This is a genomic window from Corynebacterium haematomassiliense (assembly GCF_013978595.1).
Taxonomy (GTDB): Bacteria; Actinomycetota; Actinomycetes; order Mycobacteriales; family Mycobacteriaceae; genus Corynebacterium; species Corynebacterium lehmanniae.
Window position 1 is genome coordinate 1,366,851 of sequence record NZ_JACDTZ010000001.1, and the last position, 57,671, is coordinate 1,424,521.

The 57,671-nt window shown below is 64.6% G+C and carries 47 protein-coding genes (2 of these 47 cut by a window edge); 16 read left to right on the plus strand and 31 right to left on the minus strand.

Features of this window, described 5'->3' with window-relative positions:
* Window positions 1-48, minus strand: the 5' portion of a protein-coding gene (locus H0193_RS06605; RefSeq protein ID WP_338026615.1) for a hypothetical protein. The gene continues 648 nt to the left of window position 1, outside the view; 48 of the gene's 696 nt are visible here — the first part of the coding sequence; it begins with the start codon at window positions 46-48; its stop codon lies beyond the left edge, outside the window.
* Between the two features lie 19 nt (window positions 49-67).
* Between H0193_RS06605 and H0193_RS06610 the strand changes: the two genes are divergently transcribed.
* The 3 genes from H0193_RS06610 (at window position 68) to H0193_RS06620 (ending at window position 4,725) form a co-directional block, all read left to right on the plus strand.
* Entirely contained in the window at window positions 68-364 is a 297-nt protein-coding gene (locus tag H0193_RS06610; RefSeq protein WP_181889094.1) for a rhodanese-like domain-containing protein, read from the plus strand.
* 55 nt (window positions 365-419) lie between these two features.
* Entirely contained in the window at window positions 420-857 is a 438-nt protein-coding gene (locus H0193_RS06615; protein ID WP_181889095.1) for a MarR family winged helix-turn-helix transcriptional regulator, read from the plus strand.
* Window positions 858-930: 73 nt separating this feature from the next.
* Window positions 931-4,725 (plus strand): Pls/PosA family non-ribosomal peptide synthetase, encoded by a 3,795-nt coding sequence (locus H0193_RS06620; protein ID WP_181889096.1) that lies wholly within the window; start codon window positions 931-933, stop codon window positions 4,723-4,725.
* 43 nt (window positions 4,726-4,768) lie between these two features.
* Here the strand turns inward: H0193_RS06620 and H0193_RS06625 are convergent, their stop codons facing one another.
* The 5 genes from H0193_RS06625 to H0193_RS06645 form a co-directional block, all read right to left on the minus strand.
* Window positions 4,769-4,912 carry a type II toxin-antitoxin system TacA family antitoxin gene (locus tag H0193_RS06625; RefSeq protein WP_181889097.1) on the minus strand — a complete coding sequence of 48 codons (144 nt, stop codon included), beginning with the start codon at window positions 4,910-4,912 and terminating at the stop codon, window positions 4,769-4,771.
* Window positions 4,913-5,500: 588 nt separating this feature from the next.
* Entirely contained in the window at window positions 5,501-6,370 is an 870-nt protein-coding gene (locus tag H0193_RS06630; protein ID WP_181889098.1) for a hypothetical protein, read from the minus strand.
* A gap of 135 nt (window positions 6,371-6,505) precedes the next feature.
* Window positions 6,506-7,237: a sortase family protein gene (locus H0193_RS06635; RefSeq protein ID WP_181889099.1), complete on the minus strand. Its 732-nt coding sequence runs from the start codon at window positions 7,235-7,237 to the stop codon at window positions 6,506-6,508.
* Window positions 7,238-7,321: 84 nt separating this feature from the next.
* Window positions 7,322-7,999, minus strand: a complete 678-nt coding sequence (locus tag H0193_RS06640) for a hypothetical protein (RefSeq protein ID WP_181889100.1) — start codon at window positions 7,997-7,999, stop codon at window positions 7,322-7,324.
* An 83-nt stretch (window positions 8,000-8,082) separates the two neighbouring features.
* Window positions 8,083-8,592 (minus strand): hypothetical protein, encoded by a 510-nt coding sequence (locus tag H0193_RS06645; RefSeq protein ID WP_181889101.1) that lies wholly within the window; start codon window positions 8,590-8,592, stop codon window positions 8,083-8,085.
* A gap of 244 nt (window positions 8,593-8,836) precedes the next feature.
* Here H0193_RS06645 and H0193_RS12455 point away from each other — a divergent pair, with 244 nt between their 5' ends.
* Complete coding sequence (locus H0193_RS12455) at window positions 8,837-9,160, plus strand: helix-turn-helix transcriptional regulator (protein ID WP_181889102.1); 324 nt, start codon at window positions 8,837-8,839, stop codon at window positions 9,158-9,160.
* Window positions 9,161-9,162: 2 nt separating this feature from the next.
* Here H0193_RS12455 and H0193_RS06655 read toward each other — a convergent pair whose 3' ends face one another.
* From H0193_RS06655 to groL, 15 genes are all read right to left on the minus strand, one after another.
* A complete protein-coding gene (locus H0193_RS06655; RefSeq protein ID WP_181889103.1) occupies window positions 9,163-9,672 on the minus strand; it encodes a hypothetical protein in 510 nt (169 codons plus the stop codon).
* Window positions 9,673-9,744: 72 nt separating this feature from the next.
* The gene (locus tag H0193_RS06660) at window positions 9,745-11,415 is read right to left on the minus strand and encodes a metallophosphoesterase family protein (protein ID WP_338026616.1); all 1,671 of its coding nucleotides are present in this window, start codon (window positions 11,413-11,415) and stop codon (window positions 9,745-9,747) included.
* 94 nt (window positions 11,416-11,509) lie between these two features.
* The gene (locus tag H0193_RS06665; RefSeq protein ID WP_181889105.1) at window positions 11,510-14,533 is read right to left on the minus strand and encodes a DUF6923 family protein; all 3,024 of its coding nucleotides are present in this window, start codon (window positions 14,531-14,533) and stop codon (window positions 11,510-11,512) included.
* A gap of 111 nt (window positions 14,534-14,644) precedes the next feature.
* Window positions 14,645-15,568, minus strand: a complete 924-nt coding sequence (locus H0193_RS06670; RefSeq protein WP_181889106.1) for a prealbumin-like fold domain-containing protein — start codon at window positions 15,566-15,568, stop codon at window positions 14,645-14,647.
* Window positions 15,568-16,368 (minus strand): class C sortase, encoded by an 801-nt coding sequence (locus tag H0193_RS06675; RefSeq protein WP_375713418.1) that lies wholly within the window; start codon window positions 16,366-16,368, stop codon window positions 15,568-15,570. The genes H0193_RS06670 and H0193_RS06675 overlap by 1 nt, the downstream gene beginning before the upstream one ends.
* Before the next feature lie 238 nt (window positions 16,369-16,606).
* Window positions 16,607-18,070, minus strand: a complete 1,464-nt coding sequence (locus H0193_RS06680; RefSeq protein ID WP_181889108.1) for a SpaH/EbpB family LPXTG-anchored major pilin — start codon at window positions 18,068-18,070, stop codon at window positions 16,607-16,609.
* 503 nt (window positions 18,071-18,573) lie between these two features.
* Entirely contained in the window at window positions 18,574-20,361 is a 1,788-nt protein-coding gene (locus tag H0193_RS06685) for a metallophosphoesterase family protein (protein WP_181889109.1), read from the minus strand.
* A gap of 60 nt (window positions 20,362-20,421) precedes the next feature.
* Window positions 20,422-21,282: a class C sortase gene (locus H0193_RS06690; RefSeq protein ID WP_181889110.1), complete on the minus strand. Its 861-nt coding sequence runs from the start codon at window positions 21,280-21,282 to the stop codon at window positions 20,422-20,424.
* The gene (locus H0193_RS06695; protein WP_181889111.1) at window positions 21,266-22,681 is read right to left on the minus strand and encodes an isopeptide-forming domain-containing protein; all 1,416 of its coding nucleotides are present in this window, start codon (window positions 22,679-22,681) and stop codon (window positions 21,266-21,268) included. Before H0193_RS06695 ends, H0193_RS06690 begins: the two co-directional genes overlap by 17 nt.
* Before the next feature lie 116 nt (window positions 22,682-22,797).
* Window positions 22,798-24,282, minus strand: a complete 1,485-nt coding sequence (locus tag H0193_RS06700; RefSeq protein WP_181889112.1) for a SpaH/EbpB family LPXTG-anchored major pilin — start codon at window positions 24,280-24,282, stop codon at window positions 22,798-22,800.
* Between the two features lie 110 nt (window positions 24,283-24,392).
* Entirely contained in the window at window positions 24,393-30,167 is a 5,775-nt protein-coding gene (locus tag H0193_RS06705; RefSeq protein WP_181889113.1) for a DUF5979 domain-containing protein, read from the minus strand.
* A 414-nt stretch (window positions 30,168-30,581) separates the two neighbouring features.
* Entirely contained in the window at window positions 30,582-31,481 is a 900-nt protein-coding gene (gene ppk2, locus H0193_RS06710; RefSeq protein WP_181889114.1) for a polyphosphate kinase 2, read from the minus strand.
* 102 nt (window positions 31,482-31,583) lie between these two features.
* Entirely contained in the window at window positions 31,584-31,730 is a 147-nt protein-coding gene (locus H0193_RS06715; protein WP_181889115.1) for a hypothetical protein, read from the minus strand.
* A 44-nt stretch (window positions 31,731-31,774) separates the two neighbouring features.
* The gene (locus tag H0193_RS12460; protein WP_269511991.1) at window positions 31,775-31,909 is read right to left on the minus strand and encodes a hypothetical protein; all 135 of its coding nucleotides are present in this window, start codon (window positions 31,907-31,909) and stop codon (window positions 31,775-31,777) included.
* A gap of 410 nt (window positions 31,910-32,319) precedes the next feature.
* Window positions 32,320-33,960: a chaperonin GroEL gene (gene groL, locus H0193_RS06720; protein ID WP_181889116.1), complete on the minus strand. Its 1,641-nt coding sequence runs from the start codon at window positions 33,958-33,960 to the stop codon at window positions 32,320-32,322.
* A 401-nt stretch (window positions 33,961-34,361) separates the two neighbouring features.
* Here groL and H0193_RS06725 point away from each other — a divergent pair, with 401 nt between their 5' ends.
* The 7 genes from H0193_RS06725 to H0193_RS06755 all read left to right on the plus strand — a co-directional run bounded on the left by H0193_RS06725 (window position 34,362) and on the right by H0193_RS06755 (window position 42,307).
* Complete coding sequence (locus H0193_RS06725) at window positions 34,362-35,717, plus strand: dipeptidase (protein ID WP_181889117.1); 1,356 nt, start codon at window positions 34,362-34,364, stop codon at window positions 35,715-35,717.
* Window positions 35,718-35,884: 167 nt separating this feature from the next.
* Window positions 35,885-38,869, plus strand: a complete 2,985-nt coding sequence (locus tag H0193_RS06730; protein ID WP_181889118.1) for a Na+/H+ antiporter subunit A — start codon at window positions 35,885-35,887, stop codon at window positions 38,867-38,869.
* A complete protein-coding gene (locus H0193_RS06735; protein ID WP_181889119.1) occupies window positions 38,870-39,364 on the plus strand; it encodes a Na(+)/H(+) antiporter subunit C in 495 nt (164 codons plus the stop codon).
* Window positions 39,354-41,138: a Na+/H+ antiporter subunit D gene (locus H0193_RS06740; protein WP_181889120.1), complete on the plus strand. Its 1,785-nt coding sequence runs from the start codon at window positions 39,354-39,356 to the stop codon at window positions 41,136-41,138. The genes H0193_RS06735 and H0193_RS06740 overlap by 11 nt, the downstream gene beginning before the upstream one ends.
* A complete protein-coding gene (locus H0193_RS06745) occupies window positions 41,138-41,650 on the plus strand; it encodes a Na+/H+ antiporter subunit E (RefSeq protein ID WP_181889121.1) in 513 nt (170 codons plus the stop codon). The genes H0193_RS06740 and H0193_RS06745 overlap by 1 nt, the downstream gene beginning before the upstream one ends.
* A gap of 1 nt (window position 41,651) precedes the next feature.
* A complete protein-coding gene (locus tag H0193_RS06750) occupies window positions 41,652-41,930 on the plus strand; it encodes a monovalent cation/H+ antiporter complex subunit F (protein ID WP_070474753.1) in 279 nt (92 codons plus the stop codon).
* The gene (locus tag H0193_RS06755; protein WP_181889122.1) at window positions 41,927-42,307 is read left to right on the plus strand and encodes a monovalent cation/H(+) antiporter subunit G; all 381 of its coding nucleotides are present in this window, start codon (window positions 41,927-41,929) and stop codon (window positions 42,305-42,307) included. The genes H0193_RS06750 and H0193_RS06755 overlap by 4 nt, the downstream gene beginning before the upstream one ends.
* Here H0193_RS06755 and H0193_RS06760 read toward each other — a convergent pair.
* Window positions 42,297-43,427: a glutamate--cysteine ligase gene (locus H0193_RS06760; RefSeq protein ID WP_181889123.1), complete on the minus strand. Its 1,131-nt coding sequence runs from the start codon at window positions 43,425-43,427 to the stop codon at window positions 42,297-42,299. The genes H0193_RS06755 and H0193_RS06760 overlap by 11 nt on opposite strands.
* A gap of 327 nt (window positions 43,428-43,754) precedes the next feature.
* Between H0193_RS06760 and H0193_RS06765 the strand changes: the two genes are divergently transcribed.
* Window positions 43,755-45,389, plus strand: coding sequence for an IS3 family transposase (locus tag H0193_RS06765; RefSeq protein WP_181889013.1), 1,635 nt, complete (start codon window positions 43,755-43,757; stop codon window positions 45,387-45,389).
* Window positions 45,390-45,555: 166 nt separating this feature from the next.
* Here H0193_RS06765 and H0193_RS06770 read toward each other — a convergent pair whose 3' ends face one another.
* Genes H0193_RS06770 through H0193_RS06790 form a run of 5 tightly spaced genes read right to left on the minus strand, consistent with a single transcriptional unit; the run spans window position 45,556 to window position 50,063 of the window.
* Complete coding sequence (locus tag H0193_RS06770; RefSeq protein ID WP_181889124.1) at window positions 45,556-47,034, minus strand: phospholipase D-like domain-containing protein; 1,479 nt, start codon at window positions 47,032-47,034, stop codon at window positions 45,556-45,558.
* The gene (locus tag H0193_RS06775; protein ID WP_181889125.1) at window positions 47,031-47,822 is read right to left on the minus strand and encodes an exodeoxyribonuclease III; all 792 of its coding nucleotides are present in this window, start codon (window positions 47,820-47,822) and stop codon (window positions 47,031-47,033) included. Before H0193_RS06775 ends, H0193_RS06770 begins: the two co-directional genes overlap by 4 nt.
* Before the next feature lie 5 nt (window positions 47,823-47,827).
* Window positions 47,828-48,424: a GNAT family N-acetyltransferase, cg3035/Rv0428c family gene (locus H0193_RS06780; protein WP_181889126.1), complete on the minus strand. Its 597-nt coding sequence runs from the start codon at window positions 48,422-48,424 to the stop codon at window positions 47,828-47,830.
* Window positions 48,425-48,426: 2 nt separating this feature from the next.
* Complete coding sequence (locus H0193_RS06785) at window positions 48,427-49,467, minus strand: hypothetical protein (RefSeq protein WP_181889127.1); 1,041 nt, start codon at window positions 49,465-49,467, stop codon at window positions 48,427-48,429.
* A 17-nt stretch (window positions 49,468-49,484) separates the two neighbouring features.
* Window positions 49,485-50,063: a peptide deformylase gene (locus H0193_RS06790; RefSeq protein ID WP_181889128.1), complete on the minus strand. Its 579-nt coding sequence runs from the start codon at window positions 50,061-50,063 to the stop codon at window positions 49,485-49,487.
* Window positions 50,064-50,078: 15 nt separating this feature from the next.
* Here H0193_RS06790 and H0193_RS06795 point away from each other — a divergent pair, with 15 nt between their 5' ends.
* Window positions 50,079-50,303, plus strand: a complete 225-nt coding sequence (locus tag H0193_RS06795) for a DUF3263 domain-containing protein (protein WP_181889129.1) — start codon at window positions 50,079-50,081, stop codon at window positions 50,301-50,303.
* A gap of 58 nt (window positions 50,304-50,361) precedes the next feature.
* Window positions 50,362-51,564, plus strand: coding sequence for a LytR C-terminal domain-containing protein (locus H0193_RS12520; RefSeq protein ID WP_181889130.1), 1,203 nt, complete (start codon window positions 50,362-50,364; stop codon window positions 51,562-51,564).
* A gap of 115 nt (window positions 51,565-51,679) precedes the next feature.
* Here the strand turns inward: H0193_RS12520 and H0193_RS06805 are convergent, their stop codons facing one another.
* The 4 genes from H0193_RS06805 to H0193_RS06820 form a co-directional block, all read right to left on the minus strand.
* A complete protein-coding gene (locus tag H0193_RS06805) occupies window positions 51,680-53,314 on the minus strand; it encodes an IS3 family transposase (RefSeq protein WP_181889131.1) in 1,635 nt (544 codons plus the stop codon).
* A gap of 227 nt (window positions 53,315-53,541) precedes the next feature.
* Window positions 53,542-54,270, minus strand: a complete 729-nt coding sequence (locus H0193_RS06810) for an ABC transporter permease (protein ID WP_181889132.1) — start codon at window positions 54,268-54,270, stop codon at window positions 53,542-53,544.
* Window positions 54,263-55,204, minus strand: coding sequence for an ABC transporter ATP-binding protein (locus H0193_RS06815; RefSeq protein ID WP_181889133.1), 942 nt, complete (start codon window positions 55,202-55,204; stop codon window positions 54,263-54,265). The genes H0193_RS06810 and H0193_RS06815 overlap by 8 nt, the downstream gene beginning before the upstream one ends.
* On the minus strand, window positions 55,197-55,676 hold the full coding sequence (locus H0193_RS06820) for an NUDIX hydrolase (RefSeq protein ID WP_181889134.1): 480 nt from the start codon (window positions 55,674-55,676) through the stop codon (window positions 55,197-55,199). The genes H0193_RS06815 and H0193_RS06820 overlap by 8 nt, the downstream gene beginning before the upstream one ends.
* A 37-nt stretch (window positions 55,677-55,713) precedes the next feature.
* On the opposite strand from H0193_RS06820, the gene H0193_RS06825 reads away from it, so the two are divergent.
* Together H0193_RS06825 and H0193_RS06830 are read left to right on the plus strand one after the other, a co-directional pair.
* The gene (locus H0193_RS06825) at window positions 55,714-57,099 is read left to right on the plus strand and encodes a hypothetical protein (RefSeq protein ID WP_181889135.1); all 1,386 of its coding nucleotides are present in this window, start codon (window positions 55,714-55,716) and stop codon (window positions 57,097-57,099) included.
* Window positions 57,096-57,671, plus strand: the 5' portion of a protein-coding gene (locus H0193_RS06830; RefSeq protein ID WP_181889136.1) for a transporter substrate-binding domain-containing protein. Its footprint extends 432 nt past the window's final position; the window shows 576 of its 1,008 coding nt (coding positions 1-576); it begins with the start codon at window positions 57,096-57,098; its stop codon lies off the right edge, out of view. Before H0193_RS06825 ends, H0193_RS06830 begins: the two co-directional genes overlap by 4 nt.

The following is a 57,671-nucleotide window of genomic DNA, read 5'->3' on the forward strand; positions in this document are numbered from 1 at the left end:
AAGGAACAGAATCAGCAGTGCGACGATGCGGCGGACGTGGTACTTCACGGCAGTTATCATACGAGCCATGAAGGAAGTTTCCGTAGATAAAGTCCCCGCAGGCGCGCAGCTTATCGACGTCCGCGAGCCCGACGAGTACGCCGCCGTCCGCGCCGAGGGCGCCGTGAACATCCCACTGTCCGAGTTCGTCGCACGCACCGACGAGATCGACCCGGAGCGCGACATTTACCTGATCTGCAAGTCCGGCGGCCGCAGCGCGCAAGCCGGCGAATACCTGGAGCAGGCCCGCGGCTGGGACAACGTCATCAACGTCGCCGGCGGCACCACTGCCTGGGTGGAGCAGGGCCTGCCACACCAAAATTAGGCAGTCTTAGGCGTTCCCAATTGTTGGGCGCCTAAACATAGTTATGATGAAGGCCATGCCCACGCTCCCCGAACTGCCGTCCACACTGGCCAAGTCCCCCCACTTCCAGGTTGAACGCGTGCGCAGGCACACCAAAGACGAGGTCGAGCGCACCCTGGCCAAGCACGACTCCACCATGCGCGAGTACTGGATCCTCACGTGCGTGGACGGGGAGCCGATGAGTCAGCGCCAGCTGTCGGAGCTGCTCACCATCGACGCGTCCGACATGGTCCGCCTCATCGACAACCTGGAGAACAACAACTGGGTCACCCGCGAGCGCGACCCGAAGGACCGACGCCGCCAGATCGTCGCCGCCACCAAGAAAGGCACCAAGGTGCTGGCGAAACTTGCCGCGGACGTGGCTGAGGCGGAGGACCGCGCGCTGGAGGCGTCTTCCAACAAGCAGCTGAAGAGCCTGCGCAAGCTCTCCCAGGCGCTGGACGGCGACGACTAGAACGTGGGCGGGCGCAAATAGTTGGCGTTTCCCATAATTTGCGGTTTTTCGTTGCGCTATTAGCCTTATCCGCATGTCTCAGCCCGACAACCCCCTCCTTCGCAGCCACCTGGCCCCGCCGGCGCGGACGCTCATCGACGTCCTCACGGCCACCGCCGCCGAGCACCCCGATGCCGCCGCCATCGACGACGGCGGCGCGAACTCCGCCGACGACGGCGTGCTCACCTACGCCGAACTGGTGGAGGAAATCGAGCGCCGCGCCGCCGACATGCGCAAGATGGGCGTGCGTGATGGGGGCCGCGTGGGGATCCGGATGACGTCGGGAAGCAGGGAGCTCTACCTTGCGATCCTGTCCACCATGCGCGCGGGCTGCGCGTACGTGCCGGTGGACGCGGACGACCCGGACGAGCGCGCGGAGACCGTGTTCGGAGAGGCGGACGTGGACGCGATCTGGACCGACGACGGCCTGCGGGTGCTCAAGCCTGCGCAGCCGACCCCGCTCGGCGAGGTCACCCCGGACCACGACTGCTGGATCATCTTCACCTCCGGCTCCACAGGAAAACCGAAAGGTGTGGCGGTGACGCACCGTTCGGCGGCCGCGTTCGTGGACGCGGAGGCGCGCCTGTTCTGCCAGGACAACCCGCTCGGCCCGGACGACCGCGTGCTGGCCGGGCTGTCCGTGGCCTTCGACGCGTCCTGCGAGGAGATGTGGCTGGCCTGGGGCCACGGCGCATGTCTGGTGCCGGCCCCGCGCGCGCTGGTGCGCTCCGGCCAGGACTTGGGCCCGTGGCTGATCCGCCGCGACATCACGGTCGTGTCCACGGTGCCGACGCTGGCCGGCCTGTGGCCGAAGGAGGCGCTGGACAACATCCGCCTGCTCATCGTGGGCGGCGAGGCCTGCTCGCAGGAACTGACCGACCGCCTGGCGGACGGCCGCGAGATGTGGAACACCTACGGCCCCACCGAGGCGACCGTGGTGGCCAGCGCGAAGCAACTGTTCCCGGGCGAGGCCGTGACCATCGGCTGGCCGCTCGACGGCTGGGATTTGGCAGTAGCCGACGACGGAGAACTCATCATCGGCGGCGTGGGCCTAGCCCGCTACCTGGACCCGGAAAAGGACGCGGAGAAGTACGCGCCGATGGGCGACTGGGAGCGCGCGTACCGCACCGGCGACCACGTCAAACTCACGGACAACGGCCTTGCCTTTATCGGCCGCGCGGACGACCAGGTGAAGATCGGCGGGCGCCGCATCGAGCTGGGCGAGGTGGAGGCCAACGTCGCGGCGCTCGAGGGCGTGTACAACTCGGCCGTCGCGGTGCAGGAGTTGCCGTCGGGCGACAAGGTGCTGGTGGGCTACGTCTCCCCCAACGACGGCACCGAGCTGGACGTGCAGCAGATGCGCGAGCGCCTCGCAGACACCATGCCCGCGGCGCTGGTGCCGCGCCTGCACGTGATGGACGAGCTGCCGATCCGCACCTCTGGCAAGGTGGACAAGAAGGCCCTGCCGTGGCCGCTGCCCGCCAGCGTCGACGCGGTTGGGCTGACCGAAACCGAAACGTGGGTGGCCGAGCAGTGGGTCGAGGTCCTCGGCCTGGACGTGCCGGGACGCGACGCGGACTTCTTCGAGCTCGGCGGCTCGTCGCTCGCGGCCGCCGCGCTGATCACCCGCCTGCGCGAGCGCGTGCCCACCATCGCGGTGCGCGACCTCTACGACCACCCCAGGCTAGAAACGCTTGCCTCGCTTATCGACGAGCTCACGCTTGCCAACCGCACCGCCAAACGCGAACGCGAGGTAGCGCCCGTCGGCGCCGGCACCCGCGTGGCGCAGACAGCGTTGATGGTGCCGGTGATGACGTTGAAGGCAGCCACGGCGGTGACCTGGGTGGCCATCGCGGCGAACCTGCTGGGCCTGACCGAGCTGAGCTGGCCCTGGCTCGCCGCCGCGTTCGTGGTGCTGTGCACCCCGTTCGGGCGCATCCCGATCGGCGCGCTGGGCGCCCGACTGATCCGCGGGCGGGTGAAGCCCGGCGTGTACACACGCGGCGGCGCGCAGCACGTGCGCCTGTGGGCGGCGGAGCGGTGGCTTGCGGCCTCCGGCGCGCTGAACATCTCCAGCGCCAACGCCGCGAAAATCACCGCCCGCATGTTGGGTGCCAAGATCGGCAAGGGCGTGGACATGCACGCCTTCGCACCGGTGACGGGCCTGCTCACCATTGGTGAAGGCTCCGCCATCGAGCCGGAAGTGGACCTGTCGGGTGTGTGGCTCGACGGCGACGAATTCCACGTCGGCGAGGTGTCCATCGGCGCGGAGGCGCGCGTCGGCGCGCGCTCCACGCTCATGCCCGGCACCGAGATTCGCAACGGCGCGCACGTGGAGCCGGGCTCCACCGTCACCGGCCGCAAGCCCGTGAAGAAGCGCTCGCGCTGGGCGGGCTCGCCCGCGCGCAAGGTGGGCCGCTCCAAGCACCGCTTCCCCGACGAGCGCCCGCCGCGCCGACCACTGTGGGCGCTGGGATACGGCCTGACGTCGCTGTTCCTCGCGCTGCTGCCGGCTACTGCCGGTGTCGCCGGCGCCGCCGCGACGGTGGGGCTTGCTCACATTGCGCATACCTCGTCGGTGTGGGGCCTGCTCGTGTTCGCCCCGGTCGGCGGCCTGGTCTACATCGGGGCTGGTTTGCTGTTGACGTGGCTGGCCGTGAGGGTGGCGTCGATAGGCGTGAAGCCCGGCGTCTTCCCTGTGCGCAGCGTGCATGGCTGGGCGCTGTGGACTGTGACCAGGCTTATGGACGACGCCCGCACCCGCTACTTCCCCATCTACGCAGGCCTCGCCACCCCGGTGTGGCTGCGGTCGCTGGGCGCGCAGATCGGCGAGCGCGCCGAGGTGTCCACCGCCGTGATGGTGCCGAAGCTGACCGAGGTGCGCGACGGGGCATTCCTTGCCGACGACACGATGGTCGGCACCTACGAACTCGGCGACGGCTGGATCCGCACCGACCACACCGTGGTGGGCAAGCGCTCCTTCGTGGGCAACTCCGGCATGGTCGCGCCCGGCCGCAAGCTGGCGAAACAGTCGCTGGTGGCGGTGCTGTCAGCGTCGCCGAAGAAGTCCAAGGCGGGCTCGAACTGGTGGGGCTCGCCGCCGGAGCGCATGCGCCGCGTCGAGGTGGAGGCCGCCGGCGAGGCGACCTACAAGCCGTCCGCGTCGCTGATGCGCAAGCGCGGGTTTGTGGAGACGCTGCGCCTGCTCGCGCCCATGACGCAAGCCGTGCTGGCGGCGGTGTTCGCCGCTGTTGTGGTGACGCTTCTGGAGCGCTTCGGCTTCTGGACGTACCTCCTCGGCGGCCTGGTGTGGATGGCCGTGGGCGTGCTGGCCGTGCTCACCGCCGTGGTGGCGAAGTGGGTGTTGGTCGGGCGGCACCGCGCGGGTGAGCACCCGCTGTACTCCTGGTTCGTGTGGCTCAACGAGCTGCAGGACCAGTTCGTCGAGGTCGTCGCCGCGCCGTGGTTCTTCAACTGGGCCTCCGGCGCCGGCGAGATGAACCTGGCGCTACGCGCCCTGGGTGTGCGCGTCGGCCGCGGCGCGTGGATCGAGTCCTACTGGTTCCCGGAGACGGACCTGTGCGTGGTGGGCCGCGGGGCGTCGGTCGGCCCGGGCACGGTGGTGCAGACGCACCTATTCCAGGACCGCGTGATGTCGCTGGACACAGTGTCGATCCTGGACTCCGCGACGCTGGCAGCGCATTCGGTGTCTCTGCCGGGGTCCGCGATCGGCGCCGGCGCGACGGTGGGCCCGGGCTCGCTGGTCATGCGTGGCGACGAGGTGCCGGCCATGACCGTGTGGCAGGGCAATCCCGTGGAGCCACAGTAGGGGTTTACGGCGCGGTTTCGTCCGCGGTCACCGCTCCCGGGATTCAGCTCGCGAAACTGAACGGTTTGCCGAACGGACTTTCTCCATCGAACAACTTCTGAAGTTTCGTCGTCGTAGCTGGCTCGTCCAGAATCTGCTGCACTTGGCGAAAGTCCTCTTCGGAGAGGAAAATCTGTTTCTCTTCCATCGTTGCCTCCTGTGTATGGCTGTTTCTTCGTCAGTTCCATGGCCGGTCATGGTCCTTGGCTGTACGGAGGTTGCCTTCCCCCAGACATACTTTCCTATCCCGGAACGGCGCAGGCGTCCTTTCAAGGTTAAAAGCAAACCTCGAACGCCTGCTTGTTGGGTAAAACCACTGCAGCGGAGGTTCCTCCTGCTCCTCAAACCATTCCAGTTTCGATCCCGCGAATCGGTCGGAGTACGTCATCTCAGCTGCAGCTCTAATTAATCGATCCCAATCGGTGTCTCCAGTCGATTGTGGAGCAGAGTGCGCGAGCAAAAACTCTTCGTCTTCAGGTATATCTCGGATGTCAGAGACCACCCGTTTGAGCACACGAACCGCGAAAGACGGGTCGTTCTCGGTCTGAATTTCGTTGCGCAACCAGTCCGCGAATTTGGGATACGAATAGTGCCGTTCCACAACCACACCTCCTTCCACCGAGGTCAATCAACCTAATGAGCAACAGATTACTTGGTTGGGCAAGCGAAGGCCCCGCCTTGCGACGAATCGCAAAGCGGGGCCGACGATCTCAGAGCACTTCGGCGCTATAGAGCCTTAGACCGTCTCGCGGCGGCTGAAGGCGTAGCCCGCAGCGCCCACGATGGACAGGATCAGCAGCGCGACCAGGCCAGCGGGCAGCTCTGCCACACCGGTGGAGGCGTTCATGCCGCGCTCGCCGTTCGCCGCAGCGGCGTTGCCAGTGTCGTTCGCTGCGGCGCCTGCGTTGCCGGCGGCCGGGGCGCCGCCGTTGGCCTCGACCTGCTTGGCGATCTCATCGCCGTGGTCCTTCTTCACCTGCTCAGACTCGGCCTTCTCTTCCGGGGAGGCCGGCTGGTCAACGCGGTTCGGGTCCTTGACCAGGTCACCGTCCTTGTTCACGAAGTACTGCACACCGGCGATGATCAGGCCCAGGCCGGCGAGTGCACCCAGGGAGCCGAGCACGATCGCGGCAGTGTTGTCCTTGGTGGTCGGCGTGGCGGTGGCAGTGGCGGTACCGGTCGCGGTCTCCGTCGCAGTTGCCGTCGCGGTGCCGGTGGCGGTGCCCTCAGTGCCCGCGGCAGCGCCCGAGTCGCCCGCCGTTGCCGTTTCCGTGGCCGTCGCGGTAGCAGTAGCGGTTTCGGTCTCGGTCGCAGCCTGCTCATTCGTGCCCAGGGAGTTCGACGAAGCCGGCTCCGAGCCCTCCGGGGCGCCCGGAAGCAGCTGGTCGTTCGGGTTTTCCGGGGCGTTGCCGGTCGCCTGCGCGGCGCCGTCGCCAGTGCCGTTGCCGAAGATGCTCATATCGGCATCGTTCGGGCTGTCGGTGGCCTGCTGCACGCCGTCGTCGAGCTTCGGCGCGTTGCTCTCCTGAGCACCCGCAGTCGGGATTACGCCAGCACCAAGTGCGGCGGCGGTCGTCAGTGCGATTGCAGTCTTGTTCAAACGCATTGTCTGCTCCTTCACTTTCGGTTGTTTATCCCACCCACCTAATGCATCGGCCAGGTGGCGCGGTTACGTTACAACCGGACCCTCCACACACCCTGTCAGTTCGATACGAAATCCACGCACGATGGGCGCCGCGAGCTATCCCCGGGGGATGGCGGGGGCGGGCTCGGCGGAGCCGTCGATAGGCCCGGCGACACCTGCAAACTGCCAGCCCACAACCGCATTTCGCACCGACTGCTGGTAGAACGGCGGCTGGATACAACTGATTGTCAGCAACCTTCCAGGGGTGGGGCCGTCACCCCAGATGGAGGTGTCGCTGCTGAGTGACGCTTTCACCGGGTCGTGAAAGTCCGTCGCCGTGTACTTCAGCCACGCCTCGCCGGAGGCCTCGGTGCGCAGGTACAGCACGTCGCCGGCGCGGACGGTGTGGTGGTCGGCGGAGCCGTCGTAAAGCTTGTCAAAGACTGCTTCCACCCCGGAACCTGTGTGACCCGCGATGACCACAATGTCCTCGGCCTGCGAGCCCGGCAGCGCGTACGGGCGGTCGGGTGAGGTGTACGCGCACGCGAGGTCGAGCGTGGCCGGGTCGATGGTGCCGTCGTGCGCGCGACAATCATTCGGCTCGAAGTCCGCGACCAGGCCAATCGCGGGAATGTACATCTCCAGCGGGCGGCTGTCCGCGATGAACGGCGCCTCTTGCTGCGGCGCCGGCGCGGGGGCCTCGGCGGCGGGCGGTTCGGGCGCGGGCTCGTCGGTGGGCTGGTCGTTGCCGGTCCACCACAGGTATACGAGGGCCAGCAGCGTGACGACGACCAAAGGTCCAATCACGGACCTGCCGCGCCGTGACGCGTGGGAATGGCGAGCCGCCATGACAGGCCTCCTTCCCGGTTCGGTGTGGGTGCGATCGTAGTGCGCGCGGTGAGAGGCCGGAAACCTAGGGCGGTTGTGTTCTTTTTATCGCCCAAGTGGCATCTCGGTCTGGAACAGTGGTGGTACCGGTATGACCCCCTGGGGCCGTAAACGTCTCATCTCTTGCAGCGCCTCGCCCCAATGCGTCTGATCAAGGGGCATCCAATTTTCAACCTCGGACAGGTACGAGCTCGAGAGGATCTTGTTTACCCCAGCGCGTTCAGACTTTGTCAGCTCTCGTTTCGCCTCAGTTCTATCCGCGCACGCGAGTAAGGCGAGCGCATCTTGGATGTGGCGCTCCCGGTTCGCACCGGGGAGCCGAAGGGCATGGCCCTTCATCGCCAGGGCGGACCAGACGTTAGGCAACCTGACCGTATGCGCCTCGCTGACCGAGACCTCAAGCACGTCTTTCGGCGTGCCGCTTGCAAATCGCCCGAGCGCTGACTTGGAACCAGGGCATTTCGCAACGTTGTATCCGCGCCATCGGTCAGGCGTGCGGTCGCTGTCGATTCCCATCACGTCTATTCGGGGTCGCTGTTCGTGACGAAACTGGTGGAGAAACCCGTCTCGCCTCAGCGGCGTGATTTGCTCGTATCCTCCCTTCTCCAGTGCTTCCGCCACGCCGACCAGCGTCGAATTGTTAATGGGATCAACGACGATGTCCACGTCTTCCGTGGATCTCCCGTAGCCAACATCATTTAAGGTGCAATGCAGCTGGGTCATTGCCCCACCTACGAGCAACCAGTCCTCACCATCCAACACAGCTGCGACCTGGTGTAGCCCGGGGTACACGCCGTTCATCATGCTTATGCCGCGCTCGCCGCGTTCTCCCTGATGTATGTCCGGACCGCTTCTTGTACACGTACTCCCCCGAGCATGTAGGCGTCTGCGAGCGCTTGCTTTTCTGAGCTATCTGGCTCTCTGACGAGGACACCTACGCGCAACGTCTGATCGCTCAACCCCAAAATTCCTGCGTTGACGAGGTCTTCCAAACCAGCTGCTTGAACGTACCTCCGGCCTCCTGGGGCAAGCCCCATCGCACGGGCATCTAGCAGTCCGAGTTCAGCCGGGAGCAGCCGATCAGCGCGGTCGAAGTACTCCGCTTCAACAAAGCCGATATCCCGGGCAACGAAGGCCTGATCCGTACCGAAAATCTCAACAAACTCGTCGGACACGTACCGCGCTAACGCTTGGGCAAGCATGAGATTGACAGTCCCCCGCTCATCGAGCGCTACGCAACCGCTTTTAGCAACACGCGCGATCTCATCAAAATCAGCGCGAAAGTAGTCGGCAGCTTGCGCCAACGTAACCCTCATCTCGCTTGCCCTCCTTTCAGGCGTCCCGGCTCAACTGGAGCTCAGCTTAAACGTTTGAGCTGCGCCTTTCTAGTCCCCACTGCTGCACCCACAGCGGAATCAAGCGGTCCGGCGCGGGGCCTCGGCGGTGGGAGGCTCGAGCGTGGGCGCGTCAGTGCTGGCCCGAAGCATGCCAAGCCGTTGCCCTAGACCGTCAACTTCTGTACCATAAATGATACAAACCGTGACAAGAAGGGGGAGTCCTGTGAGCGATACATTCAACGCACTGCTGCGGGCACAAACAGAGAAGGACCCAGCGTTTGCTGAAGTCTATGAGCGTGAGCTGAAACGGATCCAAACCTACGACCGGATCGTCAACACGATTGAGGAGCACCGCGAAAATCTGGGGCTCACCAAAAAGCGCATGGCTCAGGATTCCGGCATCCCCTACTCTTCCGTTCGCCGGTTGCTTACCTCGTCTGGGCGTGAAGTGAATCCAACTGTTGGCACGCTCGCGGACTTGGCAGCATCTGTAAATCTACGTCTCACGCTAGAGCCTGATGCTGAACGCTTGGAAACACATTCGTAGGTTCACGTCCGAGCAATATAACTCGCAACCAGGCTAGCCGGGGCAAGAGACCGAACTGGCCGACCGTTTTCGTCGGGCCTGAAGTACTCGTCTCGAAGCTCACTTAATTCCACATAACGGCTCTCCGCGAATACCTCGCCATTCGGCTTCGAATCTGCGTCGATGACGGTTAACAGTGGCCGGTCCACGTTCTCCGCAAGAACATCGAGCACGCAGAACAGGCGGTAGTGCACGCCGTCGATCCTCGCCCTCACCTCATACATCCCAGTGCAGGTGCCATGCATTGCTTCCCACTTACCACCACCAGCGAACTTTTTCGGAGGAGTCTCTGCTACAGCAGCGAGGACAGGTAAGAGCTTCCTCGCTGCTTTATTTGGCCACGCGGCAAAGGTTTCAAGAGACGGCACTGCACCATCATCAGGACGCATGAAGAACTCAACCGAGTGCGATGCGTCGGACGAAAGCCGCGGTGTAGCCCTTTCGCGCGATTTCAACCGTTTACGTTTCCCCACCATTCCCCCTTGATGTTGGGGCAAACTTTAACAAACGCTGCGTCGACGCGCAGCCGAGTGTTCCCCTCAGCGCTACCGGAGCCCCGGGAGCAACCCGCGCAGCTGATCGCCGAACTGCGAGGCGACGAACGCGAAGGCCCCGCCGAGCGCGGCCACGATGCCGATGACCAGGGCGGCCTTCGCACCGGCAGAGGATCCCTCCACCGAAACGGAATCAGCATCTGCCTCCGGGGTGGGCTCTGCCGGGGGCTGCACCGGAGGCGTCGATAGGCGGTGCTGCTTGGCAAAGTCCTGGTACTTAATCATCTTCGCCTCGCCGTCGGGGTTGAGCAGGCTATGGCCGTCCTTGAAGTCCCAGGCCTCGACGCGGATGCGATCGTCGTAGACCTTCACGCGCAGGCCGGTAGCGGCCTTGTCATCCACAATCTCCTCGTCGTGGTCGCCGTCCGGCAAGTACTCGTTGAGGATCGCGCCGGTGTTGACCACGGGAAAGCCGATGGCGCCTTGCGGGGTGCCGTCGTAACGCCTGGTGCCCCACCAGTTGTTCTGCTTCAGCGAGGAATGCGAGTGGCTGGTAAACGCCACGATGTCGTTGTACTTGGACAGCACGTCGGAGATGGCCTGCTCGTCCTCAAAATCGTTCTGGTACCAGGCGGAATGGCTCATGGACACCGTCCCCGGCAGCAGCGGGTGCGTGAACACCAGCGCGGTCACGCCCTGCTTATCCCAGTGCGCGAGGCGCTCGTCCAACCACTGCAGCTGCTCGGCGGAGATGCGCTGGAACGGCTCCTTGCCGTCGCGGTCGACGTCCGAGTAGTACTCCGTGTTGATGGAGATCAGCGGCGTGCCGTCCACCACCACCTCGTTCCACGGCTTGTCCTGCCCGGAGTATTTGAGGAAGCGCTGCATGTGCACCTCCGAGGATTCCTTGCCGTACATCTCGTGGTTGCCGATAGTCCACAGCTCCACGCCCGAATCATGCGGGACCTCCTTGCGCGCGGCGAGGAACTTGTCCCACTGCTCCTGGCTGCCGTTATCCACCAGGTCGCCGTTGATCACCAGCGCGCCCGCCTTCTCCGGCATGGCGTTGAGGCGCCGGACGGCCAGCTTGAAGTCCTCCGGGTCGTCCTGCGTATCGGAGATGACGTCGATGACGGTGTTCGGCTTCTCCGCGGCCTGGGTGAACGGCGCGCGCACCGCGACGTTGTCCACGGCCCACCAGTAGTCGTCGTTGCCGCCGAGGTAGCTAAACGTCACCTGCATCGTCTTCGCACCTTCCGGCACGTCGAGCTCGAAGTACTCGTGGGAGGAGTAACGGTTGCTAGTTAGCCTATCGACGACCTCCGGTTCCCCACCATCGAACCCCACCGCAACCAGTGCGGTTTGGCCCTTCTTACCCTGCCGGTAGTGCTGGTCGAACTCGAGGGCGACCTTGCTCTGGCCGGCGACGTCGATCGGCTCGGTGGTCATGCGCGCATCCATGGAGTCGCACTCGGCGAGGCGCTGCTGCTTCGAATCGATGATGGCGAACTGGTCGTGCCCCTGGGTGAAAAAGTGGCGCTCGTCGGTGCCGGCGGCCCAGGTCCAGTGGCGCACATCCGAGACGGTCCAGCCGTTCCAGCGGGCCTCGCCGGAGGACACGCCCTCGACGTCCTGCGACCAGCCGTCCGGCAAGTCGTGCGTGAAGTGGGCGGGGTTGTCCACCCCGTCGAAGCTCTGGAAATAAGTGAAGCGGGGCGCCACAGGAAGACGGCGCCAATCGATTGAACCCGAGCACGACAGAAGGCGCAACGAGCTGCTCGCCATGTGGGCACTGGGTTTGAATACTGTCGGTGGGTTACGTCAGGCGCGCTAGAGAGTTTCTCCTTGCCACAATCGCACCGATCAACAGGAGAATCGCGCCGAATAGCGCGTGAGCGCCGACCCCGTGCCCGCCCGTGGCAGGGAGATTTCCTTGCCTAACGTTGGCAAGTTCCATCGATGCTGAAAGTCCGTCAATCTTCACTGAAGGGACCGCGATCGGTGGAGTAGACGACCAGGATTCAATGCCGTTCCTGTCCTCGAGAAACTCGACGGATTTACCATCCTCCGCTGCACTAATGCGGAAGACTATGGGCGCGGTCAGAAGGCTATACCTAGAGCCGTCGGCGGCTAACGGGGATCGGGTCTCGAACAGACGGTAAATCCTTCCGATCTCCAACCCATCCACTGCCTTATAGATTCCTGAAGCACTGTCTTCGAAAATAAATACATTGGGGTCGGATTGCCACGTTGAGCGGTCCCAATTCATTTCGTTTTCATCTAGAACTCCATTATTGTCGGCTGTAACGTCAAACAGCACAAACTCCGCACCGTTTAAAGGCACTTGACCTCCGCCTGAATCGACTTTCTTGATTTCAAAAGCGACCTTTTCAGGTTCCGGCTTAGGGCAAGCTGCTTCCGAAGAGTTGTTCCCCGGGTTCGAATCCTTGTCGTTATTCACAATTTCCGCGAGATTCGGGCCACATTTGCCCGTCGTTGAGTTTGCTCGCACGTACAGCCTCAACCACGCATTTGGCTGCATTTCCGGCAAACCGATCTGGAATACGTAGCCTTCGCCTGCATACTTTCTGTAAGATTTCGGGTTTCTGATGTTTTGGCTTTGCCCTTCGGACGCCGCCGTTCCGACCAGGCCAAACGTTCCCGGCTCGTACACCTCGGGTAGGTTCTCGATGAGTGTAGATCCCGAATTGTATGTGCGACCATTTCTAACCTCAATACGCCAAATGTCGCTGTACTTTTCAGCGTCCGGCAGGTTACTCAATTGCGCGTAATCTTGAGCCGTCTCTGGGTCATCTGGTGAAAGTCGCACTTTCCTCACAGACAGATCGCTTTCAGGCGTGGGGTACTGCAGGCCGTTACTTGCCGCATCAGTGTTATACGAAAATGGGGCTTCATCGAGAAGCTGTTCGACTCGGATAACCGGATTATCGGGGTACTGAATACTAATCTGAACGGTTTTGACGGAGCTGTTGCTTTTTCCACCCACACCGAAACCTAGATTACCGTTTCCGTATGTCCAAGCTTTTCCCCAGGTGGTTTGAACCTTAAGTTTCTCTCCATTGAGAGCCTCTGCACGCTCACCCTTCACTTCATAGTAATCAATTTCACCTGTATCTAGATTGATTCGCTCCATAACGGGAACCCCGTTAGGAAGGCTAAGTCCGGGTTTGGCGTTGTACGCGCCCGTACTGACTAGACCCCAGGCATAATTTGGCGCGGATGCAAGCTGGGCATAGTCCTCGGAAAGGGCTAGCACTGCATTGCCATTGTTGGTCATCTTTTCCACCGGGGGTAGCCCCGTAGAAAATTTCTGGTTGTCGGGCAGGGCGACTCTGTAGAGCTGTCTAGTACCCGAAGTTGCGGAGTTTGATACGTACAGATAGCCGTTATAGATGACACCGGAGTTCAGAAGTTCTGCGTCGTTATTCTTGGTCGCGCCTTCATTCGGAAGAGTCACTCCGGTCAAGGGACCTAGATTGGTCACTGCACCCGACAGCGGGTTGATTTGAAGAAGGTGTGCAGCGGGGAAGCAATCTTTGTCGGCTCCCCGGTACTGACTGACCGCATAAAGCCAGTTATCCGCGGGGTTATAGGCCAGCGCGTTGTAGATCCACTCGCTCTTACCCAACTGCTGGAATTTATCGGATCCCTGCTTCTCAAGGTTTAGTACAGTTCGGACCATTTTCCCACGATCAGTTGTCCCTCCGTTAGCATCTTCCGACGTAGAAACGTAGATGCGAGTTCCCGCCTGCTCCTCGGGCGTCAACGTTCGAGCTGGTTTCGGGTCGTTCACGAAACTTTCTGCAGGGCACTTGTAGTACACTTGGTTGCCCCACATTCGTACATCGTAGGTCCCCTTTCCAGGTCCTGAAAGATCGAGTTGCACAACGTCCCCGGAGCTCAACACGACGTCTTCATAGTTAGGCACCAACTCAAACTCAGTCTCGTACGACTTGTTGGCAGAGTTAAGACGCCTGAAATCTAAATTGGCCTTATCAAGCGTTCGGGAATAGATAAGCTTTCCATCCCTGACGACACTCATCCGGAGAGGGCCAGCAATGTCAACGGTGTCTGAATTATCTTTCTTCTTGCTCACCCTTACCCTGGTTATTCTGTAATTTCGCGTACTTTCATCAATGGTGAACTCGAGATGCGGATTCGAATTCGGGAAAGTCACTTGCAGATTCTCGACGTCAAGCGAAGAGTCCGAATAGCCGCTAACGCTCGCACGCGCCATCCCCGCGCCCTCCGGATTCACGGTGGCGGCGGCTTGGTCGATGCGTCCGTACCCGGTCTCCGAAAGTTCGCGTGCCGTCGGAACCTCATCCGGTTCCGCAATCGCGTACTCGCCGGCCTCGGTGGTTTCGACCTCGATCTCGAGCTTCATCGGCGGAATCGTCCAGAAGGCGTCCTCGTCGATGCCGATGACGTCGAAGCCCTCGCCGTTGACGTAGCCGAAGTACTGCGGGTCCAGCTCCTCGCCGTCAGCGACAACCTTCACAATGCGGGTGATATCGCCGTCGCCAATGCGCTTCACACCCCAGATGTACTCGTCAGACGCCTTGCGCCCGGAGTCCCACGGGTTGTCGTCGGTGTCGCGGATGGTGATGTGGTCAACATCGCCGTCGCGCTCGACCGTCACAGAGTTCGGCTCGACCACGACCGGCTTAGGCGCCTCGGAAGACGCTTGAGCAGAAGTAGGCGTCTCCGCCGTAGTCGTCGTGGAAGCTACGGTCTCGGCCGTCGCACTCGTCGTGGTTTCGGCGCTGGTCTCCTGCGCGTCCACCGGGTACGAACCCAGACCAGCGGCAAGCGCCACGGAGGCAACCACGGCAGCGATGCCACGGAGCGAGCGACGCGTGCGCGAGCTAGCAGTTCGCGCTGCAGGCTTCAAGATGTTTCGCATAATCGTTTTCCTAAATCCGCTGTCTTACCGTGATTGCTCTTCGTTTTTGCTGCCTCGGGCCAGGAAGAACCCGACCAGGATCAGCAGGCCGCCCAGGCCCGCCGCCCACAGGACATTCGCGCCGGTGTAGGCCAGGTCGCCGCTGCGTTCCTTATCCGCCGGCGGCTGCGTCACCGTGGTGACAGAACCGTTCGGCTGGGTGGTCACGTACGTCGACGGCCGGGTGGTGATCACCGTGGTCGAGCCGTTAGGCATGGTGGAGGTGATCGTGGACTCGACCGGGGTGAACTCCGTGGTGCGCTCTGTGGAGGTCTCGGTGGTCTTCTCCGTGGTGTTCTCGGTCGTGCGCTCCGTCGTCGTCGACGTCGATGGTGACGGCGTCGGGGTAGAGGTCGGCGGCTCGCCACCGTCGCTGCCGTCCCACTTGGTCACCACCACGTTCTCATACTTGAACTGGGTGCCACGCACGTCACCGAGCGGGAGGATGATCAGCTGTGGGCTGGACACGTGGTACTCGTGCCCGTCGTCCGGGGCGTCTTCCTCCAGCAGGTAAAGCCCGGGCTTCAGGTTGTCGAAGCCGGCTGCACCCTTCTCGCTCGTCTGCGTGGTGGCGATTGGGGTGAGGCCTTTGGCTTTAGCGTCGTCAAGCGAAAGCTTCTTGGCACCCGCGCGCCCTTCATCCGTGGTGACATCCACGCCCTTGACCAACGACAACTTGAACGTCGCACCGGCGATGGCCGGCGGCTTCTCCCCTGCCGGCACATCGTCGTACGGGTTCGTCGCTGCTTTCTTCACCACCAACGAGATCGGCTGGGTGGTGTCCACGCTCGCTGCGGGGATGTCGCGGTCGTTGCCGCTGATCACCTTCGCATCGGCAGCGGGGCCGAAGAACCCGCACGCAAGGACTGACGCCGCGCCGAGCGCCGCCACAAACTTCGAAGTGCGCATTAGGACAGAACCTCTCTAGTCATGGCGTCCTTGCGGTCGCTTTTCTTCTTCTCGCGGATGATCCACCAGATCAGCGCCAGCAGCACCAGCAGGGAAACGCCGCCGAGGGCCCACATCCACCACTGGAAGGTGGACGTGGATTCGTCGAGAATCTGCGCTTCGTCCGGATCCATCGGCACGCGCTCGGCGTGCACGAGCAGGCGGTGGGTGTTGATGCCGTACGGGGTGCACGTGATCAGCGTGAGCAGGTCGCGGCCGGGCTCGGCACCCAGGCTGTCGGTCTCGTCGGGGAGGACGATCTCGATGTCGTACACCTTGTACTTCATGCGCTCGCCGAACGTGGAGACGTAGACTGCATCGCCGACTTCGACGTCCGCGAGGTCGTCAAAAAGCGATGCCGTAGTCAGCCCGGTGTGGCCGGTGATCACGGAGTGAAAGCCCTCGCCGCCGGTGGGCAGCGCCGAGCCATACAGGTGGCCGAGGCCCTTCTGCAGGGTGTTTTCGCTGGTGCCGTGGTAGACGGGTAGACGCACGTCAATCGACGGGATGGCTAACTGCGACATCGCTGACACCCCCGCCAACTGCGCCTCATACGCTTTGTACTCGGCGTTGTCTTCGCTGATGCGCGCAAGCCAGGGGTCCAGAATCGGACCGTCGGTATGCGCGCGGTTGTAGGCGACCGCAGCCTCGTACGCACGGTTGACCTGCTCCGGCGGTGCCGCCTCGAGCTGGTCTTCGTATGTTTTCGCTACTTGTTCTTGCACGCGGTTATTCAGCTGAGTAGCAACCACCGGGTACATCAGTACCGCCAGGCCGACGAGGATGATGAGGACAGGTAATGCGACACGCTGGAAGAACGACTTCTGCGCCGGCTGCTTCCGGTGCTTCGCCTTCACTGCTGTGGTCACGTTGTTGTCCTCTCTGGGGCCATCGCTTATCGACGACAACCCTTCCTATTCAAAACTGGAGCAGGAATTTAACGCCCTCCTGCTGGCGGGCGTGCGCCCCGGCGGGTCCGGGGCGCCTCCCGGTCAGCGGTTATGCAGACTGGGAGTTGCGACGTGCCGCGTAGACACCGCCACCGATGATCGCGAGACCAGCCAGGGCGATGATCAGAACACCCATGCCACCCGTTCCAGGCAACAGCGGCTTGGTGTTAACAACCGTCACGGTCTTCTGGACCTTTTCGTACTTAACGTCGCCTACCTGCAGATCTTCATTCAGGTCGCTGCGCTTGAAATCGATCACAACAGGCTTGTTCAGCTTCTGGTAGCCCTCTGGAGCCTGCGTCTCCACAGCGCAGTAACGCTTCGTTACTTCAGCGACTTCTTTATCGTCGATGTAGTCCGTAACGTGAAGCGACTTGTTAAACTTCACCAGACCGTCCTGATCAGAAACAATGCCAGTTTCGATGGCATCACCAGTAGTTTCACCGGACTCATCACAACGGAAGAGGTCGAACTTAGCGCCCTTCAGCTTGGTTTCCCCACCATCAGTCTTCACGAGTCGAAGCTCACCAAGGTAGGTCTTGACTTCATCCCAAGGGGTTTCCTTGGGCTTGTCGGTGGACTTGGTGTTCGGTCCGCGAACGATGGAGCGTGCATTGTTGACGATTTCGCCGTCGCCAATCTTCTGCATCGTTGCAGTGAGGTAGACCTTCACCTCTACAGCTTCTTGCTTGCTCACACGATCGAGACCGGCGTCCTTGAACTCGACGGTCTTCGTAGTGTCAGCATCAGCTGGTCCACCTTCGATGGTGCCGTCCACCACGTCGTATTCGGCGGGTGGGACCTCTTTCCCACCAACTTCAACCTTCGTAACCTTCACATCGGTCAGCTCGCTGCCACGGAAAGCATCCTGCACCGCAAAGGAGGTCAGCGTGTTACCGGCCGGAACCACCGGTGCATTCGCGGTAATGGTGTAGTCGATGGTATCGCCGGAGTTCTTGTCTTCATCCTCCACGGACTTCTCGACAGTCGTTTCCGTGTTCTTCGGGTACACAACCACATCATTGATGTTCTTGGTGCCGTCTGCGGTAGTTACCGGAACGCTGACCAGGAAGGCCGGACCGGTGATGTAGTTGCTGTCGGCTGGAACGCCAGCTTCCTTCACGCGGTAAACACCTTCAGGCAGGTTGGTGAACCGCACTTTACCGTCGGCACCCGTCGTGCCTTCTGCCGTTGCGCCACCTTGAACCGGGGTCGCGGCGCTTGCGTCATTAATGTTGTCGGGATCCGGCGTCACCTGTTCGATGGAGAACTTGAAACCTGCGCCGAGATCGGTACCCGGCGCTTCATCCAGAGCACCGCCGTTGTAGTTGCTATTCTCTTGCCAGTTTCCACCGCGCTTGTGCACGGTGAGCGAGTACGCGGTGGTTGCTTCGCCAACAGCGGCGTTCACGTCTGCAGCGAACGCATCTTGCGCCGCGATACCAGCGGAGCCGGCGAAAGTCAGGCCCGCGGCGATGGCGATCGCGGCGGTCTTCTTGATGGCAATTGCCATGGGAAATCCTTTCGGAGAATCGAAGTTCGCTGGGCCCGAGTAGCGGTCAGCGATGGGAGGTTGAGCTGGCAGACGACAAACTCGTCCACACCACCTCTGGGCCCAGCTTGGGCGCCAACGCTGACCATAACGGAACCGTAATTCGGTGTCCATACTCGCTTCACGCGAGCTGCCAAAACCATAAAACGCTGAGAAAACATCAGGTCAGGTTTGCTTATCCGCAAAAAGGTGCCACCCCAAGATTGCTTCGCGTCTACCTCTAGATTTTCCCACGCTTGCCAGCTGTACTGCCGTAATCAGGAAGCGTGAATCCGTCAAAAAGTGAGGTTCTCTCAGTATTCAGAGGCCGAAGGGGGTACAGCACGGGGGTGCACCGCTATCAGCGGGTTAACTGCCCATCCGATCAATGTCCCTGGGCATACTCGACGGGGGTAAGCATGCGGCCGCTGCCCCGTCCGGAATGTTACTAGCAAGATGCCGTTTATCGCCGTCGGGCCAGTGGATCAGCGGATCAGCTCCAAAGGCACTGCCGGCAGGCCGAGGCCACCCAATACTTCCTGTACACGCGGCGCAAGCACCGCGAACGCCCCGCCAATCGCGGCGAGAATGCCGATAGCTACCGCGATCTTCTCGCCGGTGGAGGAACCGCCAGCGGTATCCGTGGGCGTATCCGGGTTGGGCTCGGCTGGGGCGTTGGCCGCGGGCGCCGCCACGCGCTTCTGCTTGGAAAAATCCTGGTATTTGATCATCTTCGCCTCGCCGTCGGGGTTGGCTAGGCCGCGGCCGTCTTTGAAGTCCCAGGCCTCGACGCGGATGCGGTCGTCGTAGACCTTCACGCGCAGGCCGGTGGCGGCCTTGTCGTCCACGATCTCCTCGTCGTGGTCGCCGTCCGGCAGGTACTCGTTGAGGATCGCGCCGGTGTTGACCACGGGGAAGCCAATGGTGCCTTGCGGGGTGCCGTCGTAACGCCTGGTGCCCCACCAGTTGTTCTGCTTCAGCGAGGAATGCGAGTGGCTGGTAAACGCCACGATGTCGTTGTACTTCGACAGCACATCCGAGATGGCCTGCTCGTCCTCGAAATCGTTCTGGTACCAGGCGGAATGGCTCATGGACACGGTCCCCGGCAGCAGCGGGTGCGTGAACACCAGCGCGGTCACGCCCTGCTTATCCCAGTGCGCGAGGCGCTCATCCAGCCACTTCAGCTGCTCGGCGGAGATGCGCTGGAACGGCTCTTTACCTTCGCGGTCGATGTCGGAGTAGTACTCCGTGTTGATGGAGATCAACGGCGTGCCATTCACCACCACCTCGTTCCACGGCTTGTCTTGCCCGGAGTATTTGAGGAAGCGCTGCATGTGCGCCTCCGAGGTTTCCTTGCCATACATTTCGTGGTTGCCAATGGTCCACAGCTCCACGCCCGAATCATGCGGGACTTCCTTGCGTGCGGCGAGGAACTTGTCCCACTGCTCCTGGCTGCCGTTATCCACCAGGTCGCCGTTGATCACCAGCGCGCCCGCCTTCTCCGGCATGGCGTTGAGGCGCCGGACGGCCAGCTTGAAGTCCTCCGGGTCGTCCTGCGTATCGGAGATGACGTCGATGACGGTGTTCGGCTTCTCCGCGGCCTGGGTGAACGGCGCGCGCACCGCGACGTTGTCCACGGCCCACCAGTAGTCGTCGTTGCCGCCGAGGTAGCTAAACGTCACCTGCATCGTCTTCGCGCCTTCCGGCACGTCGAGCTCGAAGTACTCGTGGGAGGAGTAACGGTTGCTAGTTAGCCTATCGACGACCTCCGGTTCCCCACCATCGAACCCCACCGCAACCTGCGCCTGCTGGCCGTCCTTGCCTTGGCGGTAGTGCTGGTCGAACTCGAGGGCGACCTTGTTCTGGCCGGCGATGTCAATCGGTGCGGTGCTCATGCGCGCGTCCATGGAGTCGCGCTCGGCAAGGCGCTGCTGCTTCGAATCGATGATGGCGAACTGGTCGTGCCCCTGCGTGAAGTAGTGGCGCTCATCCGTACCTGCGGCCCACGTCCAGTGGCGCACGTCCGAGATGGTCCAGCCGTTCCAGCGGGCCTCGCCCGAGGTCACACCCTCGACGTTTTGCGACCAGCCGTCCGGCAGGTCGTGCGTGAAGTGAGCGGGGTTGTCCACCCCGTCGAAGCTCTGGAAGTACAGGTACGGACGGGTGGACTCGGGGAAGGCTTCCGGCTGGGCGGCGCCAGCGGGAGCGGCGAACGGGACGACGATGGCGAGGGCGGTAGTGGTGGCGACGACGAGTGCACGGCGGGAGATCATGCGTCAAAAACTAGCGCCACCTGAGAGGTCCCGCAGCGCGAACTCGGACCGCACCGCTGCCTAGTTACCGATCGGGCCGCGTCCGCGTTGGTTCTTCCGCCGGTCCCGCCAGCGCTTCCACAGAATCAGCAGGAGCACCAGCAAAACAAGCAGCAGCACCGCGATCATCCACCAGGACCACACAAAGGCATCCACGGTGGGCTCTGGCGTCGTGGGATCCAGGGGAGCTCGCTCAGCGTGGACGAGCAGGCGATCGGTGTTGAGCCCGTACGGGGTGCAGGTGATTAGGGTGATTTTGTCTTTGCCGGGCTCGTAGGTCACGGCGTCGTAATCGTCGGGCTTGACCACCTCGCGCGACGTCATGCGGTAGCGCAGGCGCTCACCGAGCACGTCGATGAAAATGTCGTCGCCGGGCTTGAGCATGGGCAGCTGGTCAAACATCGCCGCGTTGACCATGCCGGTGTGCGCGGAGATCACCGCGTTGGTGCCGTCGCCGCCGACGGGCAGGGTGGAGCCGTACATGTGGCCGGCGCCGTCGTAAAGTACGTCCGCCCTGGTGGTGTGGTACACGGGCAGGTCCACGTTGATGCGCGGGATGCGCACGCGCGCCATCACGTGGTAGCTCTCCGGCAGGGTCAGCTGGGACATGTAGTCGTCGAAGCCGGGGTCCTCGTCACGCGGAGCGCGCGCGTGAGGGCCAGCAGCCAGCAGCCGGTCGTTGTACTCGTGGGCGCGGGCGAGCTCGCGGGCCTTGGTGTCGTCGCTGAGCTCCTGCACCGCGCCCGCGTACTCTTCGTTCTGCTTGATCTGCCGGTACTGCGCGGACAGCGTAGACGCGATCGGGTACAGCAACAGCAGCGCCCCCAGGATCAGCACGATCCAGGAGACGACGTTGCTGCCGCGTTTACTCTTCTTCGCCATTACGCCTGCGCAGAATCAGTCCGAGGATGATCAACAGCACCGCCACGCCAGTGATGCCGATGACGCCCGCGCCGGTATATGCGAGGTTGCCAACACGCTCGCCTATCGACGGCGTCCCGTCTCCCTCATCTTCCCTCACCACGGTTTCAGTCACAGTGGCCGTGGACCCGTCCGCACGCGTGGTCTCCCGGGTGACCACCTCGGTGACGGTGGCGTCGGAGGGGGCCGAACTGGTCTGGGTTTGGGTTTCGGTCTCGGTCTCAGTGCTTTGTTCGTCGTCGGTGACGGTGGTGGTTGCCGCGGCAGCGTCGAAGCACTTGCCGCGCTGGACCACGTTGATGTGGTTGACGTGCTCGACTGTCACGGGCGCGCGGGTGGCGTCCATGCCGTCCGCCGTCAGCGTCGCGGTGGCTTCGAGGTCCCCGAGCGTGGCGTTGCGCACCGGGCCGCTGCCCCACGGCTTCTTGTCGTTCGCCTTCGCCGGCACCCAGGTTTCCACCGTGGTGGCCGGATCCAGCGACTTCGCGCGGGCTAGCTTGGCCAGGCCCGCACTGGTCAGGGTGAAGGTCGCCTCGTCGTTGCCCTGCTGTTGCTCGTTGTAGTCCTCGCCGCGTTTCAGCTCGGTGCTCTCGCCCGCCCCGTGAATGGTCAGGCGCGGGGCTTGCAGCTTATCCACCGGCTGGTCCTTGCGGGCCGTGCCCGGCGCCTGCTTCGAGGTGGCCGCCGCCACTGCGTCGAAGCGCAGCGCCTGCTCGCCTCGCGCCACCACGCTGCGGGGCCCGTCGTCGTCCCACTGCACGGTGTGGCCGCGGGAAAAATCCAAGGTCAGCGTGTACTGATTCAGCGTGCCGTCGGTGGACACGTTCGGCACGGTGGAGACGAAGTCGTACTCCACGTACGTCCCCGGCGCCGCAGCGTCGCGCCACTCCGGGGTGTTGCACGCTGTCAGCGGGTCCACGCTAATCCCCAGCTCCTGCGCCTTCGGCGCCACCACCTGCCCCGGCTTGTCCGGGGTCACCGCCACCACGAACGGGGCGTAGGACACCCGCGCGTCCTGCGTGCCGGGGTTGTCCGCCACCCGCACCAGGTACACGCCAGAGTCAAGGCCCGTGAAGGTGGCGGTGCCTTCCTTCGACGCATTGGTGTCCACCTTGCGCAGGCGCTCGGGGTGGTCGCGTGTGATCGCCGGGATGTCCAGGGATTGGAGGGTATCGGGGGTGGGCCGGAGGTCGTCTATAAGCAACAGCTCCACATCGCGGTCCCCGATGCGCGCGAACCAGTCCGCACCGACGCTCTCGCTCAGATCGACCCGGAGGTCTGCTGCCGATGCGGCGGGCGCGCAGGCAAGGAAGGCAGCGGCGAGCGCGGCGGCGAGCCTGGGTGCCGTGCGTGAGTGCATTATGTCCTTCCTTGTCATGGTGGGGGCTTGCGGGGGCCGCAGATGGTGAACGGCGGATGGTGAAAATGCGCCAATTCCGGGCATATTCACCATCGGTGATTCACCATTTGCGCGTACTAGGCGTTGCGGCGGCTCAGCTGGTACGCAGCGCCGCCACCGAACAGCACGAGGCCGAGCGCGAGGATGTAGAGCATGGTGCGCTCACCGGTCGCGGGCAGGCGGCCCCAGATGTTGTCCGTCACGTCGTTGGTGGTCACGGTGTACACCGGACGACCGTTCACATCCTCGCCCTTGACAAGCTTCTGCGGCTCCGGGTTGAGCAGGAAGCCCTCAGGCGCCTTGGTCTCCACGGCGCAGTACTCGGTCTCCGGGTCGAACTGGAGCGCAAACGCGGTCACGGACGCCGGGGTGGAGTCGTCGCCGCCGACAGTGGTGAAGGTGTTGCCGGTCTTGGCGTCACCGGCCGCGTTCGCAGCGTTGAGCGCCACAGCGTCATTGGAGACCTTGCCGTCCGCGCACGGCACAACCTGGAACTCGGCACCGGCGCCGGTCTTCTCGTTGTCCTTGTTCTTGTCGTTGACCGTCTTGGAAAACTGCACGTTCACGTACTGGGTCTTGGTGTCGTTGGTCTTCTTGTCGCCGTCGATCTTCTCCCGCTCCGGCACGGACTTGATCGGCTCCTTGCGGTTAGGCACGAACACCTCGGCGGTGTTGACCACGGTGCCGTTCGCAGGGATCGTCTTCACGGTGGCGCCGAAGACAACCTGGACCTGCAGCTCCGGGTTGTCCTTGCGCAGGTTCGCCAACTTCGTGCGGCCAGCGTCAGTGAACTTCACCACGAGGCGGTTGTTTTCGTAGGTGACGGTGTAGTCACCCTCGGCCAGGGTTTCAGTGCTGTTCAGGAGGGTGACCTCGGCGGAGCCGTCGTCAAGCGTGAATGCTTCGGGCACCTGGTCCTCGATGCGGTAGTCGGAGATGGTGCGAGATCCGTCCTGCAGCACGTCACCGGCCGGGACCGGGGCCTTGACGGTGTAGGTGACGGTGTCGCCGACGTTCTTGTTGGTGTCGGAGACGGCCTTGGTCGGGTTGATCAGCTGGTTCTTCGGCGTGATCGTCGGGTTGTAGTTGATCGTGCCGTCCTCCTCCGTCAGCGGGAGGGTGACCAGGAACGGTGCGGCGACGGTGTAGTCGCCGTTGACCAGCTCGGTGACGCGGTACAGGCCGACCTCGAGGTTGTCGAATTTGACGGTGCCGTCGGAACCGGTGGCCTTGGTGCCGATGGTCTCATCAACGGTCGCGGCAGTCGCGCCGCCTTCGACGATCTCGTTGGCCTCTTCCCAGCCCTTTGCGGTGTCCAGGCCGTTGGTCATCTTGATGCGCTCGACCTTGAACTCGGTGCCTGAGATGGCTTTCTGGTCCTGGCCCGGGGTGTTGTCCTGCTTGGAAATGGTCAGGCTCACCGGCTTCGACGCATCGATAGCGTTGTTGGCCTGCTGCGCGATGGCAACCGGCGCGAGGTCCGGGGCGACGGCGAGCGGGGTGGCGGTTGCGAACGCGGCCGCGGCGGCCAGCGCGAAGGGTTTCTTGGTCAGGTTCGACATGGTTCAGAATCCCTTTCTGGGAGTGGGTGGGTGTGTGGAGTTGGTTTTCGGAATTACGTGTGCCGGTTTAGGAAAGCCCGTACACCGTCCGCTTGTAGCGGGCGAATTTTCTACATCTCAACGAGCTCACCGCCTTCCGCGCGCTCGTCGCGCCGGCTGACCCGCCATGCGCCCCAGCCGAACAGGACCAGGCCGAGCAGCAGGAACAGCACGAGGGTCTGCTCGCCGGTTTCGGGGAGCAGCATGCTTATCGACGCCGAAGGTTTCAACGCCCCCTGCGCATCCTTCGCCGCCACCGTCTGGGTCGCCCCGCCAGCGTTCGCGGCGGCGGTGACGGTCACCGCGGCGTCGCCCTCGGCCGGGTAGCGCCAGGTCTCGTTGGCGCTTGCCGGGATGGAGACGTTGAAGGTGCAGGAGAAGTCCTCGCCGGCGGCCAGCTCGGTGGTCGGGCAGATGCTGTCCGGCACGGCGCCGTCGTCGCCGATGCGCGTAACCACCCCGCCGCGGGTGACGTCCAGGCCGGCGAGCGACGGGTCCGTCACCGTGAAGTCCTTCAGCGGGAACTCGCCGGTGTTGGTCACGGTGTAGGTCATCTGCATGGACGTGGCGTCGTGGCGCAGCAGCGTGGTGCCGAAGGCGTCGCCGGTGAGCTGGCCCAGCGGGGTGCCGTCGATAAGCTTCTGCACCTTCACGCCTGGGAAGGTGTTCTTCGCGGTGAGCGACCAGCGGTCGCCGGAGCGGGCGAGGTCTGTCGGGTCGGAGACCGGCTGCGCGGTGAACAGCACCGAATCGGTGTCGCCCTTGAGCGGCGTGATCAATTCACCGTTGGAGACCACCTGGAACACCGACACGGCGTCCGGGTTGCCGTCGTCGATCTCGTCCACGGCGCAGTCGCTGTCCACCGGCACGTCCGCGATGGTGTGCGTCTCGCCGGCGTGCAGCTGGAACTCCTCGCTCCGCGACGAACACGACTGGTGGAACGTGAACGTGCCGGAGTTCGGGCCGGCGGCAGTCTTGGTGAACGCGACGTCGTAGTGGGCGCGCGGGTGGTAGATGTCCGCGCCGACGGTCAGCGCGGTCTCCGCCGACGGCAGGTTCGCCGCGGTGGCGAAGGTGTACGAGTACGCCTTGTCGGAGCCGTTCACCTCGTCCGGGGCGAGGTTGGACAGCGAGCCGGTGGGCAGCGCGGGCGACCCGCTCCCCCACGTGGCGTACTGCGCCAGCGGGGTGCGTGCGCCGTCGGTCACCTCGAGCTGGCCGCGAGCGGCGAGCGCCGCGCTGCCGGTGAAGTCGAGAGTGCAGTTCGCCCCCACCGGCAGGTCCACGACCTGCCCGCCCGCCGGGGCTTCGAAACTGCGGGGCATCTCCGATCCGGACAGGGCGGTCAGCGGGAACTGCCTGGTCACGACGGTCTGCGCGGGGTCGTCGCAACGCAGCTGCGCGGTGTAGCCCGCCTCGTCCGCGCCGACGAGGTAGCCGGAGTTGAACACCGCCAGACGCACCGGGGTGGTGCGCCGCTCCACCTTGTTCACGAAGTGGAGGTCCGCCGGCGCGGTTTCGCCCGGGTTGGGGGCGTAGCCGCGCACGACCTTCTGCTCCGGGGCGATGGTCAGCGCCTCCGGCACGTTGGCCGCATCCTGCTCGTTGAACGTGCACAACGACCCGGCGGGGACCTTCGCCTCGCCGGAGACGAACGCGCTGTTACTGAAGTCGCCCTTGCGGATGCTCGCCGGGATGACGTAGCCATCTGCCGGGCGCAGCTTCTCCGGGATGAAGGAGGTCTCGCCCACCGAGCTGGTCTGATAGCCGATCGCCTTGCACTGCAGCGCGAAGTTGAACGTGTAATCGTCCGGGATCTCGTCGAGGTTGCCCGCCGCTCCGGCGAGCTCCTTGCTCAGGCGCACCTCGGAGGTTTCGTACTCGTAATGGTTGTCCAGGCGGACGTGGTTCTTCGCCGGGTCGTCCACGGTGAGGAACACCGGCGACGTGGTCGTGTCGTTGTCCAGCTTCTGGTCCGGGTAGGCGTTACCGCCTTCGCGGTCCACAACCCAATCCACAAAGGCCGGGCGCAAGAACGCTTTCAGGTCGTCCTGCCCGTCGTTCATCGCCAGGGCGAGGGAGCCGAACTTGTCGCCGGTGAGTTGGCAGTCGGCGCCGACCGGGACGCCGTCGAAAAGCGCAGTGCCCTCACCCTTGATGGACTTCTGCTGCTCCTGCAGCACCGCGGTGTCACCCGTCTCCGGGTCGCGGCACACGAGGGTGAACGAGTGGTTGTACAGCGCGTCCTGCAGGTCCTTTCCGGCATTCGCGTACTGGGTGCGGATGCTGTCGGTGGGCAGGATCGCTTTCTTGTCCAGCTGAATCTGGGTGACTCGGCGGGAGTAGGTGTTGATGAACAGCAGCGTCGTGCCGCCGTCGCTGACGACGAAGTCGGCGGAGCCGCCGTTTACCTGCGCACCGTTGACCGCCATGGACTTGTCCAACGTGATGCCCACCGCGGTGGAGGTCTCCCCCTCGGTGGCAGTACAGCTGGAGCCGACCGCCGCTGTCGTGCCGCCGGGCGCCTGGCCCTGCTGCACCGTGGTGGACAGGCGCGGGCCTTCCGTGCCGTCTGGGTTGGTGCACGTCAAGGTCACCGGGAACACGCGGTTGGTCTTGATGTCCCGGCGCGGCTGCGAGATCAGGTTGTTCGGGTCGTTGAACCGCACTTCCTTGGTTCCCTGCACCGGCGCCTGGATCAGGTCGTACTCGTGGTGCACGTCCATGGTGGACTGCTTGCCGATGGTGAACTGCCCATTCGCCCCCACATCCTTGCTGCCACCAGCGTCAGCGGCGTAGAGATACTCGGACGTGCTGCTGATCGGGTACTGCCGCCCGTCCTTCGTTGTCCGGGTCGCGCTGTCGCCGCTTTCCGCGAGCGTGCATTGCGTGCCCTGCGGCACCTGCCCGGCAGTGAACTCGGCGCTTCCGCCGGGTGCGAGGTCAAAGCGGTCGGTGAAGCCATTGTCGCAGGTGAGCTCATAGCTTAACGACGATGGCGCCAGCGTCGTCCGACCACCAGTGCGCAAATTGACCGTCAACCCATTGCCCGCCGGAGCGAACGTGTTGGTCACCGTGGCAGTGGTGGTGTCCTGGGAGATCGTCGGGGTGATGCTCTGCGCGTCCGTGCTGAACAGGATCCCGCCCGCGACCTGCGGGGTCTCCTCCGTGAAGGTGCACGTGTTGCCGTAAGGCACTCCCATACTACCGCCGAGGTCGTTTGCCGCGGCGTCGTCCGCCTTCAGCGTGACGGTGCCGTTCGCCGCGACGGTGGCGCGGCCGGTGAGCTCCACGGAACGGGACTGCCCCGCCACGCCCGTGGCAACATTGCGCGTCCCGCAGCGGAACGAGAACGCGTACGTGCTGGGGAGCTTGCCCGTGACGGTGGAGTTGACCACCTTGTTCAGCTGCACCGTGCCCAGCTTCGGGTCGAAGGTGTTGATCACAGTGACCAGGTTGCGGTCCGTGCCGGAAACCGGCCGGATGGTGTAAATGGCCCGGTTCTTCGCCTCCGCGTTGGTCAACGTGGTCACTTGGTCGCCAGCGTTGGACGCGCTGACCTGCGCACCGACGAACTTCGTGTTCGCGGTTTCGCCGGGTTCGTCCTCCCACACCTTGCACGCGGCGCTGGCTGGCACGCCCTCGACAACCGCTTCACCGTCGGAGCCGGTTAGTGTGACGGTCCCTTCCTTCGCCGGGTGGCCGGCGACCTCGCACCGGTAGTGCACCGTGTAGGTCAGCTTGGCCACATCGGGGTCGCCAGCGGCGAGACCGTTGACCTGGTTCCGGATGTGCAGGGGGAACGTGAGGTAGGCGTAGCTCGTGGTGAAGTGGAGCTCCGGCGTCGTGCCTTCGTGGAGCGTGAAGTGGTATTCCGCGCCCGACGGGTTCAGCGGCGCGCCGGCGAGCTGGGAATCGCGGCCGGTGAACTCGATGGTCTTTCGCTGCTCCTCGGTGAGGTCCGTCAGCGGCGTGATCGAGCAGTCCCGCTCCACCGGGATGTTGTCCAAGGTGATGGAGTTGGACGGCTTCGCCTGGGTCAGATCCAGCGTGAATTCTCGGCTGATGTTGGTCCCGGCGCACGTCAGGTTGAAGCGGTAGGTCCCGCCAACCTTGCCGTCTGTGACCGGGTCGCCGACGATCGTCTTGCTGAAGACGAGCTTGCCCGGCGTGTACGTGTAGGAGTTGTTGGCGTTTGCCGAGCCGATAGCTGTGGGAGCAGCCGCCGTGGTTGGCAGCTGGACCGTCACCGGTGCCGAAGCGGACGGCGCAGCCGTGCCGTTCCACGACAGGGTGAGTTTCGTTCCGGCAGGCGGCGCCGGGACCTTCTCCGTGATGGTGCAGGTGCTGCCCTGGGGCAGGTTGTCCACGCTGGCGGAGCGCCCCTTTTCCACAACAACGTCGTCTTCGAGCTTGACGCTTGGATATGCAGTTTCGAACCCCGTGGGCACAGTGCACTTGTAGTGCAGCGTGTACTTCTGCAGGCTGTTTTCCGCGAAGTTTGCGGCATTGCCGTCAACCGTTTTGGCGAGGTTGAGCTTGGCTGGTTTGAACCGGGATTCCCAGGTGACCGAGCAGTTTGGCACTCGAGTTTCGGCCGCGGGGATCAACAGCGTGGACGTTCCGGTCTTCGGGTTTTCTGAGAGCGTGAAACCAGCGGGGACGGTTCCCTTTCGGATCAGATACGTGTCGCTTGTAGTTCCGCCCGAGGTGAGGGTGCACTTCCACACTGGGTCGTAGCGGTCGAACGCGCGGTCTGCCGGGTCGAGCGTGGAGGTGTAGCCCAGCTGGTCAAGTGGGACGCCGTCGGATCCGACGCGGCGAAGCGCCGTGGTCGAACCACCCGCCGGGGTGGATAACGTGGTGCGGTTGGAGCCGTCCTGCAAAAACGCCGAGTAGCTGGCAGTTCGCGCGGTGGGGTCCGCCACCTTTTCAAAGGCGTTCTGCACCGTGGCGGAGCCTTCTTTGTCGAAGGCGATGCGGCTCAGCGCGATGCCGATAGCCACGCCCTGCGTTCCGGTGCTGTTGGAACCCATGCTGACCTGCAGCGTCTTCGGGTTGTCAACGCCAACCACCCACGTGCCGTACGTGCCGCTTGAGCGGGAGAAGCACACGAACCCGCGGGAGCGGCCGTCGGACATGCTGCCCCAGTTTTTCGGCTCGTTCCCGGGACCGAACTGCGGGTCCCTGCCGCCGGTGCAGGCATCTTTCGCGTTCGGCGGGGTGAGACGGACCGCCTGCCCCACTGTTCCGCCGTCGACGCTGATCATCTCGCCGTCTCCGCCGGCACCGGTGGACTCGCCGTCCACCACGGCGAAGCGGTACGACGCGAGCGGATCGGCCACCCCGTTTCGCTTCACCACAATGTCCGACAGTGTGAAACGGGCGAACGGGTCACCCGCACCTTCCATCTGCAGAATGTCCTGCGACGTCGAGCTTGGGTACCGCTCGAAGAACCCGGTGTTCGTTTTAGCGAATGCCGTGCCGGACCAGCTGGGGTTGGAATTGGCGGTGAACCGGGTGCTGGTGTTTTTCGTTTCAATCCCGAGGTTGAAGGTGATGGTGTAATCGCCCACCCTCTTCGTCTTTGCGCCCGGTGTGGTCAAATCCGAAACATCCAGCCAGCACATCTGGTTGGCCCATGTCTCGGCAACTCCCGTACCTCTGCGGAACGAGCAGTCCCCAAAGTTCACGCCGTCATTTGAGGTAGTTTGGGCCTCCGCCTGCTGCACTCCCGGGGACACGACACCCGCGACAAGCGTCAGCGCGGCAAGAATCAGCGCTGCCCAAACCGCCACTGCGCCATGCTGGCGGCGGCTGGATGTGGGGTGGACAGTCTGGGACATGCATCCTCGGATCATTGTGAACCTATTTATTGCGTCATGGATGCTACGCGGTAAACGTCAGGATGAAAACACAGCGAAACCAGCGTTTAAAAGTTGGACACACTGCCTGCCCACAGCCTTTCCCCAGCCTTCGCGTTGTCCAACCCGTTTCCGCACGTTAAAAGATTATGCAACTCATGTCAGGGCCTTGGTGCGAAAGCGAAAAGCTCTCCGCACGCACCCTCGCCGCCAACGTGTTTTCCGTCACTACCCGCTGACCACACTGAAGATTTCGAGTTCCACCTTTCGAGGATCAGCCCAATTTCCATGGTTTTCGAAATCCGCTCTTCGAAACCTTTGGGCAGCCGCCCCCACGGATAGACAGCAAAACGCCCGGCTGACGGAATCAGCCGGGCGTCGAAAAGCGATAAGCCCCTAGTCGCCGATCTGGTCGCGGCCGCGCTTCACAATGAGCGGATCCGGCTCGCCGACAACCTCGTGGTCCTTGTTCGTGTACTCGAACTTGGACAAGATGTAGCGCATCGCGTTGAGGCGGGCGCGCTTCTTGTCGTTGGACTTAATGGTGATCCACGGCGACTCGTCCGTGTCGGTGTAGCGGAACTGCTCCTCCTTGGCGCGGGTGTAGTCCTCCCACTTATCCAGGGACGCCAGGTCCATCGGCGAGAGCTTCCACTGACGCACCGGGTCCACCTGGCGGATGGCGAAGCGGGTGCGCTGCTCCTTCTGGGTCACGGAGAACCAGAACTTGGTCAGGGAGATGCCGGAGCCGAGGATCATGTTCTCCAGCATCGGCACCTCGCGCAGGAACTCGGCGTGCTGGGACTCGGTGCAGAAGCCCATGACGCGCTCCACGCCGGAGCGGTTGTACCAGGAGCGGTCGAAGAAGACGATCTCTCCGGCGGCCGGGAAGTGCTCGATGTAACGCTGGAAGTACCAGGAGGTGGACTCCCGCGGCGACGGCTTCTCCAGCGCCACGGTGCGTGCACCGCGTGGGTTGAGGTGCTCGTTGAAGCGCTTGATGGTGCCGCCTTTGCCGGCCGCGTCACGGCCCTCGAAGAGGATGATGTGGCGCTGGCCGGTGTCCTTGGTCCAGTTCTGCCACTTCAGCAGCTCAATCTGCAGGGCGCGCTTTTCCTTCTCGTAGTCGTCGCGAGAAAGACGCTCGTCGTAGGGGTAATTCTCGCGCCATGTCTGAATGGCGGTGCCGTCCGGCATGAGCAGGACGGGATCGTCCTCGTCGGTGTCGTCGACGACCCAGCCCTCGGTCTCGGCGAGGTCGATCATCGGCAGTTCGTCGTCTTTATTGTCAGCCATGACTCTCAGTGTATTCGGCGCGGGCGAGGTCTGCTCAGGTATGCAGGAATACAAAAAGGCCCCGCCGCTTTGCGACGGGACCTTCGGCTATGCGCGTTACAGTTACGCGACCAGGCCGATCAGCTTGGAGACAGCCTCAGCCAGCTCGCCGAGGTTGCCCAGCAGCTCAACGAGAGCGCCCGGAACCTTGGTGATGCCGTTGGCGCCGGTGCCGGAGGACAGTGCAACCCAGTTGGTCAATGCTTCCATGATGATTCTCCTTTAGAAAAGTTTGTGTCGAGTGAGGTGAAGGCTTACTTAGCCGGCGCGACCTTGGTAGCGAAGTCCAGGAGGGTCTTCGGGGTCTTGGTGAAGAGCTTGGAGAGGTTCTTCGCGAAGGTTGCGAACTGGTCCAGAGCCTTCTTAGCGGACTTGAGATCGAAAGGCATTGATTTCCCCTTTTCGATAGGTGCCAGTGATTGTCTGGCAAAACTTGACAGGTACTGACACCCGGTGGGCGTCACAGGAGGAATTTTGCCACATCGACCAGCTACGTCAAGCGCATTCTCAAAATAGGATTTGCACCACACAGGCAGCTTTAAGCTGGTATGCGTTCACCGAAACGTAACCTTTTCGCGACCGGGCCGATAACCTGCCCCGACTGACGGTCGAAAGTTAACACCAATTGAATTGGTCGCGGAACGTGTAACTCATTCGGTTGCGAGGACGATCTGTACACGCCCAAAACCACCGTCCCCCTGTGACTTTTTACACCAATACGGGGGTGGGGCGGAGCTGACGTCGATAAGCATGAAAAAAGCGCGCCCCGAAGGACGCGCTTTCGAGCCTTAGGGCTGATTTACATCATGCCCATAGCTTCCGGGTCCATGCCCGGGTTCGCAGCACCAGCCGGCTCCGGCTTGTCGGCCACGACAGCCTCGGTGGTGAGGAACAGCGCGGCGATGGACGCGGCGTTCTGGAGCGCAGAACGGGTCACCTTGGCCGGATCGGCGATGCCGCTGGCCAGCATGTCCACGTACTCGCCGGTGGCGGCGTTGAGACCTTCGCCGTCTGGGAGGTTGGCAACCTTGTCGGCCACCACGCCCGGCTCCAGGCCGGCGTTCAGCGCGATCTGCTTCAGCGGGGCGGACAGGGCCTCGCGGACGATCTTCACGCCGGTGGCCTCGTCGCCCTCCAGGCCGAGGTCGTCGGCGAGCTCGTTGGCTGCCTGCAGCAGTGCTACGCCACCGCCGGCGACGATGCCTTCCTCAACGGCAGCCTTCGCGTTGCGCACAGCGTCCTCGATGCGCAGCTTCTGCTCCTTCAGCTCCACCTCGGTGGCGGCGCCGACCTTGATCACCGCAACGCCGCCGGCGAGCTTGGCCAGGCGCTCCTGCAGCTTCTCGCGGTCGTACTCGGAGTCGGAGTTGTCGATCTCGGCGCGGATCTGCTTCACGCGGCCGTCGATCTGCGCCTGGTCGCCAGCGCCCTGGACGATGGTGGTCTCGTCCTTGGTCACCACAACCTTGCGGGCCTGGCCGAGCAGCTCGATGCCGGCGGTCTCCAGCGACAGGCCGACCTCCTCGGAGATGACCTGGCCGCCGGTAAGGATTGCAAGGTCCTGCAGCATCGCCTTACGACGGTCACCGAAGCCCGGCGCCTTCACAGCCACAGACTTGAAGGTGCCGCGGATCTTGTTCACCACGAGGGTGGACAGGGCCTCGCCCTCGACATCCTCGGCGATGATCAGCAGCGGCTTGCCGGACTGCATGACCTGCTCCAGCACCGGCACGAGCTCCTTGACGTTGGAGATCTTGCCGGAGACCAGCAGGATGTACGGGTCCTCGAGCACGGCCTCGCCGCGCTCCATGTCGGTGGCGAAGTATGCGGAGATGAAGCCCTTGTCAAAGCGCATACCCTCGGTGACCTCGAGGTCCACGCCGAACGTGTTGGACTCCTCAACCGTGATCACGGATTCCTTGTTCACGCCACCGTTGCCCACGGCGTACATCGCCTCAGCGATCTTCTTGCCGATCTCCGGGTCAGACGCGGAAATACCGGCGGTGGAAGCGATCTCCTCCTGGGTCTCAACTTCCTTGGCCTGGTCCAGCAGGTATTTGGACACCTTGTCGGTGGCGGCCTGGATGCCGCGCTTGATGCCCATCGGGTTGGAGCCAGCAGCGACGTTGCGCAGACCCTCGCGCACGAGCGCCTGGGCGAGCACGGTAGCGGTGGTGGTGCCGTCGCCGGCGACGTCGTCAGTCTTCTTGGCAACTTCCTTGACCAGCTCGGCGCCGATCTTCTCGTACGGGTCCTCGAGGTCGATCTCCTTGGCGATGGTCACGCCATCGTTGGTGATGGTCGGGGCACCCCAGGACTTCTCCAGCACCACGTTGCGGCCCTTCGGGCCCAGCGTGACCTTCACGGCGTCAGCCAGGGTGTTCAGGCCGTTTTCGAGGCTGCGACGTGCTTCCTCGTCGAATGCAATCATCTTTGCCATGCGAGTGTGTCACTCCTTATATATAGGCGTTCATGGACGATCACTCAGGTCGTCGGTGCAAGCAGGCGCCCGCGACGGCACGGCTGACGAGTGGTCTCAGCCTCACCCGCTTTATCGGTTTGTTTGGCACTCGGTTTGCGTGAGTGCCAGCCACATTTTTAGCACTCGACGGGGTTGAGTGCAAGGAACGCAAGGGGTGTGGAGGATGCCGGGGCGAGGATGCTTACCGCTAGATGCTTACCGGCCCGAGGATGCTTACTGCAGGATGCTTACTTCTCGAGTAGCACGGGCGAGAACGCCGGGGGTTACTCGAACAGTAAGCATCCTGGGGTAAGCATCTAGCCCGGCACCGCCCAGAAATTCCGCCGAGCCGGCCCCGCCAACGCTGCTAGCGTGGTGCCATGACTGACAACACAGCAAACGCCTCGTACACCCCGCAACGCGACCGCATCTTCAACGACCTGTCCAAGCTGGTCTCCTTCAATTCGGTGCACTCCACGCCTGAGCTGGCGGACCAGCACGAGGATGCCTGCGCCTGGACGGTCAACGCCCTGGAGGATCTTGGTCTGGACGTGACTCGCTACCCGACGGTGGATGACGCTGACACGATCGTCGCCAAGCGTGAGCCCAAAAACGGCGCACCGACGGTGCTGCTGTACTCCCACTACGACGTGGTCCCCGCGAACAACCCGGACGCCTGGACGAACAGCCCGTTCGAGCTGACGGAGCGGAACGGCCGTTGGCACGGCCGCGGCGCCGCGGATTGCAAAGGCAACCTGGCCATGCACCTGGAGGCACTGCGCCTGCTGGAGGAAAACGGCGGCACTGACCTGGGCCTGAAGGTCGTGGTCGAGGGCTCGGAGGAGCTCGGCGGCAAGGATGGGCTGGGCAAGCTCATCGTGGAAAAGCCGGAGGTGTTCGAGGCGGACGCGATCCTCATCGCGGACTCCGGCAACGTCGCCGCAGGCGTGCCTACGCTGACCACCTCGCTGCGCGGCGGCGCGCAGGTGAAGGTCACCGTGGAGACGCTGGCGAACCAGGTCCACTCCGGCAGCTTCGGCGGCGGCGCCCCAGACGCCGCGCACGCGCTCGTGGTGATTGCGAATTCGCTTTTCGACGAGCACGGCCGCACCACCATCGACGGCGTCGACACCACATCGAAGTGGGACGGCGACCCTTACGACCGCGAGTCCTTCCGCGCCGACGCCACCGTGCTCGAGGGCGTGCAGCTGCTCGGCACCGCGGACGACGACCCCGCCGACCTGGTTTGGGCGCGCCCGGCGGTGACCATGATCGGGTTCACCTCCACCCCGGTGGCCGAAGCGATGAACGCGGTGAACTCGCGCGCGGAGGCCCAGTTCAACCTGCGCGTGCCGGCCGGCCAGAGTGCAGCCGAGATCGCGCAGAAGATGGAGGAACACATCAAGTCCCACACCCCGTGGGGCGCGAAGGTCGAGGTTGAGGTCAGCGGGGTCAACGAGCCCTTTGCGACGGATCCGTCGGCCGGCGCGGTGGCCGCACTCGGCGAGTGCCTCAAGGAGGCCTACGGCGCCGACAAGCTGTCCGTGGTCGGCTCCGGCGGCTCCATCCCGCTGACCATTACGCTGCAGAACACCTTCCCGGACGCGGAGATCGCACTCTACGGCGTGGAGGAGCCCATGTGCGGCATCCACGGCGTCGACGAATCGGTCGATCCGACAGAGATCGAGCGCATCGCGGTGGCGGAGGCGACTTTTCTTCAGCGCTACGGCAAGTAGCATCAAAAATCGCTACAGTGAATTTCTAACGGCCGCGCCACCGGTGTTGACGCGTAGATACCCAGTTGTCGCTGGAGTGAGTATTTTCTGTGTGAACTCAATGAGCTGCCCCGCTTGAGGCGCGGTGTGCCCTGCACGCACACGACCAGAGGAGGGCCGCGCACCCCGTGCTGAAACTGCTCATCGCGCTCACCGCCGCCACGCTGGCCGCCCCTGTGCTCCTCCGCACGGTGGGCCGCGCCGCGTTCGGCTTACTCGCGCTGGTGCCGCTGGGCGGGTTTATTTGGGTGGCGCGCCTGTTCGCCACCGGGGTATTCCGCGACGGCGGCGAGGTCAAGGCGGCGTTCACGTGGATGCCGTCCACAAACCTCAACTTGGAATTCCGCCTGGATGCGCTCGCGGGGCTGTTCAGTCTGATCATCCTGGGTATCGGCGCACTGGTGCTGTTTTATTGTTGGGGCTATTTCGACTCCAACCCGCGCCGCCTGGCCAAGTTCGGCTTCGAGCTGACGTTTTTCGCCACGGTCATGTACGGCCTGGTCATCGCCGACAACTTCCTGCTCATGTACGTGTTCTGGGAGTTGACGTCGGTGCTGTCCTACATGCTCGTGTCCTATTACGGCGAGCGCGCATCTTCTCGACGGGCCGCCATGCAGGCGCTGATGGTGACCACCCTCGGCGGGCTGGCCATGCTCGTGGGCATCAACCTGCTGGGCTTCAAGGCACAGATTTGGAAGCTGTCGGACATCCCCCAGATCACCGACATTGAAAACACGCCGGCGATCTCCGCCGCCATCGTGCTAATCATGCTGGGCGCGCTGACCAAGTCCGCCCAGTCTCCCTGGCACTTCTGGCTGCCCGGCGCGATGGCCGCACCCACCCCGGTGTCGGCCTACCTGCACTCCGCGGCCATGGTGAAGGCCGGCATTTACCTGGTGGCGCGTCTGGCGCCGGACCTGTCCGCGGTGAACACCTGGCACCTGGTGGTGCTGTCCACCGGCGGGTTCACCATGCTGCTGGGCGGCTGGATGGCGCTGAAGCAGCGGGACCTGAAACTGATCTTGGCGTACGGCACCGTCAGCCAACTGGGCTTTATCACCACCGTCATCGGCGTGGGCTCACGCGAGGCCACCATGGCGGGGTTGGCCATCACGTTCGCACACTCGCTGTTCAAGGCCACGCTGTTCATGGTCGTCGGCGCGATCGACCACACCACCGGCACCCGCGACATCCACGAGCTGTCCGGGCTGGGCCGAAAGCAGCCGCTTTTGGCCACGCTGGCGATCATCTCCGCCGCCTCCATGGCGGGCATCCCGCCGCTGTTCGGGTTCGTGGCGAAGGAGACGGCGCTGGACGCCATCCTGCACGAGGAACTGCTCACCGGCATGCCCGGCAAGATCACCCTCGTGGCGCTTGTGGCCGGCTCGATCCTCACCATGGCGTACTCCCTGTACTTCGTCTACGGCGCATTCGCCACCAAGAGCCAGCCGTGGGAGGACGGGCAATCCGAGGCGGTGCGCGAGATGCACGCCATCAGCCCAAAGCTGTGGCTCTCCCCCGCCGTGCTCACCGCCTGCACCGTGGCCTTCGGCGTGGCGCCGGCGGTGCTGTCGGCGCCGATCAACGAGTACCTCAACGTGCGCTTCCCGGATGTTGCAGGCGCGGACCTTGCGCTGTGGCACGGGTTCACGGTGCCGCTGGTGCTCTCCGGCGTGATCATCTTCGCCGGCGCCATCATGTTCTGGCAGCGCGACGTAGTGGCCAAGGCGCAGTTCGAGCGCCCCGCGCTCGGCGACGCCAACGCGGTGTGGGACACCATCATGAACACGCTGCGCCGCTGGTCGCTGAAGCTGACGGCGTCCACGCAGCGCGGCTCGCTGACCATCAACCTGGCCGTCATCTTCACCTTCCTGGCCGTGGTGCCGCTGGCCGCGCTGATCCTGGGCGATTCCAACAACATCCGGATGCAGGTGTGGGACAACGTCTGGCAGGGCCTGGCCGTCACCGTCATGGCGGGGCTGGCGTTTTTCGCCGCCGTGCAGCGCAACCGCCTCTCCGGCGTGATCCTGGTGGGCCTGACCGGCTACTTCATGGCGCTGATCTTCGTGCTGCACGGCGCGCCGGACCTGGCGCTGACGCAGGCGCTGGTGGAGACCATCGTGATGGTGGTGTTCATGCTGGTGCTGCGCAAGATGCCCACGGAAACGGAGCAGCGCAACGAGGACAACCGCCTGCGCGCCTGGCTGGCCATCGGCACCGGTGTTTCCGTGGTCACGGTGGCGATGACGGCCATGTCCGCGCGCGTCGCCGAGCCGATTTCCAAGTACATGCCGGAGCTGGCCTACGAGATCGGCCACGGCCGCAACACCGTCAACGTGCTGCTGGTGGACCTGCGCGCGGCCGACACGTTCGGTGAGACGCTGGTGCTGGTGGTTGCCGCCACCGGCATCGCCAGCCTGATCTTCGGCACCTTCCGTTTCGACCCGGAGTCGCGCCGGCCCACCCTGTCCACCACTAAGGCGCGCTGGCTCGCCTCCGGCGTGGAGACGGAGACCGCTCAGAACCGCTCCATCCTGGTGGATGTGGTCACGCACCTGCTCTTCCCTTCGATGATGCTGCTGTCGGCCTACTTCTTCTTCTCCGGCCACAACGCCCCGGGCGGCGGGTTCGCCGGCGGGCTCGTCGCCGCGCTTGCGCTGACGCTGCGGTACCTAGCGGGAGGACGTCGAGAAGCAGAAGAAACGCTTCCGGTGCACCCGGGCAAGGTGCTGGGCATCGGCATCATGTTCACCACCGCGGCCGCGGTCGCCCCGATGTTCTTCGGGATGCCGCCGCTGACCTCCTCGTACGCCGAGTTCGACGTGCCGCTGATCGGCGACGTGACGGTGCCGTCCGCGCTGATTTTCGACGCGGGCGTCTACATCATCGTCGTCGGGCTGATCATGCACGTGCTGGCCTCCATGGGCGCCTACCTGGACCGCGAGGAGGACACTCGAAAGCAGCGCGCCCGCGACCGCGCGCGCAAGCTGCAGGCCAAAAACGAGCAACGCCGCAGGCTCATGTCCAGGAACCGCAGAGCCCGTTACAACGAGCGCAGGGCGGCGGCGGCCAGCGGATCGTCCATAAGCAAACGCGAAAGGAGAGGCGAGTAAATGGAAGCGAACCTGTTCCTGCTCATCGGCTCCGGCGTGCTGATCGCGTGCGGCGTGTATCTGATGCTGGACAAGTCCATGACCCGCATGATCATGGGCGTGACCCTGATCGGCAACGGCGCCAACCTGCTGCTTCTGCAGTCCGGCGGGCCCGCCGGCTCCCCGCCGATCATCGGGCGCGACTCCAAAGCGGCCGCCGACAGCGCGGACCCGCTGGCGCAGGCGATGATCCTGACCGCGATTGTGATCTCCATGGCCATGGTCGGGTTCATGCTCGCCCTGGCCTACCGCCAGTACCGCTACCGCACCGACGACATCGTGGAGCGGGACGAGGAGGATCGCGCAATTGCCGCGCGGCCGAAGTCCGCCTCCCCGGACCGCGACAAGTCCGACGACGCGCAGACCGGCAAGGCCAGCCCCTCCGGCGACGAGTTCGGCCCCAAGCCGTTCGAGGACCCGGTGAAGGAAGTCAAGGGAGGCCACGATGCGAAATAGTTTCATGGCCTTCGCCGACTGGGTGCTGCCCGCGATGCCGTACATGATCGTTATGCCGATCATCCTGCCCGCGTTCGCCGCCGGGCTGATCGTGCTGTTCCGCGGCGTGAACCTGCAACGCTTCATCGCCCTGGGGACCCTGGCGGCGCTGACCGTGATCGCCGCGGTGATGATCATCGTCGCCGACACCCACGGCATCCAGACCGTGCAGATGGGCGGCTGGGACGCGCCGGTGGGCATCACGATGGTGGCGGACCGGCTGAGCTCGATCATGCTGTTCGTCTCCTCCATCGTGCTGTTCGCGGTGATGTGGTACGGCATCTCGCAGGGGCTTCGCGACGGCGACGACGACGACCCAGTCGCCGTCTTCCTGCCCACCTACATGCTGCTCAGCATGGGCGTGAACCTGTCCTTCCTCGCCGGCGACCTGTTCAACCTCTACGTCGGCTTCGAGGTGTTCCTGGTGGCCTCCTACGTGCTGCTCACCCTGGGCGCGTCCCCGCAGCGCGTGCGCGCCGGCATCGGCTACGTCATGGTCTCCATGGCGTCGTCCATGGTCTTCCTGTTCGCCCTCGCGCTGGTGTACGCGTCGGTGGGCACCGTGAACATGGCGCAGGCCGGCATCCGCATGGAGGAGCTGCCCAACGGCACCCGCGCCGCCATCTTCGCCACCTTCATCGTGGCCTTCGGCATCAAAGCGGCGATCTTCCCGCTGGACGCGTGGCTGCCGGACTCCTACCCCACCGCTGCCTCCATCGTCACCGCCGTGTTCGCCGGGCTGTTGACCAAGGTGGGCGTCTACGCGTTTATCCGCGTGCGCTCCACCGTGTTCACCGACGGCGCCCTGGATTCCACGCTGATGGTCATTGCGCTTTTGACCATGATCGTGGGTGTGATGGGCGCGATCGCCCAAAACGACATCAAACGTCTGATGTCCTTTACCCTGGTCAGCCACATCGGCTACATGATCTTCGGCATCGCCCTCGGCTCCGTGGCTGGCCTGTCCGGAGCCATCTTCTATGCGGTTCACCACATCCTGGTGCAGACCTCCCTGTTCCTGGTGGTGGGCCTGGTGGAGCGGCAGGCGGGCTCCGCGCAGCTGCGCCGCCTCGGCTCGCTGCTCTACACCGCGCCCGTGATTGCGGTGCTCTACTTTATCCCCGCGCTCAACCTGGGCGGCATCCCGCCACTGTCGGGCTTCCTGGGCAAAGTCATGCTCATCCAGGCCGGCGCGGAGGACGGCTCCTGGCTGGCGTGGGTGCTCATCGGCGGCGCGGTGATCACCTCGCTGCTCACCCTGTACGCCATGATGAACGTCTGGTCCAAGGGGTTCTTGCGCGACCGGGCCGACGCCCCCGAAGGCGACGTCGTCCTGGCGCGCCCCGCGAATCTGGCCGCGCGCGACGAAACCGTCTCCTCCGGCGACCGCGACGACGTCGGCCGCGTGCCCACCGGCATGCTTTTGTCGACCGCGTTCTTGGTGCTTGCGTCGACAAGCATCACGTTCCTCGCTGGCCCGATCTCCAACATCACGGACCGCGCCGCGCAATCCGCCCAGGATCTGTCCATCTACAGAAGCGCCGTGCTTATCGACGACCCTTCGGCCCCCACACGCAACCTCGACGCCTTCCGCGAACAGACCGGCGCCGGCGGCGGCCGGGACTCTCTGGAACACAGGGACTCGTCCCGCCCCGCCGGGCCCACCAGCACCGGTGTGACCACCGAGGTCGTGCCGGAGCCCGTGGACGCTGAATCGAACGAGGTGACCCGCTAATGCTCCAAGGAGTCGCCCACCGCTTCCGCCCGCTGACCGTGGCGTGGCTGACGTTCATGTGGATCCTGCTGATGGGCCAGCTCAGCTGGGGCAACCTCGTCGCCGGGCTGGGCCTGGGGTTGCTCATCGTGCTGGCGCTGCCGCTGCCGCCGGTGCCGCGCAGCGGCAACCGGGTGAACTGGCTGAAGCTCGCCGCGTTCATGGTCGAGTGGTTCTTCGACCTGCTCGTGGCGTCCGCGAAGGTGGCGTGGCTGTCGCTGCGCCGCGCGCCGCAGCCGCGCAACGCCGTGCTGCGCGTGCCCATGCGCCTGAGCAACGAGCTGGTGTTGTACCTGGCCACCTGCGCCTACAACCTGCAGCCCGGCGGCACCGTCACCGACATCGACCTGGCCAACCGCGAATGGACCATCCACGTCCTCGACGCCGAAGGCGACGCCGCCATCGCCCGCGAAATCGCCAACGTGCAGAAACTGGAGCGCCAAATGATCGCCATCTTCGAAGGAGGCCGCTGACATGCACAGCACCGCCTACACCGTCTGCCTCACCGTGGCCGCCGTGTTCCTGGTCGCCGGGTTCTTCATCTTCGCCTGGCGCGCCATCGTCGGCCCCGACTCCATGGACCGCATGCTGGCCAACGACGGCATCACCGCCTCCCTCCAGTGCGCCCTGGCCCTGTACATCTGCTGGACGCTGGACACCACGGTGGTCAACGTCATGATCGTCATCGCCCTGCTCGGCTTCATCGCCACCCTGTCCGTGGCCCGCTTCCGCAAGAGGGACGGTTCCCTATGATTTCCGACATCATCTCGCTGGTGTTCATCCTCCCCGGCGCGTTCATGGTCTTCTCCGCCGCCGTGGGCACCGCCCGGTTCAACTCCACCCTGGCGCGCGTGCACGCCATCACCAAACCCCAAACCACCGGCCTGGTGCTGATGATCACCGGCACCATCATCCGCGTGGTCACCGCCGAGGAATTCAGCGTGCACGAACGCGGCGACATCGGCATGATGGTGCTGCTCGTGATTTTCGCCCTGATGACCAGCCCCGTTACCGCGCAGCGTCTCAGCCGCATCGCGCGACGCGAAGGCCTCTACGGCGACGACGAGCAGCTCACCCGCAACGACCGCCCCGCCAGCTACCACCCGCGGCGCGTCAACCCTAAAGGCTGAGCTCCCACATCTCCGCGCAGGTTGCGTCCACGACGTCCTTCCAATCCCCGGTGCGCTGGTAGATCGCGCGCTGGCGCTCATAGCCAGCGCCGCGCTCGATGATCTCGCGGACCAAGTTCAGCTCGTCGACGCAATCGAGGTCGGCGGCGACGGGCGTGAGCTCGTCGATAAGCAACTGCAACTCGTTTTTGATCCAGTCCTCGTCGGTGTCGCGACTCGTGATCACCAGGGCGTCCATGCCGTAGCGGGCGCCGCGCCACTTGTTCTCCGCGACGTGCCACTGCTGCAGCGTGGGCAACTTCTCGCCGCGCTCGAGCATGCGGTCGTAGTGGACGACCAGGCAATGCGTCAGCGCCACGACGGCCGCGAGCTCGCGTAGGTTACTCGTGGCGTCCGAGATGCGCACCTCGACGGTGCCCCACTTCGCGGCCGGGCGGACGTCGAAATGCATGGAGCCCGTGTGGTTGATCACGCCCGACGTCTGCTGGTCGCGCATGAAACCGACCCACTCGTCCCAGCTCTGGAATTGATACGGCATGCCCGCGGTGGGAAGCTGCTGGTACAGCATCGTGCGGTTCGACGCGTAAGACGTGTCGATGCCGTCCCACCCCGGGCTCGACGCGGAAATGGCCAGCAGGTGCGGGTACTTGGTCATCACCGCGTTGATGATCGGCCACACCTTGTCCTCGTGACTGATGCCGACGTGGCAGTGGATGCCCCACAGCAGCATGTGCTGGCCCCAGTACTGCGTGCGGTTGACGATCTCCTCGTACGTGTGCTTCGGACTCAGCGGATTCGTGCGGAAATCCGAAAACGGGTGGCCGCCACTTGCCCAGAGTTTCAGGCCCATCTCGTCGGCGACCTCCTTGACCGCGTTGAGGTCTTTTTGCAGGGCCTGCACCGCTTCCTTAGTGTTGGTGCAGATCGGCGTGACCAGCTCGATGGTGTTCTGCAGGAACTCCGGCTCGAGATGGACGTCCGGGTGGCGGGCCTGCACCTTTTCAATCACTTCGGCGGCGCAGGGCACCAAGTCGCGCGTGACCGGGTCGACGAGGCAAATCTCCCACTCGACGCCGAGGGTGGGGCCGTCGGACCTGGCAAAATCGCGGAATGGATCCATAATGGACGAGCCTATCCTCTGCGGCGGCTGGGGCGGGTGCCGGAGGCGGGTTTATATGCGCGGGGTGGGTTGGGCTTTCGGTGCGCTGGCTTGCGGGGGCGCGCCGCCCCAACCCGCCAATGCGCCGAAACCGGCTACCTAGAACCGGTTACCCGCTTGATTGGGAGCGCGGACAAAAAGTTGGAGTGTTGGGGGCTGGAAGGTATTCCGATGCCCGCAGGTTTTCCATCTGATATCCGCGTTGGTGCGGTTGAGAGGTTTTTGGCTGGGTCGTCTGCCCGTGAGGTCTGCGACTGGGCTGAACACGCGTGTGGTCGCCGACCGTCGGTGGCCACGGTCGGCAACTGGGTTGCGGCCAAGCGTCGTGGCCAGAGCTTGGACGGTACGCGACGCGCCTACGACGCTGAGACCATCGCAAAAGTTGTCGCACGCAGATTGACCTCGCAGGCGACAGTGCGTGACATTGCCGTGGAGTTCGATGTCCACGACACCGCGGCACTGACCTGGACGAAGCGGTTTTGGCCCGACGATGACGAACGCGATTCGGCAGCGTCGATGACTTTCGACGAGGCCTATGCGGCGACAATGGAACGCGTGAGCAAACACCGCAAAGTCCAACGCAACCATCAGCAGCAGCGAGTCGATGAGGCAGCCAATGCGAAGAAACCACCCCGGCCAGTCAACGAGTGGCTGCCAGGGCCTGGGCCGATAGACGATATCGCTGATTTACCCAGTGACATGGACGAGCTGAAAAAACTCGTTGTTGAGATGCGCGACCGGGAAACGGTCAAAGACGCCATTATCCACGTGCTCATGAGCGATGGTGAGCCACGGGGAAAAGACAACGTCCGCGACGGTGAGTCGCGGGGAAAAGACGACGTCCGTGACGGTGAGCTGTCCACCGCGGCGAAAGCCGCAGTGGTGGTTGCCCTCACGGACGCCCACGAGTTTTCCATCGCTCGAGCATGCGCGGTCGTTGGGATTGCGCAGTCGACGTTTTACTACCACCGACACAAACACACGCAGGTAGTGCAACAGCGCGAACAGCGCCACGCTGCACTCAAACCGCTGATCTTGCAGGCAGCCGCCGAATCCGGGCAAAGCTACGGCTACCGGCGCATCCACGCCTGGTTAAAGATCATGGGGCATACAGTGTCGGAAAAGATCGTGCGCACCCTCATGAAAGAGCTTGGGTGCCGCCCGCCGGCGAAGGCGTCGGGCAAGTACTCCTCCTACACCGGTGAAACCGACCACAAACCGGCAAACCTGCTGCTGATCACCCCACCCGACAGCAGCGACGGGGATGCGGATTCGGATGCGGCCCGGCCGGTTGTTGCACCGTCGCAGTATTTCATCGACCACGCCGACACTCAGGGGCTGACCCACGATTTCCACGCGGATGCCCCGTGGGAGAAAATCGGCACCGACGTCACCGAAATCCACTGCCCAGACGGGAAGTTGTTCCTGTCGGCAGCGATCGATTTCTACGACGGGATGCCGATTGCGGTCACCATGTCGACGTCGCCGAATCACGACTTGGTCGCCGAGATGATCGCGCGAATCGACGAGGTAAAACCCGACGGTGCGCAACCGATTATCCATTCCGACCGTGGCGGGCTCTACCGCAGTGAACGCTGGGTCAGCCTGATCACCGACCACACCCACAACATCCTGGATTGCCCCGACTGCCAGGCCGATGCGTGGTGCGACACCCGGTGGCGATACATCCCGTCACTGTCACGCAAAGCCACCAGCGGCGACAACGCGCGCACCGAAGGGTTCTTCGGCACGATGAAACAAGAACTGCTCAAAGGCAGGCCTGTGGTGTCAACGATGACGGTGGAGCAAATGCGCGACTATATTGACACCTACATCGACTTCTACATTCACAGACGATTGAAGTCGACACTCGGCGACGGCTACACCACCATCGCCGAACACCGACAAGCACTGAGTGCATAACAACGAGACAAAGTCCCCCAAATGCACTCCAAGAATTTGTCCGCATCCCCTAAAACGCCTGGTAGCCGGTTGTAGGTAGCCGGTTTAGCGGTGGGGGCGAGGAGGCGGAGGCGGCCGGGCCGGGGCACCACCGCGCACCACCGCGCACCACCGCGCACCGCGACCCCTACTGCAGCGCCGACGTCAGCTTCATCACGTTGTCCACGTACCGCCGGTACCAGGGCCTGCGCGCCCACCGCTCCAGCGTCAGCTCTCGCGAGACGGCCTGGTAGTTCGCGCCCAGCTGCTCCAGCGCCGGCAGCAAAGCGCCGGACGCGACGAGCAGGGAGGATTCGTAGTTCAGCGAGAACGAGCGGATGTCCATGTTGGAGGACCCGAGCACGCCGACGGCGCCCTCGCGCCCGGGATCGGCAAGCACGAACTTTGTGTGCAGCACGTACGGGGCGGGGAATTCCCAGATGCGCACCCCGGCTTCCAGCAGCGCCTCGTAGTACGCGGACTGCGCGTGCTGCACCATGAACTGGTCGGCCTTTTCGCCGACGAAGAGGTCCACGCGCACGCCGCGGTAGCACGCGGAGGTGATGGCCTCCAGCAGCGATTCCTCGGGCACGAAGTACGGCGAGCACAGCGTGAGCTGCTCTTTCGCGTTGTGGACGATGGAGTTGAACATGCGCAGGTTCGGCTCGGTGAGGTATCCGGGCCCGGAGGGGACAAGCTGGAGCACATCGCCTGTCGACGGCTCCGCCACCCCCTCACCAGCCCCAGCACCGGAACCAGCCACCACGTCGAGCGTCTCGCCGGATTCGGTGTACCAGTCCACGGCGAACATGGACTCGACGGACTCCACGATCGGCCCCTCCAGCTCCACGAAAGCGTCGACCCACTGGCGCCCGGCCTTCACATGGCCGGGCATGAGGTAGCCGCGGTCGATGAGGTTGAACGAGCCGACGAACGCCACCTCAGAGTCGATGACCACCACTTTGCGGTGGTTGCGCAGGTCGGGGCGGCGCCAGCGGCCGCGCAAGGGAGCTAGGGGCAGCATCATGTGCCAGTCCACGCCGATGTCGGTAAGCCGCTTCTTCAAAGCCCGGAAGCCGGGGTATTTGGCGGAGCCGATGTGGTCGAAAAGCAGCCGCACGTGCACTCCCCGCGCGACGGCGCGCTGCAGCGCCCGGAACACCACGTCCGTTGTGTCGTCCCAGGCGACGGCATAGATTTCGATGGAGATGGTGGCGGATGCTTCGTCGATAAGCTTGGCTATCCGCAGCATCGTTTTGCGGTAGTCCGCCCACAGCGCGCGCACCTCGCCGCGGACGGCGGGGTAGCCGGTGAGTTCGCGGTTGAGGCGCACCAGCGAGGCGGTTTCGGGCGGCAGGTGGGCGATGGTGTCGTCGGGGCCCGCCCACGCGCCGTCGAGCGCGCGGCGCGCCTGGACTTGGATGCGGTGGCGGCGGCGCGAGACGAATGTGGAGCCGAACAGCAGGTACAGCGGCAGGCCCACTACCGGCAGCAGCAGGATCAAAAGCAGCCAGGCGTTGGCGGAGGAGGGTTTGCGCCCGCCGGGGACCACGCCGATCATCACGAACTTGATGGCGTAATCCACCACCATGGCGGCGAACTGCCACCAGGACAAATCCAGGCTCATCGCACCTCGTCGTAGGCCAGGCCGCGGGTGTCGTAGTCCACGATCACGGGCGCGTGGTCGGACGCGCCCTTGCCCTTGCGCTCCTCCACGTCAACGAACGCGCGTTGGACCCGGTCGAACATGGGCTTGGTGGCCAGCTGGAAGTCGATGAGCATGCCCTCGTTCTTCTGAAAGCGCATGGCTTTGTAGTCCCAGAACGTGTACTGCTGCTCGTGCGTGACCTCGTGCAGCCCGGCCTCCAGCAGTATCTGGAACGCGGCGCGCTCCGGCTCCGTCACGTGCGTTTTGCCCTCGAACCAGGCGACGTCCCACACGTCCTCGTCGCGGGGTGCGACGTTGAAGTCGCCCATGTACACCTGCAGCTCCCCGGGGTCGACCTGGTCCGCCAGGGACCACAAAAACTGCAGCTTGTAGTCGTAGTGCGGGTCGCCGATGTCGCGGCCGTTGGGCACGTACAGGCTCCACACGTCCACCCCGCCGCACACCGCACCCACCGCGCGCGCCTCCACCGACGGGTCGCCCTTTTTGGCAAACGCGGGCTGGCGGGTGAAGCTGTCGCGGACGTTGTCCAGCCCCACGCGCGAGGCGATCGCCACGCCGTTCCACTGGCTGACCCCCACGTGCGCGACTTCGTAGCCTGCGGCTTCGAAGGTGGCGTAGGGGAACTTGTCGTCCGCGGTTTTGGTTTCCTGCATCGCCAGCACGTCCACGTCCTCGCGTTCGAGGAAGGCGGCGATCCGCTCGGCGCGGGTGCGCACCGAGTTGACGTTCCATGTGGCGATTCGCATGCGGCCTAGCCTAGCGCCAGCCGCCTACGGTGGTGCTCCAGCGCCCCTTCGGGCACTTCGCCTATCGACGCCACGCCAAAGGCCTCCCCCGCAACCCAGACAACCTGCTCGTCCCGGAGCTCCCATGCGTGATCGAGCACCTTCAGCGCCGGTTTGCCGATCCGCTCCGGGATGACCAGCCGCACCGGCAGGTCGCGCTGGTCGTAGAAGGACCGGATGGCGTCGATAGGCAAGGGCTCGAAGCCCGCCGAGGGGCCGAGCGGGACCGCGGAGTTGGCCTCCTCGGTGTCGCCGACGCGCATGAGCCAGCCGCCGGCCCACGCGGATTCGCGCACGTCGAGGCGGTCTGCGAGGCATTTTTCCAGCCCGCGGATCTCCGAGTTGCGCACGGTACGTGGGGAGAGCTTCTTGATGATGTGCAGGTCCGTGACCTCGATCGCCTCCTTGGAGGAGGGGAAGCCGCCGACCTCCTGCGGGCGTATCACCAGCGGGTCGAGGCTGAGGACGTGCCCGATGATGTCGCTGGCGTGCTCGCCGCGGCGCTGGCGCACCACGACGCGATCGCCCACCGCGACGTCGTCTGAGCGGAAAATCCGGGACACGCCTACTTGCGGGCCCCGCGCGGGCGGATCGCGCCGGTCAGCACCAGGGCAGCGCCGATCATCAGCGAGAGCATGCCGATGGCGATCAGGGCGCGCATCGGGGTGCCGGTGTCGGCGAGGTCGTCGTCGCGTTCGTCATCGTCCTCGGTCGTGGTGGCCGACGACGTCTTCGACGTGGTGGACGAGGATGAGGTGGGTGTGGTCGAGCTGGACGTCGCCGACGTGGTGCGGTTTTCCAGCACCGTGCGGCTGCTCGACGTGGTGGTCGAGGACGCGGTGGTGGTTGCGGAGGTGTCCGTGGTGGTGGACGAGGAAGAGCTGGTCGACGAGTCCGTGGTGGTGGACGAGGTCTCCGTCGTCGTGGTGTCCGTGGTGGTGGTTTCGTCGGTGGAGGTTTCGGTGTCCTGGAGACGCTCCACGCTGTGCGTCACCTCGGGGCCGAACGCGGGGGAGGTGCTGCTTTCGGTGCTGGCCGGCGCGCTGGTGGCCGGCGTAGTGACGACAGCCGGGGACGTCGACGGGGTGGTCGGCTCCTCGACCACCGTCGGTGTGGTCGCCTCCTCCGCATCGCGCGTCCGCTCCGCGCCGGGGATGCCGAACACGATCGGGGCGTCGCCGGTTTCGGAGCGCTCGAACGCGTCGATCGCGGTGGTGCCCAGGATCCCGCCGAGGCCCTCGATGGGGGCGGGCACGACCACGGGTTCGTCGTCAGGCAGAAGCTCCGCGCGCAGCTGGCGCACGCCGGCGCGCTCGCGCTTCAGCGTCTTCGCAGCCTCGTCGAAGGTGGCCTCCTCTTCCTCGGTCAGGCCGTCCTCGGTGGCGTCCTCGCGCAGCTCGGCCAGCTCGTCGGAGGCCGCGATGAGCTCCTTGCGCCAGGCGATGAGCACGTCTCGCACCTCGTCGTCGGTCTCTGCGCTGTTGATGGCGGTGATGGAGGTCTCGTGGGTGGCGGAGACGTCGTCAAGCAATTGCTCGACTGGCTCCGCGGGCGTCGCCGGAGCGAGGGTGAGCGACGCGGCGGCGATGGCGGCGGGGATACGCATGGCGATATCTTAGCGCGTTAGTCGTCGTGGCCGAACGGAACTTCGTCCGTGCCCGGAAGCCAAGTGTGGCCGGCTTCCTTCCAGCCGTTGTCGCGGATCACGCGCTTGGCCCCCTTCTTGTAGCGGCCCGTGAGCACGTCCGTGTACAAAAAGCCGTCCAGGTGACCCGTTTCGTGCTGCAGGCAGCGGGCGAAAAAGCCGGTGCCCTCGATCTCAATCTCGTTGCCGTTTTCGTCCAGGCCGGTCACTTTCGCCCAGTCCGCGCGGCCGGTGGGCCAGCCGTAGCCCGGCACGGACAGGCAGCCTTCGTCGTCCTCGCCGGTGTCGGCGGGCATGGTCTTGGGGATCTCGGAGGTCTCCAGCACCGGGTTGATCACGGTGCCGCGGCGCATCTGATCGCCGTCCGGGCAGTGGTAGACGAAGATGCGCAGCGGCACGCCGATCTGGTTGGCGGCCAGGCCCACGCCGTGGGCGGCGTCCATGGTTTCGTGCATGTCGGCGATGAGCTCCTGCAGCTCCTCGACGGGCTGCGTGACTTCCTTGGTCGGCTCATGCAGCACCGGGTCGCCGTGGATAACGATGGGTCGGATGGTCATGCCAATATATTAGGCATGCTTACCGAGACCGACCTTTCCGTGCTCCGCTTCGCCGCGCGCGCCCCCAGGTCGATCGGCGCGCGCGAGGATGCGGTGCGCGCTGAGCTGGGCATGCAGCCCATCCGCTACTACCAGCATCTCAACCGGTTGCTCGACTCGCCCGATGCGCTCGCGGCCGAGCCCCAGCTGGTGCGGCGTTTGCAAAGGCTTCGCGACGACCAAAGGTCCCCCAACCTCTAGTTCAGCTTTACGGTGTGTTGCGCCTGGATTCCGAGGCGGTGTGGTTAGAGTTGCCGATGTGACTAACGACAACTATGGCAACAACCGTCCCGACTTCGAGTTCGAGCCGGGCTCCGGCTCCACGCGCTACACCGGCAACTCCGACTCGTTTGGCGGCGCGTACGACGAGGCGTACGACGGCTCGTACGATGCCGAGCCGATCGACGCCGAAATCGTCGACGACACCGAGTACCGCGGCGCCCACCGCCGCGACGACGACTCCGAGTACATCGAGGACGTTGATTACGGTGCCGGTTACGGTGCTGGCCAGGCCGGGTACGCCGACGACACCCGCCACCTCCCCGGCGCAGGCGCCGCCGCGGCGGGCGCAGCTGGTGCAGGTGCCGGTGCCGCCGGCGCGCGCCGCCGCTCCCGCAACGCCGACGACGCGATTTACGACGAGCCCTACGACGGCGCCTACGAGGAGGATTACGACGGCGAGCCGAAGGGACGTCGTAAGGCAGCTGCTGCTGGCGGCGCCGCGGAAGGCGGCCTGCCGAAGCGCGGCCTGGCGATGATCCTGATCGCCGTGGCGGCGCTGCTGGCGCTGTGGGGGATTTGGAAGATGACGCAGGACGACAAGGGCGGCGACGGCGAAGGCGCCGCCCCGGCCTCGTCGACCGTGGTGGGCTCCTCCGCAGCCGCCCCCGCCGGCGACGGGGCTGGTCAGAACGGCCAGGGCGCTGACGGCGCTGGCCAGGGTGCCGAGGGCCAGGGCGGCGCAGCAACGGGCGCCGATCAAAACACCCAGACCACCGACGGCCAGCCGGCCCAGGATCCGAACGCGCAGGACCCGAACGCCCAGCGTCCGGAGGGCGCCGAGGGCCAGGGCGAGAACGGCCAGCCCGCACCGGCGCCGGCCCCGGCACCGGCGGGCGCGGGCCTCGACAACGCGTCGGCCCAGGTGTACGTCTACAACAACTCCGGCACCCCGGACCTGGCCAGCCGCACCGCGGACCAGCTGAAGGGCCAGTACAACGTCGCCAACAGCTCCCCCGACGCCGCGGTGATGAACATGCCGGAGCAGGTCTACGGCGTCTTCCCGGAGACCTACGTCTTCTTCGACCCGGCCGTCCCGGGCGCTGAGCAGGTGGCGGCAGACATCGCCCGCCGCGTCGGCGGCGCCGCCCGCGCGAAGGGCGACCTCCCCGAGGGTGCGACGAGCATCCCGGAGCAGGCCGCGAACAACAGCGCCGCCGTGGCGGTGGTCCTGGCGGGCTAGTCCCGCGCGCCCAGAGCGCCCCCTCCCAAAAACCGGCTACCTAGAACCGGCTACCAAGCGAAAATGGGGATGCGGACAAATTCTTGGAGTGCATTTGGGGGACTTTGTCTCGTTGTTATGCACTCAGTGCTTGTCGGTGTTCGGCGATGGTGGTGTAGCCGTCGCCGAGTGTCGACTTCAATCGTCTGTGAATGTAGAAGTCGATGTAGGTGTCAATATAGTCGCGCATTTGCTCCACCGTCATCGTTGACACCACAGGCCTGCCTTTGAGCAGTTCTTGTTTCATCGTGCCGAAGAACCCTTCGGTGCGCGCGTTGTCGCCGCTGGTGGCTTTGCGTGACAGTGACGGGATGTATCGCCACCGGGTGTCGCACCACGCATCGGCCTGGCAGTCGGGGCAATCCAGGATGTTGTGGGTGTGGTCGGTGATCAGGCTGACCCAGCGTTCACTGCGGTAGAGCCCGCCACGGTCGGAATGGATAATCGGTTGCGCACCGTCGGGTTTTACCTCGTCGATTCGCGCGATCATCTCGGCGACCAAGTCGTGATTCGGCGACGTCGACATGGTGACCGCAATCGGCATCCCGTCGTAGAAATCGATCGCTGCCGACAGGAACAACTTCCCGTCTGGGCAGTGGATTTCGGTGACGTCGGTGCCGATTTTCTCCCACGGGGCATCCGCGTGGAAATCGTGGGTCAGCCCCTGAGTGTCGGCGTGGTCGATGAAATACTGCGACGGTGCAACAACCGGCCGGGCCGCATCCGAATCCGCATCCCCGTCGCTGCTGTCGGGTGGGGTGATCAGCAGCAGGTTTGCCGGTTTGTGGTCGGTTTCACCGGTGTAGGAGGAGTACTTGCCCGACGCCTTCGCCGGCGGGCGGCACCCAAGCTCTTTCATGAGGGTGCGCACGATCTTTTCCGACACTGTATGCCCCATGATCTTTAACCAGGCGTGGATGCGCCGGTAGCCGTAGCTTTGCCCGGATTCGGCGGCTGCCTGCAAGATCAGCGGTTTGAGTGCAGCGTGGCGCTGTTCGCGCTGTTGCACTACCTGCGTGTGTTTGTGTCGGTGGTAGTAAAACGTCGACTGCGCAATCCCAACGACCGCGCATGCTCGAGCGATGGAAAACTCGTGGGCGTCCGTGAGGGCAACCACCACTGCGGCTTTCGCCGCGGTGGACAGCTCACCGTCACGGACGTCGTCTTTTCCCCGCGACTCACCGTCGCGGCCGTTGTCTTTTCCCCGTGGCTCACCATCGCTCATGAGCCCGGGGATAATGGCGTCTTTGACCGTTTCCCGGTCGCGCATCTCAACAACGAGTTTTTTCAGCTCGTCCATGTCACTGGGTAAATCAGCGATATCGTCTATCGGCCCAGGCCCTGGCAGCCACTCGTTGACTGGCCGGGGTGGTTTCTTCGCATTGGCTGCCTCATCGACTCGCTGCTGCTGATGGTTGCGTTGGACTTTGCGGTGTTTGCTCACGCGTTCCATTGTCGCCGCATAGGCCTCGTCGAAAGTCATCGACGCTGCCGAATCGCGTTCGTCATCGTCGGGCCAAAACCGCTTCGTCCAGGTCAGTGCCGCGGTGTCGTGGACATCGAACTCCACGGCAATGTCACGCACTGTCGCCTGCGAGGTCAATCTGCGTGCGACAACTTTTGCGATGGTCTCAGCGTCGTAGGCGCGTCGCGTACCGTCCAAGCTCTGGCCACGACGCTTGGCCGCAACCCAGTTGCCGACCGTGGCCACCGACGGTCGGCGACCACACGCGTGTTCAGCCCAGTCGCAGACCTCACGGGCAGACGACCCAGCCAAAAACCTCTCAACCGCACCAACGCGGATATCAGATGGAAAACCTGCGGGCATCGGAATACCTTCCAGCCCCCAACACTCCAACTTTTTGTCCGCGCTCCCAAATCGCCTGGTAGCCGGTTGTAGGTAGCCGGTTTGGGATGCACTGAGAGGCGCAGAACCCCCTACGCGTCGCGGGTCTCCAGCAGCACCACGCCGATGATCCACGCCGCCACGGCCCACACCGCGAAGATCAGAAGCGACACGGGCAGCGTCCAGTTCGCGGGACTGTTGGTCATAAACGCCATGAGGTTGCCAAACGGCAGGAACTTGGCCACGTCGGCGCCGTAGCGCGGGATGAACCCGACGATGGATTCGATCAGCAGCATCATGCCCATGCCGGTGACCACGGCGCCGGCGGTGTTGCGCGTGATCCAGCCGACGCCCTGCTGGAACAGGGTGATCAGGGCCATGCCGAGGGGGATGGCCCACAGGGCGCGTCGGGAGGCGGTGTTGCTCACCCAGTTCGCGGGCACGGGCGCGGGGAGGTCGCCGACCGTAAACGCGACGGCAAGCCCCAGGAAGGTCGCCAGCGCAGCCAAAACAGCCCCGAGCACAAGCTTTGCGACGGCCACCTGCCACCGCTTCGGCGCAACCCTGAAGTTCGTCGGCGGGATGCCGAACCGGTACTCGGTGGTCACGGCCATGGAGGCCTGCACGATCACGACGATCGCGGTGATCAGCGCCATCGTGGCGGCGACGGTCAGGGGCGCGTACGGCATGCCGCCGAGTTTGGAGGCGAAACCGAACAGAGCACCGAAGAAGGCGCCGAAGACGAGGATCAGCGCGGAGTTCCACCAGAAGGAGGCGGTGGAGCGCAGTTTGGTCCACTCGGCGGGGAACAGGTTAAGCATTACTACCTCCGGAGACGTACTGGGCGTGGCCCTCGGTGGATTGCATGTAGGCATCTTCGAGGGAGGCGCGGCGCTCGGACAGCTCGGACAGGGCGATGCCGGCGGCGAAGGCGACGCGGCCGACGTCGTCGGAGGTGCGGTCCGGGACCTCGAACACGGCGCGTCCGTCCCCATCGACCGCGCGCTTGAACGGCATGGCCACATCGGCGTGCTGCAGCGCGGCGGCCAACGCGGCCGCGGCGTCCTCGGTGGGGGTGCGCACGATGGTGGTCACACCGGAGTTTTCGCGGATGAACTCGGCCACGGACGTGTTGGCCACCAGGCGGCCGCGGCCGATGATGATCAGGTCTTCGGCGGTCTGCGCCATCTCGGCGAGCAGGTGGGAGGACACGAGCACGGTGCGCCCCTCCGCCGCCAGGGACTGCAGCAGCTCGCGCACCCAGCGGATGCCGGCGGGGTCGAGGCCGTTGACGGGCCCGTCCAGGATCAGGTACTCCGGGGCGCCGAGCAGCGCCGCCGCGATGCCGAGGCGCTGCCCCATGCCCAGGGAGAATCCGCCGACGTTCTTGCCAGCCACATCCGTCAACCCCACCAGCTCGAGCACCTCGTCGACGCGGGTGCGCGGCAGCCCGGCGGCTTGCGCTTGCCAGAGCAGGCTGGCGCGGGCGGAGCGGTTGGGGTGGACACCTTTGGCGTCGAGAAGCGCGCCCACTGTGCGCGACGGATTTTGCAGCGAGCGGTAGGGCACGCCGTTAATGTGCGCGGTGCCGGATGTTGGGCGGTCCAGCCCCAGGATCATGCGCATGGTGGTGGATTTCCCTGCGCCGTTGGGGCCGAGGAAGCCGGTGACGACGCCGGGTTTGACGGTGAACGTGAGGTCGTCAACCGCTTGGACGGCGCCGTACCGTTTGGTCAGGCCTTGCACTTCAATCATGCGGTTCAGTATGCACCATGGCTTTGGCGAGCACATTGCTTAGCGACGCCGCAAAGCCCGGGTGCAGCTCAAACCCCGAAACCTCCGCCAGGGGCACCCAGCGCAGTTCCTCCGACTCCTCGTTGGCGGTCACGGCCAGCGGTGCCTCGCACAGCGCGATGACGGTGGTGTAGCTCCACTCCGGCAGGTCCGTGGTGACCAGCTCTTCGACCACGTCGATGCGGCCCGGGTCGATGGCGCACTCCTCCACGGACTCGCGAACGGCCGCCTGCGCTGGGGTTTCGTGGCTGTCGCGGGCGCCGCCGGGGATGCCCCAGGTGCCGCCCTGGGCGGTCCAGCCGGCGCGGTGCTGCAGCAGCACTTTCGCGTCCGCTCCGTTACCGGCGACGAGGAAGAGGCCGGCGGCGCCGAAGCGCCCCCAGAGTCGTGTGCCGTCGGGTGTGGTGACCCAGCCGTTTCCGTCGCCAAGCATGGCCCCCACTGTAGGCGCGAACAGTTATTATTGCGGAATGGTGACGCAAAGCAGGCCGAGCGACGACGCGTGGCTCGACGAGCTTGAAGCGCGCCCTGCGCACCCGCGCCTGCACGGCGTCCTCCACGGCCCGCTGGCCGGTCCCGTTCGCATGGGCCGGCGCGGCCACGCGTTCGCGCGGACCACCCCCGGCAAGCTCATCGTGGTGATGGTGCTGCTGACCGCCATGCTGCTGGCGGCGGGGCTGTCCATGAGCCAGTCCATGGCCGGCCGCAACCAGGCGCTGGACACGGTGCGCGAGGCGACGGAGCCGATGAGCGCGGCTGCCCACCTGCTGTCCACCTCCCTGCTGCGCGCGGACACCATCGCAGCGGGCGGGTTTGTCCAGCCCGGGCCGCTGTCGCACGAGGACGTGCAGGCCTACTCCGCAGCACTGGACACGGCGGTCAGCTCCGCCGGCGAGATTTACAAGGGCGCGGTGGAGGCCGACACGGCCACCAGCGAGCGCATCGAGGAGCTGGTCAGCGACATCCAGCGGGACCTGCCAGTCTACGCCGGCCTGAACGAGCGCGCACGCGTGAACCAGCGCATGGGCAACCCTGTGGGCGTGGCCTACATGTCGGAGGCGTCCAGCATTATGCGCACCCGTTTGCTGGTGTCCGCCTCCGAGATCAACGCGCTGACCCGCGAGGACGTGGCCAAGGAGATGCGGCGCCTCTCCGAGCCGCAGTGGGTGCCGCTGTCCGGCCTCGTGGCGGCGCTCGGTTTCCTCGTGCTCACCCAGTGGTGGCTGTGGCGGGTATTCCGCCGCCGCCTGAACAAGGGCTTTATCGCCGGCACGCTCGCGGTGGTGGTGGCGCTGAGCTGGGCCGCGGTGTCGAACTACCAGTCCTGGCGCAACGGCTCCGTGGAGTACGAGCGCGCGGCGAAGCCGTGGGAGGAGCTCACCGCCGCCCGCTTCGACGCACTGGAGACGCGCACGGACGAGACGTTCGCGCTGCTGCGCCGCCAGTCCGTGGTGCATTCGTCGCGGGCGTTCGACGGCACGTATGCGTCGGTAAGCGCGGCGCTCGAGACCGCAGAGGAGTACGGCGGGGGGCAGCAACTTATCGACGACGCACGCGACGCCCTGCGCACCTGGGCCTACGAGCACAACGAACTCGTCGGCGCGCTGAACACGGGCAGCTACGAGCAGGCGGCGGCGCTGTTGGCCTCCGGCGGCGGGGCGGGCGAGGCGCCGTTCAGGGAGCTGGACGCGACGCTGTCCAAGCTCATCGCGTCGTCGAGGGAGGGCACGCAGGCCTACATCGACGCCTCGCTGGACGCGACGCGGCAGGTCTCCGCGTGGGTGGCGCTGCTGTCCGTTTTAGCCGTGGTCTGCACGTGGCTGGGCATCCGCAGAAGGCTGGGTGAGTACCTGTGAGAAGGACATGGACCGCGTGCGCGGCGGTGCTGGCGCTGGGGCTTTCGGGGTGCTCGGAGGAGCCGACCCCGGTGCGCGCCACCATCGCCCCAGAGCACGAAACCTCCACCACGCGCGAGCTCTTGCCGCTGCCGCCCGGCGCGGCCCTCGAGGACGCGCAAGGGGTGCCGGCGGAGCCGTACGTGCCGGCGAAGCTGGACTGGGAGGGCTCGCTGAACCCCCGCACCGCTGAAGACGACACCCCGAACGTGGACCGCATCACGCGCCGCGGCCGACTGGTGGTGGGCATCGACCAGTCCCTCTACCTGCTGGCGTTCCGCGACACCGCCAGCGGCGAGCTGCGCGGGCTGGAGGTGGATCTCGCCCGCGCGATCGCCGACGACATCTTCGGCGAGGAAACTGCCGGGGTCAACCGCCTGGACCTGCGGTTTGTGGACTCGGCGGCGCGCGCCGAGGCGCTGAACCACGGCGAGGTGGACATCGTCATCCGCACCATGTCCATCACGCCGGAGCGCACGGAGGCGATCGACTTTTCTACCCCGTACCTGACCTCGCGCGTGCGCGTTCTGGTG

Bases quoted from the DNA above. Each gene is read 5' to 3' on its own strand.
- H0193_RS06610 (WP_181889094.1), top strand. From the start codon at position 68: ATGAAGGAAGTTTCCGTAGATAAAGTCCCCGCAGGCGCGCAGCTTATC.
- H0193_RS06615 (WP_181889095.1), top strand. From the start codon at position 420: ATGCCCACGCTCCCCGAACTGCCGTCCACACTGGCCAAGTCCCCCCAC.
- H0193_RS06620 (WP_181889096.1), top strand. From the start codon at position 931: ATGTCTCAGCCCGACAACCCCCTCCTTCGCAGCCACCTGGCCCCGCCG.
- H0193_RS06625 (WP_181889097.1), bottom strand. From the start codon at position 4,912: ATGGAAGAGAAACAGATTTTCCTCTCCGAAGAGGACTTTCGCCAAGTG.
- H0193_RS06630 (WP_181889098.1), bottom strand. From the start codon at position 6,370: ATGCGTTTGAACAAGACTGCAATCGCACTGACGACCGCCGCCGCACTT.
- H0193_RS06635 (WP_181889099.1), bottom strand. From the start codon at position 7,237: ATGGCGGCTCGCCATTCCCACGCGTCACGGCGCGGCAGGTCCGTGATT.
- H0193_RS06640 (WP_181889100.1), bottom strand. From the start codon at position 7,999: ATGACCCAGCTGCATTGCACCTTAAATGATGTTGGCTACGGGAGATCC.
- H0193_RS06645 (WP_181889101.1), bottom strand. From the start codon at position 8,592: ATGAGGGTTACGTTGGCGCAAGCTGCCGACTACTTTCGCGCTGATTTT.
- H0193_RS06670 (WP_181889106.1), bottom strand. From the start codon at position 15,568: ATGCGCACTTCGAAGTTTGTGGCGGCGCTCGGCGCGGCGTCAGTCCTT.
- H0193_RS06675 (WP_375713418.1), bottom strand. From the start codon at position 16,368: ATGTACCCGGTGGTTGCTACTCAGCTGAATAACCGCGTGCAAGAACAA.
- H0193_RS06680 (WP_181889108.1), bottom strand. From the start codon at position 18,070: ATGGCAATTGCCATCAAGAAGACCGCCGCGATCGCCATCGCCGCGGGC.
- H0193_RS06685 (WP_181889109.1), bottom strand. From the start codon at position 20,361: ATGATCTCCCGCCGTGCACTCGTCGTCGCCACCACTACCGCCCTCGCC.
- H0193_RS06690 (WP_181889110.1), bottom strand. From the start codon at position 21,282: ATGGCGAAGAAGAGTAAACGCGGCAGCAACGTCGTCTCCTGGATCGTG.
- H0193_RS06695 (WP_181889111.1), bottom strand. From the start codon at position 22,681: ATGCACTCACGCACGGCACCCAGGCTCGCCGCCGCGCTCGCCGCTGCC.
- H0193_RS06700 (WP_181889112.1), bottom strand. From the start codon at position 24,282: ATGTCGAACCTGACCAAGAAACCCTTCGCGCTGGCCGCCGCGGCCGCG.
- H0193_RS06705 (WP_181889113.1), bottom strand. From the start codon at position 30,167: ATGTCCCAGACTGTCCACCCCACATCCAGCCGCCGCCAGCATGGCGCA.
- ppk2 (WP_181889114.1), bottom strand. From the start codon at position 31,481: ATGGCTGACAATAAAGACGACGAACTGCCGATGATCGACCTCGCCGAG.
- H0193_RS06715 (WP_181889115.1), bottom strand. From the start codon at position 31,730: ATGGAAGCATTGACCAACTGGGTTGCACTGTCCTCCGGCACCGGCGCC.
- H0193_RS12460 (WP_269511991.1), bottom strand. From the start codon at position 31,909: ATGCCTTTCGATCTCAAGTCCGCTAAGAAGGCTCTGGACCAGTTCGCA.
- groL (WP_181889116.1), bottom strand. From the start codon at position 33,960: ATGGCAAAGATGATTGCATTCGACGAGGAAGCACGTCGCAGCCTCGAA.
- H0193_RS06725 (WP_181889117.1), top strand. From the start codon at position 34,362: ATGACTGACAACACAGCAAACGCCTCGTACACCCCGCAACGCGACCGC.
- H0193_RS06735 (WP_181889119.1), top strand. From the start codon at position 38,870: ATGGAAGCGAACCTGTTCCTGCTCATCGGCTCCGGCGTGCTGATCGCG.
- H0193_RS06740 (WP_181889120.1), top strand. From the start codon at position 39,354: ATGCGAAATAGTTTCATGGCCTTCGCCGACTGGGTGCTGCCCGCGATG.
- H0193_RS06745 (WP_181889121.1), top strand. From the start codon at position 41,138: ATGCTCCAAGGAGTCGCCCACCGCTTCCGCCCGCTGACCGTGGCGTGG.
- H0193_RS06750 (WP_070474753.1), top strand. From the start codon at position 41,652: ATGCACAGCACCGCCTACACCGTCTGCCTCACCGTGGCCGCCGTGTTC.
- H0193_RS06755 (WP_181889122.1), top strand. From the start codon at position 41,927: ATGATTTCCGACATCATCTCGCTGGTGTTCATCCTCCCCGGCGCGTTC.
- H0193_RS06760 (WP_181889123.1), bottom strand. From the start codon at position 43,427: ATGGATCCATTCCGCGATTTTGCCAGGTCCGACGGCCCCACCCTCGGC.
- H0193_RS06770 (WP_181889124.1), bottom strand. From the start codon at position 47,034: ATGAGCCTGGATTTGTCCTGGTGGCAGTTCGCCGCCATGGTGGTGGAT.
- H0193_RS06775 (WP_181889125.1), bottom strand. From the start codon at position 47,822: ATGCGAATCGCCACATGGAACGTCAACTCGGTGCGCACCCGCGCCGAG.
- H0193_RS06785 (WP_181889127.1), bottom strand. From the start codon at position 49,467: ATGCGTATCCCCGCCGCCATCGCCGCCGCGTCGCTCACCCTCGCTCCG.
- H0193_RS06790 (WP_181889128.1), bottom strand. From the start codon at position 50,063: ATGACCATCCGACCCATCGTTATCCACGGCGACCCGGTGCTGCATGAG.
- H0193_RS06795 (WP_181889129.1), top strand. From the start codon at position 50,079: ATGCTTACCGAGACCGACCTTTCCGTGCTCCGCTTCGCCGCGCGCGCC.
- H0193_RS06810 (WP_181889132.1), bottom strand. From the start codon at position 54,270: ATGCTTAACCTGTTCCCCGCCGAGTGGACCAAACTGCGCTCCACCGCC.
- H0193_RS06815 (WP_181889133.1), bottom strand. From the start codon at position 55,204: ATGATTGAAGTGCAAGGCCTGACCAAACGGTACGGCGCCGTCCAAGCG.
- H0193_RS06820 (WP_181889134.1), bottom strand. From the start codon at position 55,676: ATGCTTGGCGACGGAAACGGCTGGGTCACCACACCCGACGGCACACGA.
- H0193_RS06825 (WP_181889135.1), top strand. From the start codon at position 55,714: ATGGTGACGCAAAGCAGGCCGAGCGACGACGCGTGGCTCGACGAGCTT.